The sequence below is a fragment of the Aquabacterium sp. genome (assembly GCF_029946005.1).
Taxonomy (GTDB): Bacteria; Pseudomonadota; Gammaproteobacteria; order Burkholderiales; family Burkholderiaceae_C; genus Aquabacterium.
In genome coordinates this window covers 227,065-284,735 of record NZ_JAQSDR010000015.1, presented here as the reverse complement: position 1 = coordinate 284,735, position 57,671 = coordinate 227,065, and the positions used below count along the sequence as shown (strand labels likewise).

Annotated in this window: 42 protein-coding genes (2 of these 42 only partly in view); 25 read left to right on the top strand and 17 right to left on the bottom strand. The window is 65.0% G+C overall.

Translation table 11 applies throughout. The features are described 5' to 3' along the window. Both PSV38_RS12575 and PSV38_RS12570 read right to left on the bottom strand, forming a co-directional pair. A protein-coding gene (locus tag PSV38_RS12575; RefSeq protein WP_300547901.1) for an AraC family transcriptional regulator crosses the window boundary here: on the bottom strand, positions 1 to 1,055 show its 5' portion. The gene continues 22 nt to the left of window position 1, outside the view; the window shows 1,055 of its 1,077 coding nt (coding positions 1-1,055); the start codon lies at positions 1,053 to 1,055; its stop codon lies off the left edge, out of view. After that, positions 1,052 to 1,885 carry an alpha/beta hydrolase gene (locus tag PSV38_RS12570; RefSeq protein ID WP_300547899.1) on the bottom strand — a complete coding sequence of 278 codons (834 nt, stop codon included), beginning with the start codon at positions 1,883 to 1,885 and terminating at the stop codon, positions 1,052 to 1,054. The genes PSV38_RS12575 and PSV38_RS12570 overlap by 4 nt, the downstream gene beginning before the upstream one ends. Positions 1,886 to 2,099: 214 nt before the next feature. Here PSV38_RS12570 and pyk point away from each other — a divergent pair, with 214 nt between their 5' ends. Beyond that, entirely contained in the window at positions 2,100 to 3,530 is a 1,431-nt protein-coding gene (gene pyk, locus PSV38_RS12565; RefSeq protein ID WP_300547897.1) for a pyruvate kinase, read from the top strand. On the opposite strand, the gene PSV38_RS12560 is transcribed toward pyk, so the two are convergent. From PSV38_RS12560 to PSV38_RS12525, 8 genes are read right to left on the bottom strand one after another with little or no spacing between them, the layout of a single operon-like run. Further along, positions 3,508 to 4,155 carry a chalcone isomerase family protein gene (locus PSV38_RS12560; protein WP_300547895.1) on the bottom strand — a complete coding sequence of 216 codons (648 nt, stop codon included), beginning with the start codon at positions 4,153 to 4,155 and terminating at the stop codon, positions 3,508 to 3,510. The two genes, pyk and PSV38_RS12560, sit on opposite strands and share 23 nt — an antisense overlap. After that, the gene (locus PSV38_RS12555; protein WP_300547893.1) at positions 4,152 to 5,942 is read right to left on the bottom strand and encodes an EAL domain-containing protein; all 1,791 of its coding nucleotides are present in this window, start codon (positions 5,940 to 5,942) and stop codon (positions 4,152 to 4,154) included. The genes PSV38_RS12560 and PSV38_RS12555 overlap by 4 nt, the downstream gene beginning before the upstream one ends. After that, positions 5,939 to 8,449 (bottom strand): ATP-binding protein, encoded by a 2,511-nt coding sequence (locus tag PSV38_RS12550; RefSeq protein ID WP_300547892.1) that lies wholly within the window; start codon positions 8,447 to 8,449, stop codon positions 5,939 to 5,941. Before PSV38_RS12550 ends, PSV38_RS12555 begins: the two co-directional genes overlap by 4 nt. Continuing rightward, on the bottom strand, positions 8,446 to 15,162 hold the full coding sequence (locus PSV38_RS12545) for a tandem-95 repeat protein (RefSeq protein ID WP_300547889.1): 6,717 nt from the start codon (positions 15,160 to 15,162) through the stop codon (positions 8,446 to 8,448). Before PSV38_RS12545 ends, PSV38_RS12550 begins: the two co-directional genes overlap by 4 nt. Before the next feature lie 27 nt (positions 15,163 to 15,189). Continuing rightward, a complete protein-coding gene (locus PSV38_RS12540) occupies positions 15,190 to 16,218 on the bottom strand; it encodes an efflux RND transporter periplasmic adaptor subunit (RefSeq protein WP_300547887.1) in 1,029 nt (342 codons plus the stop codon). 17 nt (positions 16,219 to 16,235) lie between these two features. Continuing rightward, positions 16,236 to 18,221: a DEAD/DEAH box helicase gene (locus PSV38_RS12535; RefSeq protein WP_300547885.1), complete on the bottom strand. Its 1,986-nt coding sequence runs from the start codon at positions 18,219 to 18,221 to the stop codon at positions 16,236 to 16,238. A gap of 1 nt (position 18,222) precedes the next feature. Next, entirely contained in the window at positions 18,223 to 20,409 is a 2,187-nt protein-coding gene (locus tag PSV38_RS12530; RefSeq protein WP_300547883.1) for a biotin/lipoyl-binding protein, read from the bottom strand. A 5-nt stretch (positions 20,410 to 20,414) separates the two neighbouring features. Next, the gene (locus PSV38_RS12525) at positions 20,415 to 21,806 is read right to left on the bottom strand and encodes an efflux RND transporter periplasmic adaptor subunit (RefSeq protein WP_300547881.1); all 1,392 of its coding nucleotides are present in this window, start codon (positions 21,804 to 21,806) and stop codon (positions 20,415 to 20,417) included. Between the two features lie 230 nt (positions 21,807 to 22,036). On the opposite strand from PSV38_RS12525, the gene PSV38_RS12520 reads away from it, so the two are divergent. After that, positions 22,037 to 22,810: a hypothetical protein gene (locus PSV38_RS12520; RefSeq protein WP_300547879.1), complete on the top strand. Its 774-nt coding sequence runs from the start codon at positions 22,037 to 22,039 to the stop codon at positions 22,808 to 22,810. Here PSV38_RS12520 and PSV38_RS12515 read toward each other — a convergent pair. Further along, positions 22,762 to 24,618: an ATP-binding protein gene (locus PSV38_RS12515; RefSeq protein WP_300547877.1), complete on the bottom strand. Its 1,857-nt coding sequence runs from the start codon at positions 24,616 to 24,618 to the stop codon at positions 22,762 to 22,764. The two genes, PSV38_RS12520 and PSV38_RS12515, sit on opposite strands and share 49 nt — an antisense overlap. A gap of 307 nt (positions 24,619 to 24,925) precedes the next feature. Here PSV38_RS12515 and fba point away from each other — a divergent pair, with 307 nt between their 5' ends. The 7 genes from fba (at position 24,926) to PSV38_RS12480 (ending at position 31,868) form a co-directional block, all read left to right on the top strand. Continuing rightward, positions 24,926 to 25,990, top strand: a complete 1,065-nt coding sequence (gene fba, locus PSV38_RS12510; RefSeq protein WP_300547875.1) for a class II fructose-bisphosphate aldolase — start codon at positions 24,926 to 24,928, stop codon at positions 25,988 to 25,990. A gap of 102 nt (positions 25,991 to 26,092) precedes the next feature. Continuing rightward, positions 26,093 to 26,761 carry a glutathione S-transferase gene (locus tag PSV38_RS12505; RefSeq protein WP_300547873.1) on the top strand — a complete coding sequence of 223 codons (669 nt, stop codon included), beginning with the start codon at positions 26,093 to 26,095 and terminating at the stop codon, positions 26,759 to 26,761. A gap of 9 nt (positions 26,762 to 26,770) precedes the next feature. Next, entirely contained in the window at positions 26,771 to 27,556 is a 786-nt protein-coding gene (locus PSV38_RS12500) for a DUF481 domain-containing protein (RefSeq protein WP_300547872.1), read from the top strand. Between the two features lie 83 nt (positions 27,557 to 27,639). Further along, positions 27,640 to 28,551, top strand: coding sequence for a phosphoribosylaminoimidazolesuccinocarboxamide synthase (locus tag PSV38_RS12495; protein WP_300547870.1), 912 nt, complete (start codon positions 27,640 to 27,642; stop codon positions 28,549 to 28,551). A 50-nt stretch (positions 28,552 to 28,601) separates the two neighbouring features. Beyond that, positions 28,602 to 29,597, top strand: a complete 996-nt coding sequence (locus PSV38_RS12490; protein WP_300547868.1) for a hypothetical protein — start codon at positions 28,602 to 28,604, stop codon at positions 29,595 to 29,597. After that, on the top strand, positions 29,509 to 31,122 hold the full coding sequence (locus PSV38_RS12485; RefSeq protein WP_300547866.1) for a type IV secretory system conjugative DNA transfer family protein: 1,614 nt from the start codon (positions 29,509 to 29,511) through the stop codon (positions 31,120 to 31,122). The genes PSV38_RS12490 and PSV38_RS12485 overlap by 89 nt, the downstream gene beginning before the upstream one ends. 35 nt (positions 31,123 to 31,157) lie before the next feature. Next, positions 31,158 to 31,868 carry a hypothetical protein gene (locus tag PSV38_RS12480; protein WP_300547864.1) on the top strand — a complete coding sequence of 237 codons (711 nt, stop codon included), beginning with the start codon at positions 31,158 to 31,160 and terminating at the stop codon, positions 31,866 to 31,868. A gap of 18 nt (positions 31,869 to 31,886) precedes the next feature. Here the strand turns inward: PSV38_RS12480 and yihA are convergent, their stop codons facing one another. Next, entirely contained in the window at positions 31,887 to 32,651 is a 765-nt protein-coding gene (gene yihA / locus PSV38_RS12475) for a ribosome biogenesis GTP-binding protein YihA/YsxC (RefSeq protein WP_300547862.1), read from the bottom strand. 49 nt (positions 32,652 to 32,700) lie between these two features. Here yihA and PSV38_RS12470 point away from each other — a divergent pair, with 49 nt between their 5' ends. The 5 genes from PSV38_RS12470 to PSV38_RS12450 all read left to right on the top strand — a co-directional run bounded on the left by PSV38_RS12470 (position 32,701) and on the right by PSV38_RS12450 (position 40,191). Beyond that, entirely contained in the window at positions 32,701 to 33,327 is a 627-nt protein-coding gene (locus PSV38_RS12470; RefSeq protein WP_300547860.1) for a c-type cytochrome, read from the top strand. Positions 33,328 to 33,465: 138 nt separating this feature from the next. After that, positions 33,466 to 35,628, top strand: a complete 2,163-nt coding sequence (locus tag PSV38_RS12465; protein ID WP_300547859.1) for a cytochrome c biogenesis protein ResB — start codon at positions 33,466 to 33,468, stop codon at positions 35,626 to 35,628. Between the two features lie 21 nt (positions 35,629 to 35,649). Continuing rightward, the gene (ccsB, locus tag PSV38_RS12460; protein WP_300547857.1) at positions 35,650 to 37,005 is read left to right on the top strand and encodes a c-type cytochrome biogenesis protein CcsB; all 1,356 of its coding nucleotides are present in this window, start codon (positions 35,650 to 35,652) and stop codon (positions 37,003 to 37,005) included. Continuing rightward, the gene (locus PSV38_RS12455) at positions 37,002 to 37,757 is read left to right on the top strand and encodes a Crp/Fnr family transcriptional regulator (protein ID WP_300547855.1); all 756 of its coding nucleotides are present in this window, start codon (positions 37,002 to 37,004) and stop codon (positions 37,755 to 37,757) included. Before ccsB ends, PSV38_RS12455 begins: the two co-directional genes overlap by 4 nt. A gap of 118 nt (positions 37,758 to 37,875) precedes the next feature. Further along, complete coding sequence (locus PSV38_RS12450; protein ID WP_300547854.1) at positions 37,876 to 40,191, top strand: IPT/TIG domain-containing protein; 2,316 nt, start codon at positions 37,876 to 37,878, stop codon at positions 40,189 to 40,191. A 98-nt stretch (positions 40,192 to 40,289) separates the two neighbouring features. On the opposite strand, the gene PSV38_RS12445 is transcribed toward PSV38_RS12450, so the two are convergent. Then, complete coding sequence (locus PSV38_RS12445) at positions 40,290 to 40,790, bottom strand: hypothetical protein (RefSeq protein WP_300547852.1); 501 nt, start codon at positions 40,788 to 40,790, stop codon at positions 40,290 to 40,292. 57 nt (positions 40,791 to 40,847) lie between these two features. On the opposite strand from PSV38_RS12445, the gene PSV38_RS12440 reads away from it, so the two are divergent. Continuing rightward, the gene (locus PSV38_RS12440) at positions 40,848 to 41,219 is read left to right on the top strand and encodes a hypothetical protein (RefSeq protein WP_300547851.1); all 372 of its coding nucleotides are present in this window, start codon (positions 40,848 to 40,850) and stop codon (positions 41,217 to 41,219) included. A 79-nt stretch (positions 41,220 to 41,298) separates the two neighbouring features. Next, positions 41,299 to 43,428, top strand: a complete 2,130-nt coding sequence (locus PSV38_RS12435; RefSeq protein WP_300547850.1) for a TonB-dependent receptor — start codon at positions 41,299 to 41,301, stop codon at positions 43,426 to 43,428. A 10-nt stretch (positions 43,429 to 43,438) separates the two neighbouring features. On the opposite strand, the gene PSV38_RS12430 is transcribed toward PSV38_RS12435, so the two are convergent. Continuing rightward, complete coding sequence (locus PSV38_RS12430) at positions 43,439 to 44,284, bottom strand: carbon-nitrogen hydrolase family protein (RefSeq protein WP_300547848.1); 846 nt, start codon at positions 44,282 to 44,284, stop codon at positions 43,439 to 43,441. 56 nt (positions 44,285 to 44,340) lie between these two features. On the opposite strand from PSV38_RS12430, the gene glcE reads away from it, so the two are divergent. The 9 genes from glcE to PSV38_RS12385 all read left to right on the top strand — a co-directional run bounded on the left by glcE (position 44,341) and on the right by PSV38_RS12385 (position 55,174). Beyond that, a complete protein-coding gene (glcE, locus tag PSV38_RS12425; protein ID WP_300547846.1) occupies positions 44,341 to 45,501 on the top strand; it encodes a glycolate oxidase subunit GlcE in 1,161 nt (386 codons plus the stop codon). Further along, on the top strand, positions 45,479 to 46,750 hold the full coding sequence (glcF, locus tag PSV38_RS12420; RefSeq protein WP_300547845.1) for a glycolate oxidase subunit GlcF: 1,272 nt from the start codon (positions 45,479 to 45,481) through the stop codon (positions 46,748 to 46,750). The genes glcE and glcF overlap by 23 nt, the downstream gene beginning before the upstream one ends. 293 nt (positions 46,751 to 47,043) lie before the next feature. Next, on the top strand, positions 47,044 to 47,484 hold the full coding sequence (locus PSV38_RS12415) for a type IV pilin protein (RefSeq protein WP_300547843.1): 441 nt from the start codon (positions 47,044 to 47,046) through the stop codon (positions 47,482 to 47,484). 2 nt (positions 47,485 to 47,486) lie between these two features. Beyond that, positions 47,487 to 48,086 (top strand): GspH/FimT family pseudopilin, encoded by a 600-nt coding sequence (locus PSV38_RS12410; RefSeq protein ID WP_300547841.1) that lies wholly within the window; start codon positions 47,487 to 47,489, stop codon positions 48,084 to 48,086. Positions 48,087 to 48,093: 7 nt separating this feature from the next. After that, on the top strand, positions 48,094 to 48,507 hold the full coding sequence (locus tag PSV38_RS12405; RefSeq protein ID WP_300547839.1) for a pilus assembly protein PilV: 414 nt from the start codon (positions 48,094 to 48,096) through the stop codon (positions 48,505 to 48,507). Further along, positions 48,504 to 49,583, top strand: a complete 1,080-nt coding sequence (locus PSV38_RS12400; protein ID WP_300547838.1) for a PilW family protein — start codon at positions 48,504 to 48,506, stop codon at positions 49,581 to 49,583. The genes PSV38_RS12405 and PSV38_RS12400 overlap by 4 nt, the downstream gene beginning before the upstream one ends. After that, positions 49,583 to 50,224: a hypothetical protein gene (locus tag PSV38_RS12395; RefSeq protein WP_300547837.1), complete on the top strand. Its 642-nt coding sequence runs from the start codon at positions 49,583 to 49,585 to the stop codon at positions 50,222 to 50,224. Before PSV38_RS12400 ends, PSV38_RS12395 begins: the two co-directional genes overlap by 1 nt. A 26-nt stretch (positions 50,225 to 50,250) precedes the next feature. Then, a complete protein-coding gene (locus tag PSV38_RS12390; RefSeq protein WP_300547835.1) occupies positions 50,251 to 54,555 on the top strand; it encodes a PilC/PilY family type IV pilus protein in 4,305 nt (1,434 codons plus the stop codon). A 46-nt stretch (positions 54,556 to 54,601) separates the two neighbouring features. Next, entirely contained in the window at positions 54,602 to 55,174 is a 573-nt protein-coding gene (locus tag PSV38_RS12385) for a hypothetical protein (RefSeq protein WP_300547833.1), read from the top strand. 3 nt (positions 55,175 to 55,177) lie between these two features. Here PSV38_RS12385 and PSV38_RS12380 read toward each other — a convergent pair whose 3' ends face one another. The 3 genes in view from PSV38_RS12380 to PSV38_RS12370 are tightly spaced (at most 21 nt apart) and all read right to left on the bottom strand, a layout consistent with a single transcriptional unit that may run on beyond the window. Next, a complete protein-coding gene (locus PSV38_RS12380; RefSeq protein ID WP_300547831.1) occupies positions 55,178 to 56,029 on the bottom strand; it encodes a sulfurtransferase in 852 nt (283 codons plus the stop codon). Continuing rightward, entirely contained in the window at positions 56,026 to 56,931 is a 906-nt protein-coding gene (locus PSV38_RS12375) for an alpha/beta hydrolase (protein WP_300547829.1), read from the bottom strand. The genes PSV38_RS12380 and PSV38_RS12375 overlap by 4 nt, the downstream gene beginning before the upstream one ends. 21 nt (positions 56,932 to 56,952) lie before the next feature. Continuing rightward, a protein-coding gene (locus PSV38_RS12370) for a tetratricopeptide repeat protein (protein ID WP_300547827.1) crosses the window boundary here: on the bottom strand, positions 56,953 to 57,671 show its 3' portion. The gene runs 250 nt beyond the window's last position; only the last 719 of its 969 coding nucleotides appear in the window; its start codon lies off the right edge, out of view; its stop codon occupies positions 56,953 to 56,955.

Sequence of the window (57,671 nt, the reverse complement as noted above, 5' to 3'; positions counted from 1 at the left end):
TACTGGCTGGGGGTGACGCCGGACCAGCGCGTGAAGGCCTGGGTGAAGCTGCGGCGGTCGGAAAAACCCAGGCGGTCGCTGATGTCTTCGATGGGCAAGGCGGGGTCTTGCAGCCATTGGCGCGCCAGGCCGTAGCGCACCCGGCCCAGGATGGCGGAGTGGCTGTCGCCCATGTCGCGAAGGCGGCGCTGCAAGGTGCGGGCGTGGAGGTGCAGCTCTTCGGCCAGGGCTTCTAGGCCCAGACCCAGCAAGCGGGGTTTTTGCGCCAGGGCGCGTTCGATCTGGTGGACCAGGTTGCCCGCGTGTTCGAGGGCGCTGGCGTCTTGCTGCAGTTGCTCGGCGCGTTGGGCGACCTGCTGGACCACGCGCTGCGCGGCCTGTTCATGCAGCAGCGGGAAACCGCCGCGCAAGGGCAGGTCCAGCAAGGCGCGGTCGAACCACATGGCGCTGACCGGTTCTGAATAAGAGATCGGCACTTGGAAGAATGCTTCGCAGACCGCTTGGTGTTGATGAGGCGCGTGCTGCAGGGTGATTCGACCAAACAGCTGTTGTCCGCCCAGCAGCATGCGGGTGAACTTGAGCAGGCTGGCGAACACGCCTTCGGTGAAATGCCAGGTGTTGTCGGGTGAGCCCTCCGGGTGGTTGAAGGCCACCGACATGCGAGCCTCGCGGCCATGCTCCGCCAGTGAGATCTGCATGTAGGGGTTGAGCAGCGGCGGGATCCACTCCAGCGAGCGGGCGGCTTCGCGCAGGGTCGGGCTGGTGGTGATGAAGGTCTCGATGTCCGACATGTACTCGAAGGCGAAGGTCTCGCCGAGCACGAGTGGAAAGTGCTGGCCCCGGCCCATGGCCCGGGTCTCGTCGACACAGCGCTGCATGACACGCTGCATGGTTTCGCGCAGGATGACGGCGGTCTCTGGGTGCAGGTTGCTGGTGTCGACGCCTTCTTCTTCGAAGATGCGGCCGATGTCGATGCCGCACAGGTTGGCCGCGCGAACCCAGTTGGTCACCGTGACGAAGGGAATGGGCGGCTCGACAGGGGCGGGGGCGGTCATCGCGTGGGGATGTCGGGGGCGGAGGGGGTCTGGAAGTGGGTCAGCCAGCGCAGCACTTCGGCCACGGTGGCTTGCGGCTGTTCGAAAGGATACAGGTGTGTGCCGGCGATCCACGACATGTTGGCAGACCCGACCACGCGGCGCACCCCGCCGAGCTGGACGGCCTTGAGCTCTTTGGAGCGCGTGCCGCCGATGAAGGCCATGGGGCAGGCGGGTGGGTGGCGCCGGAACTCTTGCACCAGGTTCACGGGCATGCTTTTGTAGATGCGCGATTCGATCTCGCGCTTGAAGCTGAGGCGGCGGCTGACGCTGGGGTGGTGCTCGGTGCCGTGCTGCACGTAGGCGTCGAACACGCCGGGGTGGAAGGCGGCGAATTTGGGTTTGGCGATGAAGTGCTCGCGCACGGCCTCCAGGGTGGGCCACTCGTGGCAGCGCTGAGCGGCCACGCCGGAGGGCATGACGCGGTCGACCACGCCGAGTTGTTTGACCAGCTTCAGGCCCCAGGCGCGCCAGCCGTGCAGCAGGGGGGAGTCGAGCACGACCACGCCCCGGGCCAACTCCGGGTGGCGGCTGGCCAGCATCATGCTCAGGTAGCCACCCAGGGAGTGGCCCACCAGGTAGACGGGGTGGCCGACTTCGTGGTCGATGAAATCCTTGAGCTGATGGACCAGGTGCGGCCAGTCGGCGGTGACGGGGTAGCGCGGGTCGTGCCCGAATTTTTCGATGGCGTGGACCGCGTAGCCTGCTGCGCGCCAGGCGTCGAACAGCTCGCGGTAGGTGCTGGCCGGGAAGCTGTTGGCGTGCGAGAAGACGATGGTGGGCTGGCTCATGGGGGCTTTAACTGCGGGACTCCCTTGGCATGTCGGCTGATCGGACACTTTGCTGAAGCATTACGTGATCAGGCAAGGCGCGTGGGTCAGTGTAATGTTTCGGGGGAAGGCGCGACAAGCGAGGGTCTTGCCGCACCAATTCCGGCTTTTCACCTGGCGGTTTGGTGGGACACTGTTTGCGAGACAACCGCCGCTCTGACCGAGCCGAAACACCATGCCACGTGCCACCAAGATCGTCGCCACCCTGGGCCCTGCTTCCTCGTCGCCCGAGGTGTTGGAGCGCATGCTGCGCGCGGGGGTGGACGTGGTGCGCTTGAACTTCTCGCACGGCAAGGCGCAGGACCACATCGACCGCGCGGCGCTGGTGCGCGAGGTGGCCAAGAAGGTGGGCAAGGTGGTGGCCGTCATGGCCGACCTGCAGGGCCCCAAAATCCGCGTGGGCAAGTTTGCCGAAGGCAGCGTGATGCTGGAAAACGGCCAGCCTTTCGTGCTGGACGCCAGCCGCGTCGAGCCCGGCGATATTCATGGTGTGGGCCTGGACTACAAGGAATTGCCGCGCGATGTGCGCGCTGGCGACATCCTCTTGCTGAACGATGGCTTGCTGGTGCTGACCGTGGAGTCCGTCAAAGGCGAGGCGGTCAACACCATCGTCAAGGTGGGTGGGGAACTGTCCAACAACAAGGGCATCAACAAGCAGGGTGGCGGCTTGACCGCACCGGCCTTGACGGCCAAGGACATGGAAGACATCAAGACGGCGGCGAGCTTTCAGTGCGATTACATCGCGGTGTCCTTCCCCAAAAATTCAACCGACATGGAGATGGCGCGCCAGTTGTGCAACGTGGCGGGCGAGCCCTGGAAGCACCGCCCGGCGCTGATCGCCAAGATCGAGCGCACCGAGGCCATCCCCAACCTGGAAAGCATCCTGAAGGCCTCAGACGGGATCATGGTGGCGCGCGGCGACCTGGCCGTGGAGGTGGGCAATGCCGCCGTGCCCGCGCTGCAAAAGCGCATGATCAAGCTGGCCCGCGAGATGGACAAGGTGGTGATCACGGCCACGCAGATGATGGAATCGATGATCGTGAACCCGGTGCCCACGCGCGCTGAGGTGAGTGATGTGGCCAACGCGGTGCTGGACGGCACCGACGCCGTGATGCTGAGTGCCGAGACGGCCGCGGGCAAGTACCCGGTGGAGACGATCGAGCAGATGGCGGCGATCGCGCTGGCGGCCGAGGGCGCCGAGGACGTGACGCTGGACGCCGATTTCACCAACAAGAAGTTCGGCCGCATCGACCAGTCGATCGCGATGGGGGCGCTGTTCACGGCGCACCACCTGGGTTGCAAGGCGATCATCGCCTTGACCGAGTCAGGCTCAACCGCCTTGTGGATGAGCCGACACAAGATCCACGTGCCGATCTTCGGCATGACGGCGCAGCCGATCTCGCAGCGCAAGATGGCGCTGTACCGCAATGTGCAGCCCCTGCTGATCCGCAGCCACACCGACCGTGACGAGGCGCTGAAGCAGGCTGAATCGCTGCTGGTGGAAAGTGGTGTGCTCAAGCCGGGTGACACGTATGCCATCACCTGCGGCGAGCCCATGGGCTACCCGGGGGGCACCAACATGCTCAAGGTGTGCGAGGTGGGTTGACCGCCGCCGATGCGGTGTTGAGCATGCTGCGCGATCTGCCCAGCAGGTTGTCCCGCATCTCGGCCGAGCCGCTGGCCTTGATGTACATGCGCAGCATCACCCGGTACAGCAGTTCATTGTTCAAGTAGGGCGTGACGTTGCCGCTGACCATCAAAGGCTTGCCGTTGATGGTGGAGTGCACGCCCTTGCCGGGTGTCCAGTCGATGTTGATCACATCGCCCTTGTTGACCTGGCGAATCTTGGAGTAGATCTCGCCCAGCAAGCCGATCTCGTTGATCAACTGTTTGAACTCTGCCTCGGTGGCCACGGCCTGGAAGTCCGCGATGAAGTAGCGGGAGATGGTGGACCCGGGGATGTCTTTGACCAGCACGAGTTGCAGGCGTTTGGCGCCCGGCGCACTCTCAATGCCTTCGGGGGTATTGCGTGGCTCAGTCAGGTAGATTGCCGAGACGTCCGTCTTGAAGTAGGACCGTTTTCGAACGCCCGCGCCATTGAGCACGAGCTTGGCGCCGTCGACCGAGTAGCTGTCTTCAACAGGAATGCCGTCGACATCGCCGATCACGGCGGACCAGGCGCAGGGCGCGCACAGCAGTGCCGCAGCGGCCACCAAAGTGATGGATTTCATGAAGGAACTCCTTCCGTGGCACGTGGGTTGACCAGCTGTTGGGCCGATGAGCCCAGGAGCAAAGCCTCAAACGCCTGCGGTGGCACGGCCTTGCTGAACAGGAAGCCCTGCAGCACGTCGCAGCCCATGCGCTGCAGCACGCGCAACTGCGCTTCTTCTTCCACGCCTTCGGCCACGACCTGCATGCCCAGGCTGTGCCCCAAGGACACCACCGTTTGCACGATGGCCTGGTCTTTCGTCTGGCCGGGCAGGTCGATGATGAAGGAGCGGTCGATCTTGAGTTCGTCGGCGGGAAAGCGCTTGAGGTAGCTCAGCGATGAATAGCCGGTGCCGAAGTCGTCGATGGACAGGTGCACGCCCAGGCCTTGCAAATCGTTCATCTGCTTGAGGGCCCAGGCCACGTCGCTGACCAGCATGCTTTCGGTCACTTCGACCACCAGCCATTCGGGCGGCAACTGCGTGCGGGCCAGCACCTTCTGCAGGTACTGCAGGAAGTGGCCGTTGTCGAACTGCGGCTTGGCCACATTGATCGACACCTTGAGGTCGCGCAGGCCTTGTTGCTTCCACAGCGCCATCTGGCGGCAGGCCTCTTGCGTGACCCAGTCGCCCATCTCGACGATCAGGCCGGTCTCTTCCGCCAGGGGCACGAAGCGGCCTGGCAGCAGCAAGCCATGGTCAGGGTGTTGCCATCGGATCAAGGCCTCGGCACCCAGGATGCGGCCGGTGCGCATGCAGACCTTCGGTTGGTAGTGCAGGCGCAGTTCGTCGCGGTGGATGGCCAGTCGCAACTGGTTGGTCAGGGTCAGGCGCTCGATGGAGCGAGCCGTCAGTTCGGCTGAGAAAAATTCATAGCCCGATTTGCCGTGGCCTTTGACCTTGGAGCAAGCCAGGTCGGCGCTTTTGAGCAGGCCGTTGGCGGTTTGCCCATCGCTGGGGGCCAGCGCGATGCCGATGTGGGGCATCAGGAAGATGTCGTGGCCATCGATCTGAAACGGCGCCGTCAGTTCTTGGATCACCAGCTTGGCCAGGGTGGCGGCGTCTTCGGCCTGGGTCACCTCGGGCAGGATCAGGGCGAAGTCCTGGCTGTCAACGCGGGCCAGTCCCAGGGATTCGGGGTGCAGGGCGGCGGAGTCACGGTCTTGCGGCGGCACGACGACGTTGATCAGGCGCGCGGCCACTTGCTGCAGCAGGCTGTCGGCGGCGCGGGGGCCCAGGGTTTCGCGGGTCTGGCGGAACTGCTCGCAGCCCAGGTGCAGCAGGCCGAGCATGGCTTGCTGCGGCAGGGCGTGCTGCAGGGCTTCTTCCAACCGGCGCGTGAAGCGCTCGCGGTTGGACAGGCCGGTGACCATGTCCACGTAGGCCAGGCGATCCTGGTAGCGTTTGAAGGCCAGGGTGTTGCGCACCCGCAGGACCAGCTCGCTGGAGTCGACAGGCTTGGAGAGAAACTCGGTGGCGCCCAGCTCGAGTGCTCGCAACTTGGTGGCCGGGTCGCTGGCGGCGGTCAGCACGATGACGGGGGTGTACTGCAAGGCCTCGTCGGCACGCACGGCCTGCAGCACGTCGAAGCCGGATACGCCGGGCATCATCAGGTCCAGCAGCAGGACGTCGGGCTGGTGCTGACGGATCAACTGCACGGCCTGGCGCGGGTCGTTGCAGGCCACGAAGCGGGTGTAGCCCGCATCCTCCAGGTGGGTCTGGATGACATCGGTCATCATGGACTCGTCGTCCACCATCATCACCAGGGCGCCATCCCAGGGCGTGGTCATGGCCACGAGGTCTCGGCTCATGCCGTGGCCCCTTCCGGTGCATCCAGGACCATGCGCTGGCTCAGTTCGTCAATGTGCTGCAGCCAGTGGCCGGCCTGCGCGGCGTCGTCCACGGTGCAAGCGGCTTCCAGGTGGCGGGCGGGCTCGAAATACGCGTCAAAGCCCACGCTGCCACCGGCACCTTTGAGCCAGTGGGCGTGCAGAGCGAGTTCTTTCAAGTCTTGCTGATTCAAGGATTGCTTCATCAATGCCAACTTGCCCGGGAATTCGTCCATGAACCGGGTCACCACTTTTCGCAATTTGGGATGTTGCGACAGGCGCGAGACCATGGGGCTGGTGTCGGCCGGGCCGTTGACCGGGCTGTTCCCTGTGTTGTCGGCACTCGCGCCCTGGAGCTTGAGCACTTCCTCGGGTGCCAAGCGTTCACCGCCCAGCCTTTGAGCCAGATCGGTTAACAGCGTGCCAATGTTCAAGGGCTTGGTGTGGAAGCCCGAGAAGCCCGCCTGGTTGATCTCTTGCTCGAAGCCCTTCATGGCGTTGGCGGTCAGGGCCAGGACGGGGGTTTTCACGCCACGCTCGCGCAGCAGACGCGTGGCCACCACACCGTCCATCACCGGCATCTGCATGTCCATCAGCACCAGGTCGAAGCGGCTGTGGGCCACCATGTCCAGGGCTTCCTGGCCGTTGACGGCCTCTTGCACGACCAAGCCCGTTTCCTCCAGCACCAGGCGCACCAGTTCGCGATTTTCGGCCCCGTCGTCCACCACCAGCACGCGGCGGGGTGGGAAGCGCCAGTGGATGGTGTCTTGCTTGGTGAGCTCCGAGGCCTGGCGGAGCAGCTCTTCCGGCTCCAGCATGGGCGTGCCCCTGAGGTTGCCCGGGTCGATGATGACGTGGAAGACGCTGCCTTGGCCCAGCTTGCTGGTGACGGTGATGTCGCCCCCCATGGCCTTGGCGAAGCGGCGGCTGATGGTCAGGCCCAGGCCGGTGCCGCCGAAGTGGCGGGTGGTCGAGGTCTCGGCCTGCACAAAAGGCTCGAACACCGATTCGACCTTGTCGGGCGCGATGCCGACGCCGGTGTCGGCCACGTCAATGCGGTAGGTGGCCGGGTAGGCGTGGGTGTCCAGGTGCAGGCTCACGGTGACCTGGCCTTGCTGCGTGAACTTGAGCGCGTTGCCGATCAGGTTGGTGACGATCTGGCGCAGGCGCCCGGGATCGCCCTCGATGGTGGCGGGCAGCGGGCCGGGCAGGTCCATGCGCAGCAGCAGCTTTTTCTCCAGCGCCTTGGCTTCGAGCACGCGGACCACGTCGTTGACCACGGTGTGCGGCGCAAAGCGCACGCGCTCCAACTCCAGTCGGCCCGATTCGACCTTGGACAAATCGAGGATGTCGTTGATCAGCTCCAGCAGCTGTTGGCCGCTGGCGTGGATGGTCTCCAGGTGGCGCCGTTGCTCGTCAGCGTTGCCGGGCGTGGGGGCGCGTCGGCGCAGCAGTTCGGTGAAGCCGAGGATGGCGTTCATCGGGGTGCGGATCTCGTGGCTCATGTTGGCCAGGAAATCGCTCTTGGCGCGGTTGGCGCTGTCGGCTTCTTCCTTGGCGGCTTGCAGGGCCACTTCTTTTTCTTCCAGCTCGGTGATGTCCTGGAAGCTGATGAGCACGCCTTTGGGCTTTCCGGCGGCCGCCAGGATGGGCGAGCAGTTGACCCGGAAGGTGTAGCGCTGGCCGCGTGCAGTGCTCAGGTACATGAGCACGTCGCGGCGGGTCTGCTTTTCATCCAGGGCCTGTTGCCAGGGCAGCAGGGGCTTGATGAGGGGCTGGCCTTCGCGGTCGGTCCAGGGCAGGGCGGAGGCGGGCCGACCCACAAAGGCATCGGGTTCGATGCCCATGATCTTGGCCAGGGACTGGTTGGCCAGCACAGTGAGGCCCTGGTCGTCCAGCATCATCAGGCCCTCGGTCAGCGTGTCGAACGCGGAGCGCACGCGTGCGGGGATCGTCTGCGACGGGTCCAGGTGGCGCAGCATGCGGCCCAGGTAGAGCGAGAAGGCGATGAAGCTGCAGACGAAGAGGAAGGCGCTCAGGCGCAGGGAGGGGTCGTCCAGGTAGCCGCGCCAACCTTCGTGTCGCAGCGGGGTGTAGCGCAGCTCCAGGAAGCCCCAGGACTGGCCGTCGTGCCAGATGGGCACTTGCACTTGCGCGTCGGTGGATTGTTCGCTGGAGGTGGGCTGCCAGTCTTCGTGGGGGCCCAGGGCCAGCAGGGTGCTGCGGTCACTGCGGCGGATGCCAATGGACTGCAGCGAGGGTTCGCGCTCGATGGCCAGCTTGAGGGCCTGTTCGAGCGTGCTGGTGTCGTCCTCATTGAGCAGGACCGAGACGCTGGTGGCGAGGATCTCGGACAGCACGGCGCGGTGCTGGCGGGCCTGCGCTTCGTGGTCCGGGATCAGGCCCAGGTAGGTGGCGCCCAGGGCAATCGTCACCAGCAGGGATGACAGGCCCATGGCCAGGTAGTAGCGGGTGGCCAGGCGCTTCATGGCGCGGCCTCCTCGATGGCGGGGGTGGGCGGCGGCGGTGCGGGCTGGGGCGGTGGCACGGGTCGGTCACGGGTGGCGTCGAAGAAGTTTTCGACGTCGGCATCGTCGCCGCCATCGTCATCGTGGTGATGGGCGCCGCGGCCACGGGCCAGCACGGGCAGGGGGTCGATCATTTGCCAGGCGGGCATGGCCGACAGCATGGAGCCGATGAGGGCGCCGCCGCGCACCAGCCAGATCACATAGCCGACTGACAAGCCGGTGGACACGGCGATGGACGAGGCCACCAGGTGGCGCCGCTCCACGCCGTCGTTCTGCAGTTGTTCGCGCAGCGCATCCAGGCTGTTGCGCAGGTTTTGCGTGTCGCTGAGGGTGGTGTTCAAGGCCTTGAGCCAGGAGTAGCGGAAGGCCTCTTCGCCAGCGGCGGCTGCGGTGCTGGCGGTGATGGCGCGGTTGTTGAGGTCCACGCCATATTGGTTGGCTGGGGGCAGGACCACGATGCCCGCGTTGGGGGGCGCGAGGTTGTTGGCGTCCACGAAGAAGGACAGCTGGGCGATGGGGGCGGCTGCCTGGGTGGCGCCAGCACCGGAGGCCACACCGGTGGCCGTGGTCACGGGCTCTTCGGCTTCGTCGCTGTCACTGTCGCTGTTGTCCGGTGGCGCTGGTGGCGCTGGTGGCGCTGGCGGCGCTGGTGGTGGCGCGGAGATCACCGGTGGCGGCGGGGTGGGCGTGAAGCGGGTTTGCACGGTGGACGTGCTGGCGCTGGCCTGCCCGTCGGTGGCGGACAGGACGTAGGTGGGCGCCTGGACGCTGCCGTCGTGAACGAACACCACCTGGTGGGCGACGACCGCGGCCATGGTGAACTGGGTGAGGACCGCGCCAGTGCCGACGTCGGCGAAGTGCCCGCCGACGATGTCGCTGGCGCTGATCAGCAGGCCGGTGTTGGCGTTGTCCGCATCGCTGACCACCAGCAGGGGCTCGGCCGTGCCGCCCTGGTTGATGGTCAGGGCGTTGGTGGTGATGACCGGGGCGTCGTTGACCGGCGCAATGGTGATGGTGACGGTGGCGATGTTGGAGTCGGCGGTGCCGTCGTTGACCTGGTAGGTGAAGGCGTCGGTGCCGCTGAAGTTGGCAGTGGGGGTGTAGGTGTAGCTGCCGTTGGGGTTGAGCACCAGGCTGCCGTGGCTGGGGCCGGTGCCCACGGTGGCGGACAGAGCGCTGCCTTCGACATCGGAGGCATTGCCCATCACGTTGCCATTCAGCGCGGTGTCTTCATCGACCGAGGCGCTGTCGCTCACGGCCACGGGCGCATCGTTGGCGGCGTTGACAGTGATGGTGACGGTGGCGACGGTGGAGTTGTTGGCGCCGTCGTTGGCCTGGTAGGTGAAGGCGTCGGTGCCGGTGAAGTTGGCGGTGGGGGTGTAGGTGTAGCTGCCGTTGCTGTTGAACACCAGGACTCCGTGGCTGGTGCCGGACACCAGCGTGGCGTTCAGGGTGGCGCCGTCGATATCGCTGTCGTTGGCCAGCACGGTGTTGCCGTTGAGCACGGTGTCTTCATCGACGGAGGCGCTGTCGCTCACAGCCAAGGGCGCGTCGTTGAGGGCGTTGACCGTGATGGTGACGGTGGACTCGTTGGAGTCGGCGGTACCGTCCTTGGCCTGGTAGGTGAAGGTGTCGGTGCCGCTGAAGTTGGCGTTGGGCGTGTAGGTGTAGCTGCCGTCGCTGTTGAACACCAGGGTGCCGTGAGTCGGGTCGGCCACCAGCGTGGCGGTCAAGGTGGCGCCTTCGACATCGGTGTCGTTGGTCAGCACGTTGCCAGTGAGTGCGGTGTCTTCATCGACGGAGCCGCTGTCGTCCACGGCCACGGGCGCGTCGTTGAGGGCGTTGACCGTGATGGTGACGGTGGCGACGGCGGAATTGTCCGTGCCGTCGTTGGCCTCGTAGGTGAAGGTGTCGGTGCCGCTGAAGTTGGCGTTGGGCGTGTAGGTGTAGCTGCCGTCGCTGTTGAACACCAAGGTGCCGTCGGTGGGGCCGACCACCAGCGTGGCGGTCAAGGTGGCGCCTTCGACATCGGTGTCATTGGCCAGCACCGTGCTGCCATTCAACACGGTGTCCTCATTGAGCGAGGCGTTGTCGTCCATCGCGACCGGCACGTCGTTCACGGCGGTCATGTTGATGGTGACCACCATGCTGTTGGCCAAATTGCCGCCAGCGCCGGTGTTGCCCATGTCGTGGACGGTCATCGTCAGGGTGGCGGTGGCCGGCGGGGTGTCGCTGCCATTTTGGTACACCACTGTGCCGTCATCCAGGCCGTCGAGCAGCTGGTTGATCTGCTCAAGGGTGCCCGCCAGGATGACGCTGTTGCTGCCCGAATTGGTGATGGCCACGCCGGTGGTGCCGGGGTTCACGGTCAGCAAGCCGTCGGTCACGGTCAGGGTGAGCCGCATGGCGCCAGTGGCCGCGTCCACGTCGCTGATCCGCAAGCCCGTGTTGTGCAGGGCCAGGTCGGTCTGCTCGGTGGCGGTGTAGCTGCTTTGTCCGATGATGGCCGAGGGCGTGTCGTTGACGGCCGTCACGGCGATCGAGGCGGTGTCGGTGACGGTCAGGGGCGGCGCGGTGCCCGTGTGCACGGCGTCCACGGTGGTCATGGTCAGGTCGTCCAGGCCGTTGTGGTCCTGATCGGACAGGTACATCAGGCCGGTGGCATCGGCCAGGGTGGCATTGATGGCGCTGACGCTGCCAGTCAGCGTGACGGTGCGGCGATCGGCGTCGTACAGGATGTGGGCGCTGTCCAGGCCCAAGGCCACGTCGTCGCGCACGGTCAGGGTGCCGTGCTCCACGGAGAGGGTGACCGTGATGTCCGCGCCGCCGGCGGCCGGGTCGGTCACGCGCACGCCAGCCAAGGCGCTGGGCGTGTCTTCGGCGGCACTCAGGTCGTTGGGCAGCTGGTTGAGTGGGCGCGTGTAGGGCAGGACGTTGACCGTCAGCAGTTGGGATGAGGCGAATTGACCGTCTGACGCGCTGACCTCCACCACATAGCTGCTTTTCGCACCGGGGGCTTGCGAGTCGGGCGGGGTGATGAAGCGCAACTCGCCGGTCTGGGCGTCGATGCTGAACAGGGCCTGGTCGGCGCCGCCACTGATGCCGTAGCTCAGCTGGGTCGGGGTTTCCACGTCAGAGGCTTGGACCTGGGTGACCAAGGTCTCGAACTCAGCCACGTCCTTTGACGCCGTGGTGCCACCGCTCATGGTGGGCGGCGTGTTGGTCGTGGTCACGGTGATGTTCAGTGTTTGATCGTCCCAGTTGCCCGCGGAGTCGGTCACACGCACGGTCACGTGGTAAAGGTTGTCGCCATCCGTGTCGTTGGGGGTGGTGAAGTCCACGGTCGTGTTGAAGCTCAACAGGCCTGTGCCGGGATCGATCTGGAAGAAGGCCCAATCCGCGCCACCAATGATGGTGTAGGCCAGGGTGTCGGCGGCATCCTGGTCGGCGGCCTGCACCGTGGTGGCGGTCGTGGTTTGATCCGCCACGACCAGGTTGGCCGTGCTGCCGCCGCCGCCGCTCACAATCACCGGCGCTTCGTTGACGGTGGTCACGTTGACCGTCAAGGTTTGGTTATCACGGTAGGTGCCATCGCTGGCCGACACGATGACCACGTAGCCGTTGTCCTTGCCGCTGTCCTTGGGCTTTTCGAAGTCGGGCGCACTGGTGAAGCGCAGCACGCCAGTGCGGCTGTCGATGGTGAAGTGGGACGCGTCGGCACCCCCGGTGATGCTGTACGTCAGGTCAGCGTAGGGGTCCGCGTCGTGCGCCACCACGGTGGTGACGGCGGTAGTGTTCTCCGTGACGCTGGTGCTGGCCGTGGCGCCACCACCGTTGCTGTCGATGACCGGCGCAACGCTCAAGGTCAACGCCAGGCTGTCGATGCTGCCGGTGATGCCGACGGCGCTGCCTTGCAACATCAGGGTGCCGATGGCGATGGCACTGTTGTTCCCGGAGGTGCGGTAAACCGTCAAGGCCAGGACGTCGGCGGCGGTCACGTCGACGTAGTTGTTGGCCACTTGTGAATCGGCTTGGGCCAGGCTCACCAGCAAAGTACCTGCAGGCAGCGAGGTATTGGCCGATGGGGTGCTGCTGGTGATGACTTCCAGGCCGGTGATCGAGCTGTCCAGGTTGATGTCATCGCCCTCAATGAGGGTAGACGCGGACGTCTCGCCGACTCTGAAGCTGAGGATGTCATTGGCGGCGGTGCTCCCATTGCCCGCGCTGAACAGGAAGGTGCCGGCCAGTACCTGGGTGGTGCCGATGGTGACGGTCTTCTCCACCAGCGCCAAGCCTCGGATGCTGGCCGTGGACGACAGGAGGGACAGGCCCAGCAGGCTGTTGCTGACGGTGAAGACCTTGGTGAAGGTGCCCGCCGAGTAGTCGCCCGCGACGGTGGGGCGGAATAGCACGACGTCATTGCGGTTCGCTGACAAGCTGTTGACGCTGGTCAGGGTGGTGGTGCTGGGCACCGAGAAAAGCAGGTCACCCCGGTGCACGGTCAGGCTGCCCGACAGCACCACATCGCGTGACACCCAGGCGATGTCGTCCAGGCCCGTGGCGCCAAAGGCCGACATGTCCAGCACGTGCGAGAAGGTGCCGTCCGTGTTCGTGCCGGAGCCATAGTGCAGGTTGGGGTTCTCCAGCGCGAGCACCTCGGTGCTGGTGACCGCGTTGACGCCGTCCCAGCCGACCGAGTTGGCCTGATTGGAGCCCAGCCACAAGGTGTTGGTGGTGTTGCCGGCGATGTGCTCTCGGAAGGTCCACGAGAAGGCCGGTGTGAGCGAGCTGCCCGTGTTGCTGGAGGCCACCACCGGCGAGCTTTGCCAGGCACTGCCGGTCCAGTCCGAGAATGACAGGCGGCCCCCGGTGGTCTGCATGCCCAGCATGATGTTGTTGGTGGTGGGGTCGCTGTTCAGCCGCAAAGCGCCCACGATGCCGCCCGCATTGGGCCCGGCCTGCGTGGCCGACCAGACGCCCGAGCTGCCCAAGGTTTTGTAGTTCACGGTGTTGGCCGTGGTGCTGCCGTACACGGCCAACAGATCGCCGCTTTGGCTTTCATAGGCCACCCCCACGGTGGGGGCGTTGGTGGTGGTGTTCTGGGCCGGGGTGACCGTGCGGTTGCCCCAGGTTTGGGAGCCGCCCTGGTTCCACACCGCGAAGGAGGTGAAGGTTTGGGTGCCTGAGCTGCTGATCAGGCCCATGGCGATGCGGTTGCTGGTGGGGTCGCTGGCCAGGGTCAGCCATTGCGGGGTGGCGGCCTCCAGGTAGGTGCCTGCGGCGGTTTCATTGCCCCACACACTGCCATCGAACACGCGGAAATAGACGTTGGCGTCCGATGCCTTGGCGTAAGCGACCATGGCGTGACCGCTCTGCGCTTCGTAGGCCACGGCGATGGACGTTTGATCTGCGGCCGAGGTGCCCGAAGTGTCCAGCGTGATGGCCTGGCCCCAACTGCTGCCATTCCAGATCAAGGCGTGGTCGTCGGCATTGGCATCGCTGATGATCAGGGCCATGCCGTCGCCGCCGGGCTGCGACACCAGCTGCATGTGCTGGGGCGCAGCGCCGGTGTAGCCCGCGATGGTGCTGGCGCTTGTCCAGCTGCTGCCGTTGTAGAGGCTGTACTTCAGGTTGGTGCCGTCGTTCCAGACCAGCATGGCGTCGCCGCTGCTTTGCTCGTAGGCCACGCCGAAGCCCTGCCGGTTGGTGGGCGTGCCGCCGCCCAGGGTCAAGGGGATCAGGGTGCTGACCCCATCCTTGATCACTTCGCCGGTGATGGTGCCGGTGGTGGTCACGCCGACCGCGATGAACTCGTTGCGCTTGGGGGACGAGGCCGAATCCACCAGGGTCCACTGGCCGGTGTTGGCCGTGTTGGTGGCGGTGCTGGAGGTGGCGCCATCGAACACGCTGAGTTGTGGCGTGCCGGAGCCTGAGTTGGACCAGACCAGATCGGCCTTGCCGGTGGGAACGGCAGCGAGCACGCCACTGAACAAGGCTTGGGCCTGCGCGCTCGGAGCCAGCATCGCCTCGATGTGGCCGCTTTGCACTTCCAGCACCCAGTCGCCACCTTGCAGGCTGGTGCCGGTCAGGTCATCGCTGGCGGCCACGTCGGCGCCAGTGAGGGCGGCCAGCCCTTGCACCAGGGCCTGGCCCTCGGCTTGTGTACCCACGTCGCAACCGTAGAGCAACAGGTCGGCCTCCAGCGTGAGGGCTTGGCCCCACGAGGCCACGTCGTGGGCGCGTGCGGCCAGGGTGGTTTCGTCCAGCACGCTGTTGCCCAGCTGGGCCGAGCCGCTGTCGCCGTGCGAGATCAAATGCAAGGCCGACACGCCATGCCGATCGGCCAGGGTCTGGGTGATGCGGGTGATGCCATCCTCATCCGCGCTGATCAGCACCACCTCGATGGCACGACCGGCCTGGGCCTGCGCGTTCAGGTCGGCCAGCAAGGTGGCCTGGTCGGGCACCCGGGCGTCGATGAAGACGATCTCGGTGCCGGGCGTGGCTTGGGTGTTCGTGGCCGCGCTGGTGTCGATCAAGCGCTGGTGGCTGGCGTCGGTGGCCGACGCCGCGCTGCCCATGAAGGCGGCAGGCGCGAAATCGGCGGCGTACAGCACGCGGGGCTCCATCGCCTCGGCGATGGGCCTTTGAACCTGAGGGGGTGGCAGGGAACGCATGCCGGGCCTGTTCAATGAGCGGCCGCTTCAGCGGGCGTCGGCCAGCGCGATGCTGAATCTCAGGCTGATCGGCTGGCTGGCCTTGACCATGGCGGCGTTGGCCACGGTTGAGGAAGGCTGGGTCGGCACGCGGGCCAAAGCCAGGGACATCTTCAACCAGGTCGATGCGGACGCGGTGGCCGCGGGCAGGTGCACGGGCAGCGTGGGCTGCTGTGCCACGGCCTTTGGGCGCTGTGGCGCGGGCAGGGCGGGTGCCGCGCTGGGGGCGGGGCGTGCGGGCGCGGTGCCGTTGGCGGCCACGGGCCAGTCTGCCTTGCAGCGCAGGCCAGCAGGCAGGCGGTGGTCGGGGTTGGGCAGGCTCAGGCGCACGCGGAAGGTGTTGCTGGCCGCGTCCACGACTTTGTCAACGTACTCCACCTTGGCACTGACCGCGCCGATGCCTGGCAGCTCCGGGTGGATCGACAGGCGGTCCCCAAGGTGCACCTGCCCGTACTGGGTGATGGGCACCATCAGCGACACGCGCAGCGGATCGATGCTGGCCACGCGCAGCACGGGACGGTCTTCCACCCGCTCGCCGAGGTTGCTGTAGCGCTCCACCACGATGCCGTTGATGGGGCTGCGCAAGGTTCGCAGGCCCAGCTGAGCCTGCGCCATGGCTTGTTCCTGGCCATAGATGCGTTGCTGGCTGCGCGCGAGGGTGTGTTTTTGCACGGCCACTTCCATCTCGGCACTGGCCTGGTCCAGCGCTTGTTGCGAGACAAAATCCTTGGCCACCAGTTGCTGGGTGCGCACCACTTTCTGCCTGGCCAGTTCCAGGTTGGCGGCCGCGGCCTTGACCTCGGCGTCCATCTGCGTGCGCAAGGTGGCGGCGTTGGCATTGGCGCGTTCGACGTCGGCGCGCAGCACCACGACGGGCTGCCCGGCTTCCACGCGTTCGCCCAAGGCGACGTTCAGTTTTTCAATGATGCCGGTGACGGCCGAGCCCACGTCCGCCACCTGGTCGGGCTCGATCAGGCAGCCGGCCGGTTTGGGCGGTGCCGCATGGGCGGCGCCCACCGAGCCCAGCAGGGCGCCTAGGCAGAGGGCCCACGGCTTTGCCGGGCGAGGCGATGTTGCTCGGCCCATTGCCGGTCTTGATCGAGCAGTTGCCGCCGCAAAGCCGCTTGCCTGCGCTCCTCCAGCCACTGGGGCAGGCGCAGGTGCCACCAGCACCAGGGCGACAGGGTTGAACGGTGCGCGACGGCGGATTGAATACATCGTGTTAGCTTAGGTTCAGAAGGGGGCGGAGGGTCATTCGAAATGGCGGCACAAATCCACGCTTCTGTGCTGCCTGCTTGCCCTTGGCGCGCACAACGGCCCACCAGCTGGCGGTCCATGCGCCGCGACTCGTTGCGCTGGCAGTGAATGACGTGCAATCCACCCGCCGCCAAGGCCGCCTCATCCAGGCTGATGTCGGTGCCCCGGCCCGCCATGCGCGTGGCCACGGTCACCCGCCCGGCCTGCCCGGCTTGCGCAACGATGTCGGCCTCGTGCTGGTCTTGCCGGGCGTTGAGCACGGTGTGCACGACGCCCGCTTGCCGCAGGTGCTGTGACAGCTGCTCGGAGTCGTGCACCGAGTCGGTGCCGATGAGCAAGGGGCGGCCCTGGGCTTGCAGTTGCCGGGCGCGCTCGGCGATGGCGCCCCAGCGCTGATCGGGCGTGGCAAAGGCGAGGGTGGGCCAGGTCTGCCGCTGGCTGGGCAGGCGCTCCGGCACCCGCACCACGTCCAGGTCGTACAGGCTGCGCAACTCGGCGCGCGCTTCCACCAGGGTGCCACTCAGGCCGCCCAGTCGCCAGTAGCGTTTGAAGAAGCGCTGGAAGGTGATCTGGGCCAGGGTTTCGGTGGGCGCGCTGGGTGTGCACCCTTCCTTCAATTCGATCAGGGTGTGCAAGCCTTGTGACCACACGCGGCCCACGGCGACGCGGCCAGTGAGCGTGTCCAGCAGCTCCACCTTGCCTTCTCGGACCAGGTAATGCTGATCGCGTTGCAGGGCGTGCAAGGCGGTGATGGCCAGGCCCAGCAGGTCGCGGCGCAAACGTGGGCGGCGCCAGACACCGCCCAGGGCCTCGGCCGGGCCAGCGATGTGTTGCTCGCCCACAGGGTTCAGCGTGGCACTGTGGCGGCCGGTGTCCACCGTGTAGTCGCCATCGCTGCGCAGCCGCCGGGCCAGGTGCAGGGCCTGCCACCACACGGCGCGCCGGTGCGCTTGCTGCGCAGCCTGGCCTTGCTGCGTCACCGAGATGATCAAGGGCACGCTGGCCTCGTCCAACAGGATGCTGTCGGCTTCGTCGATCAATGCCAGGCTCAGGCCGCGCAGCAGTGGCGGGGCGCCTTGTGGCGTGGTCAGGCCATCGCGCAGGTAGTCGAAAGCGACCTCTTTGGCGGTGGCGTAGACCACGTCTTGCGCGTAGACGGGGCGGCGCTGCTCGGAGGGCATGGCGGGGGCAATGTGCGCGAGCGAGATGCCCAGCGCGGCAAACAGCGGGGCCAGCGTTTGCGCATCGCGCTCGGCCAGGTAGTCGTTGGCGGTGATCACGTGCACAGGGATGCCCGCCAGTGCCGCCACGGCAGCGGCACAGGCCATGGCCAGGGTCTTGCCCTCGCCAGTGGCCATCTCCACCAGTTGCTGGTCCAGCATCAAGGTGGCGGCCAGCAACTGGGTGTCGTGCAGGCGCAGGCCCAGCGTCTGCTCAGTGGCGCGCAGCACGTGCGCCAGGGCCAGGGCCACGGTGTCAGCGGTGAAGCCTTCGCGGCGCAGGCTCTGGCGGCAAGCGTTCAGGTCCAATGTTGGTGTGGTCGACCGTTGCCGGACCTGGCGCAGCCATGGTCGGCACAGGGCCAAGCGCCAGGAGGCAGGCAGCCAGGTGGGCAGCCAGGGCCGTGGCAATGTGCCGCGCTGGCGTGCATCCGCGTGGTCAGGCCGTTCTGGGTAAACGCCCCAGCGCGGGCCCGGGCGGGCCAGTGCTTCGCTGTGCGGCATCGGGATCATCCTGGGCCAGGCGGGCAAGGCGCTGCTCATGTCAATGACCGGGGTGGAAGGTGGCGTCCACGCGCTGGCGGGCCCAGCGCCACCCCTGGGCCACCGGGGGCGACCAGCCCTGGTCGAAGCGCACCCAGGCGCGTTCGCCCAGGCGTTCGGCCGGGGCGGCCTGGTCCAGGCGCACGTCCATCAGCACGATGGGGCGCGTGGTGTTCAGGTGGTGCTCGTCCTGTGGATCGGTCTGGATCTCGCCGCCTTGTTGCTCGCTCAGGGCCGCGCTGGGCAACTGGCGGGTGGCGCCCACGGCATCGCGTACCAGGGTGCCTGGCTCGGCGCGCTGTCCTTGGCTGCTCAGGCGCACCGACACCTTGCCCAGGTGCTGGCGCAATGGCACGGCGTCGGCTTCGCGCACGGCCACGCGCACGGTGAGGGGATGCTGGGTCAGCACATGGCCCAACAGGTCGCCTCGGCGCAGGTAGCGGCCAGGCAGGTCGTGTTCGTTGGGCAGCACCAGGCGGCCCGCGCTCAGGGCCCGCACGTGCAGGTGCGCGATCTGTTCGTCCAGGCGGGCCACCTCGGCCTGCAGGCGTTGCAACTCGTCTTGGGCCTTGCCGGATTGGGCAGCGTCCTGGCCGATGCCCATGCCGTTGAACTGGTCCTGCTCGGCCTGCGTGACCTGCGCGGCCAGCCGTTCGCGCTGGGCCAGCAACTTGGCGTTGTGCAAGGTGACCAGCAGGTCACCCGGCTTGACGGTGTCGCCATCGGCGTGGTGAACGGCCTGGATCAAGCCATCGACCTCGGTGCGCACCAGGGCCTGGTCGGGCGCCCAGACCACGCCGCGCACCACGAGGCGGTCGGGCCAGGGCAGGAGCAGCGCCAGCAGGGGCACCAGCAGCAATGCCGCGCGTCGCAGGGCCGCAGCGCGCTCCTGGCGTGGGCGCCACAGCACCGCTTGCCAGGCGATGCGACCCCAAGACCAGGCGGGTTTGATCACACCCAACAGCAATGCCAGCGCCGCGCCCAGCCAGCCCAACACGCTGGACACGCCGCCAATCCACACCACCAGGGTGCCCCACAGCAGCATCTGGTAGACCCAGGCCAGCGGCGAATAGGCGACAAGCCACGGCCGCTCGCCGGGCGCGGGTTGTGGATGCCCGTCCTGTTGGGCGGCGTCGGCTTGCGGCGTGAGCCAGCGTTGGCCCTGGGCCTGCCACCATTGCTTGCTGCGCGAGCCCAGGTTGGGCAGGTGCAGCGCGTCGGTCATGACGTGGTAGCCGTCCAGCCTTTGCAAAGGGTTGGCGTTGAACAGCAAGGTGGACACGCAGGCGATGAACCACACCACGAAGCCCGCGTCGTGCAGCAGGCCGTCGGTGGTGCTGAACCAGAGCCCTAAACCGAGGGCGGCCATGGCCAGTTCGGCCATGATGCCGGCGGCGCTGACCAGCATGCGTTGCCAAGCATGGCGAAACGCGTTGGCGGCCGAGGCGTCGACATAAGGCACGGGCATCAGCATCAACAGCGTGATGCCCGCCTCGCGCACCTGCCCGCCCCAGCGGCGCACGGCCAAGGCATGGGCAGCCTCGTGGATGGCCTTGATGAAGGGGTACAGCACCAGCGACAAGGCCAGGTGCTTTGGGGTTTGCATCCAGGTGGTCGCATGCGCTTGCAGCGCGCTGCCCTGCATGAACAAGCCGGTCAGTAGGCCCAGCATCAGCAGGCTCCATGCCAACAGGCCGGGCACCGAGAACACCGCGCGCGCCACAGGCTCGGCCCGGTCCAACCAGCGGCTGGGGTTGCCCAGCGGGATGCGCCAGGCCATCAGGGATGACTTGCTGTTGGTGCCTGGGTCATCGGTGTTCGGGGCTGGTGTCCAGGTCGGTGTCGACGATGCCACCGCGCCAAAGTCCGGCGTGCCGTCGAACTCCACCAGGTGCTGCTTTTGCAGTTGCCGCAGCACGGCGACGATGTCGTCTTGCGTGGGCGGCTCGGCGTGGCTGTCCAGCCAAGGCCACAGCTCTTGCAGCGCATGCCTCCCGTCGAATCGGGCGGCGATGCGGTAGGCCGAGGCGTTGAGTCGGCAGGCCTGGCCGGTGTCGTCGTCGCGCAGCACCTGCCAGCGTTGACCGCGCACCCATTGGCCTTCTACGCTGACGCGTGGGCGCAGCCTGGGGCGCAATGCCGCCACGCGGTGCCAGTCCGGGCTGGACAAGGGGCTGTGCGGCAGCATGGGTGTCAGCCCCACCAGGACCACAGGCCCAGCCGTGCGCGCTCCAGCAAGGGGCGCACCAGCGTCCACAACCAGGGGCGCTGGCCGACCACCAACTTGGCTTGGCCCATCAGGCCAGGGCGCACTTCGGGCGGCACCGGGCCGGTGAACTCGGCCTGCACATCGAACACATTGCGGCCCTCGTGGGCCTGGGCCAGCGGGGTGATGCGCACCACGCGCAGGTCCAGCGTGTCCCAAGGCAAGGCGGACAAAGCCAGCGCCCCGGTTTGACCCGCGTGCACCTTGCCCACATCGGTTTCATCGACCTCGATGATCACTCGGTATTGCCGCGTGCTGGCCACCGTCAGCAGGGCATCGCCTTGCCGCACCGGCGCGCCAATCGACTGACTCAGGTCACCCTGGATCACCACGCCATCGAAGGGCGCGTTCAACTGCGAGCGCTGCAACTGCTCGTCGACCAAAGCGAGTTGGGCCTGTGCTTCCTGCACCTTGGCCAAGCTCATGGCCGCGTCGGCGCGGTCGGCCCGGGTCATGGCGCCCGCGTAGCTGTTCTCGTGCTGGGCCATCTGGCTGGCCCACTTGTCGCGCTCCAGTTTCAGGTCCTGCTCGGCCAGGTCGGCCAGCACCTGGCCCGCCTTGACCCGGTCGCCGGGGTGCACGTGGGTGGCCTTGATGAAGCCATCGCTGGGGGCCACCAGCACGCGCTGTTCAGCACCCTCGATGCGGCCACGGCCCCCGATGCGGTCAGGCAGGGGGACCAGGGCCAGCACCGCCAGCGCCAGTCCGGCCAGCGTCAAACCGCGCCGCCGCCATGGGTGTTCATGGTTTTTCAGGTCCCGCCAGCGCCGCAGAATCGCTTGGCGCCCATGCCAATGCCAGGGGCGCTGTGCCTGGCGCTGCCAGGCCAGCAATGGGGCGCACTGCGCCACCGTGTCTTCGATGAACTGCTGCATGCCGGGCGTGACGGGCGGCTGGCCCCGCGACCATTCCAGGCCCAGCGCACCAGTGGGCGTGGCGCCAGCGGGCAAGGGCACGCTCAGCACCGCGCAGTCCAGGCGCTGCGCCAGGGTGCGGTGCGCCAGCGTTACCCACTGGTCGTGGTCGGGCAGGATCGGCGGCCAACTCAAGGTGACGCCCTGGTCGATGGCCTCGTCCAACGCCGCGCCTCGTTGCGTGGGCAGCAAAGCGGCGGTGTCGGGCGCCTCGGGGCTGGTCCACTGGGCCTCGCCTGTCACCGCGTGTCCACGGTGCCACCAGGCCAGGCAGGCGCGGCTGGCACCCACTTGCGTGGCCAGGGTGGCGAGCAGCAGCAAGGCCCCTTCTCGGGCGCTGCTGGCGGCGGCCAACTCGGCCAGCAAAACCGGGTTGGTGGGCGCCAAAGGCGGGCGGGAGGACACCGTCGGCTTCCTTGTGGGTGACAACAAGGCCGAATCATTCAACGTTCGGTGCGCGCGCGATCGTTGAATAAGACAGGGGCAGTGTGGCTTGACCCCCCGTTTGAATCCCCTCAATCAAGTGGTTTGGTATTTCAAATTGAGACAAGGTGTGACAAAATTTTTCAAACGGTTCAGGGTTTGTGCCAAATCCTTGGAGCCCTTCCAGATGTATTAAATCGCAAGAGGCACACATGCAGTATTCCATCGCGTCACCGTCACGGATTCCGAAGGATGATGAGTTAGACGAGCAAGGCGGGGCCAACAACAGCCTGCCATTTGTGATGAAGCTCGTCAGAACTGAGGAGCAACTGCAAAAAGTGTGTGAATTAAGGTCGGCGGCCTATGGGCACCATTTACCCCACATGGCCGACAACATGCTGGTTCCAGATGCCCTGGACAAATCACCTGGCACGGTGATTTTCCTGGCGGAAGATAAAATCACGGGCGAGGCCATTGGCACCGCTCGCCTGCAGAGCAACACGCACCAGCCCCTGCTGCTGGAGGGCAGCGTGGATATTCCCCCTGATTTGAAAAAACAGGCCTTGACAGAAATCACCAGGTTTTCGGTCAGGCCGGGTTATAACCAGTTCACCACCCGCCAGGCCTTGATCAAGGCCTGTTATCTGTATTGTTGCGCCATGCAGTTGCCATTCATTCTGATCGGGGCCCGCCGACCGCTTGACCGAATTTATGAGGCATTGGGTTATGTGGATATCTTTGGGGATGGCCGGAAAATCCCCTTGAAGCATGCCGGTGGCATCGAACACAAGGTGTTGAAGTTCGACGTCTATGGGGCGGAAAGAAACTGGCACGCCAAGCAGCACCCGCTGTATGGTTTCATGTTTCAAACCCATCACCCTGATATTCAGGTGTTTTCGGCCGTGAGTTCCGGTTGGGCCCGGCCGCGCCGGGCCGATCAGGCCGCCGCGTTCAAGGACAGGGACGGCGTGGCCAGCGGCAGGTGAGCCAGCAGCACGGACAGCAACTGGTCTTCGCGGAAAGGCTTGGGCAGGTGCGCGTCCATGCCCGCGCCCAAACAGCGTTCGCTGTCCTCAGCCAGGGCGCTGGCGGTCAGGGCCACCACGGGGGTGCGCGCCAAGCCGCGTGACTGCTCGTCGGCCCGGATCTGGCGCGTGGCCTCGAAGCCGTCCATGGCCGGCATCTGGCAATCCATCAAGACCAGGTCAGGACGCGGGTGGTTGCCGCACATGCGGTGCACCACTTCCAGGCCGTCCGGCACGTGTTCCACCGTCAGGCCGTGGCGGAGCAGCAGGGCCTCCACCACCATGGCGTTGACCTCGTTGTCTTCGGCCAGCAGCACGTGCCCGTGCAAGGCCACGGGTGTTCGGCTGGCGTCCAGCGGCGCAGGCGCCGTGCTGTCGTAACGCCGGGGCGCCGGGGCCTGTGCCGCGGTGTGAGCGGGCAAGGGCAAGGTGACCTCGAAACTGGATCCCTGGCCCTGCACGCTGGAGCAAGTGATCTCACCTTGCATCGCCCGGCAGATCTCGCGCGAGATGGTCAAACCCAAGCCAGTGCCGCCAAAACGTCGGCCCAGCGAGTTGTCCACCTGGTGAAACGGGTCGAAGATGCTGGCCAGGTCCGCAGGTGCGATGCCGATGCCCGAGTCCGACACGCGCATCACCACGGGCGCGTGCTGGCCGTCCTGGCTCACCACCCGGTGGGCGCTCAAGCGAATCTGGCCGCGCTCGGTGAACTTCACCGCGTTGCCAATCAGGTTCAGTAAAATCTGGCGCACGCGCGCGGCATCGCCGACCACGTAACAAGGGCGCGGCAACTGAACTTGCGTCAGCAGCGTCAGGCCCTTGCCCGAGGCCGTCACCGAGGTCAGGGCCACCAAATCGTCCAGCACATCGCTCAGGTCAAAAGCCTGGTTTTCCACCGACAGGTGCCCGGCCTCAATGCGCGAAAAATCCAGGATGTCATTGATGATGGACAGCAGGTGTTCGCCCGAGCGTTCCACCAGCCCCAGGCGTTTGCGGTTTTCCAGGTCCAGGTCGGCCGACTGGATCATCCGCGTCAGGCCCAGGATGCCGTGCAGCGGGGTGCGCAATTCGTGGCTCATGGTGGCCACAAATTGGCTTTTCATGGCATTTTGGCGTTCGGCCAATTGCAGGGCGGTTTCGCGGTCGTGGGCAATTCGGTCGGTCACAAAACGCAGGCGGATCAATTCGACGATGTGTTTCTGGCCGCGCCAAGCCACCGACAGCAAACAAGTCAGAAACACCAGCAGGCCCGCACCCGTGTACAAACTCAGGGGATCCTGTCGATTTAGAAAGACCAAGGCCGCAGGCAGCACCATTGGCACGCAATAAGCGGCGTTATTGACCCAATTGGAATGAAGCGTGAAAGTGGCCAAAGTGGCCACGCCCGCCAAACCCACGCCAATCAGGGTGGAGGTCAGCAAATCGTTGGCCGGGGTGAGCCAGATGCCGGCCAAACCCCAGATGAAGCCATCAATGAGCATCAAGCCCAGCGTGGCCCGCTGCCAGTTTTGAGAAGCCGGTGCGCCACGGTATTTGTGCCACTCCTGCTGAATGATGCGTGGAATCGCGATGCCTATTTTCAGGCCCAGCCACCAATGAACCAGTGAATTGGCCACCTGATGGTGGAAAAACAGCGTGGTCAGCACGGCAAACAGCGTCGCCGCCACCGTGGCTGGCGTCGCCATCGCCATCATCATTCGGAACTGTTCCGCTTTGATTTTCGAGCGGAGTTCCGGATCCAGTTCCAGGAAAGATTTGGGCATGGACATGCGGTTCATAGCGTTACAGCTCACCACGAACAATGAATATGTGAAACACAGCGAGAAAGCTGTGCATTCAGATCCATTCTGACAAGTATTCGTGACAATTGTTGCACTGAGTGAAAAACCCCAACGCATTTTGAGCCCGCTTTTGCCCCGCGTCAAACACCTTGCGTGCAGGCTTTGTGTCCGTCACCTTCACCTGGGGGGCGCGTTTGTCCGGCCACATCAGTAGAATCACCTCAGTCGTGCGGCGGGCTCAGGTCTTGCCGCGCTTTGCATTTCCATCATTCATCCGACTTTTCTGGGGGTTCACATGCCACTCGTTTCCATGCGCCAACTGCTGGACCATGCCGCCGAAAATGGCTATGGCATTCCGGCTTTCAACGTCAACAACCTGGAACAAGTGCAGGCCGTGATGTCAGCCGCCGACGAAATTGGCGCGCCGGTCATCCTGCAAGCCAGCGCGGGCGCCCGCAAGTACGCCGGTGAATCCTTCATCAAGCACCTGATCCAGGCGGCAGTTGAAACCTACCCCCACATCCCCTTGGTGATGCACCAGGATCACGGCCAGTCGCCCGCGATCTGCCAGGGCGCCATTGACCTGGGCTTTGGCTCGGTGATGATGGACGGCTCGCTGCGTGAAGACGGCAAGACCCCGGCCGACTTCGCCTACAACGTCGACGTGACCCGCCGTGTCGTGCAACTGGCCCACAAGGTCGGCGTGACGGTGGAAGGCGAGCTGGGCTGCCTGGGTAACCTCGAAACCGGTGAAGCCGGCGAAGAAGACGGCATCGGTGCCGATTGCAAGCTGGACCACAGCCAGATGCTGACCGACCCGGAAGAAGCCGCCATCTTTGTGCGCGAAACACAGCTCGACGCCCTGGCGATTGCCATCGGCACCAGCCATGGCGCCTACAAGTTCTCGCGCAAGCCCACGGGCGACATCCTGGCCATCTCGCGCGTGAAAGAGATCCACAAGCGCATTCCCAACACCCACCTGGTGATGCACGGCTCCTCGTCGGTGCCCTCCGAACTGCTGGCCATCATCAACCAGTACGGCGGCAAGATGAAGGAAACCTACGGCGTGCCCGTTGAGGAAATCCAGGAAGCCATCAAGTTCGGCGTGCGCAAGATCAACATCGACACCGACATTCGCCTGGCCATGACCGCCGCCGTGCGCAAGTTCCTGTTCGAGAACCCCGACAAGTTCGACGCCCGCGAGTGGCTCAAGCCCGCCCGCGAAGCCGCCAAGCAAATCTGCAAGCAACGCTACATGGAGTTCGGTTGCGAAGGGCAGGGCGGCAAGATCAAGGCCGTCTCCCTGGTGGACATTGCCGCGCAATACGCCAACGGCAAGCTGGCGCAAGTGGTGGCCTGATCGATATCCCGCACCAGCGCGGCGCTTTACAGCGCGGCTGGCGCAAGAAGCCGACACCAGCGTTAAGCTTGGGGTCGGCTTTTTTCTTTGGAGAACCACCCCATGCTCAAGCTTCACGGCTTTTCCTTGTCCAACTACTACAACAAGGTCAAGCTGGCCCTGCTTGAGAAAGGGCTGCCCTTCGAGGAGGTGCTGGTGCGCACCAAGGATGCACCGGTCGACAAGCTGATGTCGCCCCTGGGCAAGGTGCCCTACCTGCAGACCGAGCACGGCCACCTGTGCGAGAGCCAGGTGATCATGGACTACATCGAGGCGAGTCATCCCACGCCAGCCCTGGTGCCCGCCGATCCCTGGCTGGCCGCCAAGCACCGCGAGATCAACACCTTCCTGGAGTTGCACGTTGAGTTGTGCGCGCGCCAGCTTTACCCGCAGGCCTTTTTTGGCGGCACCTTGTCCGACAAGTTCGTGGCGAGGGTCAAGGACGACCTGGTAAAGAACCTGGCCGCCTTCAAGCAACTGGCCGTGTTTGGCCCCTACGTGGCGGGCGACACCTTCTCGGCCGTGGATTGCGCTGCCTACGTGCACCTGCCCCTGGCGGGCTTGGCCACCAAGCTGGTTTGTGGCGAAGACCTGGTCGTGGCTGCGGGCATCGACTGGAAAACCTACGTCAAGTTGATCGAACAGCGCCCCACCGCCCAGAAGGTGGCCGCAGACCGCAAAGCCGACCAGGCGCGCGCGTTGGCGGCCACGAAAGCCGCCCCGGGGCTCTGAGCGATGCCGATGTTTCATCGTTTCAGCGCCTTGGCAATTTTGGCCATCATCAATGGCGCCGCCATGGCCCAGTCGCTCGCGCCCATCGCCCCGGTTGCCCCTCCGCCACCCAACGTCAAGCTCGATCACTGGCGTTGGGAGTTGGGCTTGGGCGCCAGCGTGTCTTCGGGCAACACCGAGTCATCCAGCGCCACGGTCAACGCCGACGGTGCGCGCCTCAGCGCCCATGGCAAGTGGACGGTGAACGGTCGCCTGCTGTACGCCAAGGATGCCAAAGGCACCACGGCCGAGCAGGTGGCCGCTGACAGCCGTTACGACCACAACGTGACCCCGCTGGTCTTCCTGTTTGGCCAGGTGGGCGGCCTGCGGGACCGGCCCGCCAATCTCGACTTGCGCGTCACGGCGGGCGGTGGCGCTGGTTACCACGTGATCGAAACGCCAGAAACCATTTTTGACGTGACCATGGGTCTGGGCTACGCGCAAGACCGCTACACCCGGCCCACCCTGGTGAACGACCAGGTCCGCACGTCGCTGGGGCGGGTGGAAATGTTGCTGGGTGAAAACTCCAGCCACCGCCTGACCGACAACACCACGTTCAAGCAGCAACTGTCGCTGTCGCCCGCGCTGGACAGCAGTGGCCTGCGGGCCGAGTGGAAGGCCGGTCTGGCCGTGGCCATGACCGCCAAGCTGAAGCTGTCCGTCAACGCCAGCATGCGCTACAACAGCGATCCGGGCACCGGCTTGAAAAAAACCGACACCCTGGTGGTGACCGGCGTGCAATTGACCTTGGATTGAAGACCTTGGATTGAGCGGCACAATCTGGGCTGGGGCCGCGCGCCCCGATCCGTTTTGACGATGACGATGAAAGCCGACCGCCGATGACCTCCGCCCTGCACACCTCTGCCCTGCAATCCCTGCCTTTGCTTGCCCGTGGCAAGGTGCGCGACAACTACTCGGTGGGCGAAGGCCGCATCCTGATGGTGGCCTCCGACCGCATCAGCGCCTTCGACGTCATCATGGGCGAGCCCATTCCCGGCAAGGGCGCTTTGCTCACGCAAATGGCCCTGTTCTGGTTCGAGCTGCTGAAAGACATCGTGCCCAACCACCTGACGGGCGACGAGCCGGTCAGTGCCGTGTCTGCCACCGAGCGCGCCCAGGTGGAAGGCCGCTCCATGCTGGTCAAGAAGCTCAAGCCTTTGCCCGTGGAGGCCGTGGTGCGCGGCTACCTGGCGGGTAGCGGCTGGAAGGAATACCAGCACAACGGCGAAGTCTGCGGCGTGAAGTTGCCTGCGGGTCTGAAGAACGCCAGCAAACTGCCCGAGCCCATCTTCACGCCCGCCACCAAGGCCGAGATGGGTGATCACGACGAGAACATCAGCTTCGACAAGATGGTCGAGATCATTGGTGTGGACCTGGCCGAGCGCGTGCGCGACGTCTCGATCCAGCTGTACAAGGCCGCCGCCGACTACGCGCTGACCAAGGGCATCATCATCGCCGACACCAAGTTCGAGTTCGGCCTGGACGAGCAGGGCACGCTGACCCTGATGGACGAGGTGCTCACGCCCGATTCCTCGCGCTTCTGGCCCTCGGAGGGCTACGAGGCGGCTTTCAAGGCTGGCGCCAACCCGCCCAGTTACGACAAGCAGTTTTTGCGCGATTGGCTGGAGCAGGCCACGGTGAATGGCCAGCCCTGGGACAAGACCGTGCCCTCGCCTGCGTTGCCCGTCGATGTGATCGAGCACACGGCGGCGAAGTACCGCGAAGCCTTGACCCGATTGACGGGGGCCTGACCAAGGAGGGTTGTGCTCGGCCTGAGGTCGGCCAGCAAATTGCTTATCCCATGGCTGGCATGGATGGGCGAGTGAGTCTCGCGGCGGCGGCTACGCTGTCAAATCCCGCCTGTAGACTCGTCGAATCAATCATGTTTGACCAACCGCATCTGAGCATCATGACCCATGCACGCGCAGGATTAGCCTTCTCCATTTTTCATGGGCAACCACTGAGGGCCAGAATCCTGCCCCTGATGCATTGGGTATTTCTGGCATGGATCGCGCTGATTTCGCCCGCATGGGCAGAGCAGTCTCTGACGGAGGCCTGGGCCGAATACCGACTGGAAGATGCCAAAGTTGACGTCGTGATCCGGAAGTCCGGCAACACGGCTGAGGCGCAGCAAATGAGGGCCAGAATCCTGCCCAGGTACCGAGAGCTGTCTCGCCAGCTGAATGCACTGCCTTTGGAGGAGCGCCGCGCGGTGGAGCAAGCGGCCGACAAAATTTTCCAGGCGAAGGTGGTTCGCATTTCTGGCAACCCCTATGCGGTTGAGGCCCAGCGCAGGCAGGGCGCTCAGGATGCCGCGGCCAACGTCGCCAAATACGAGGCGGCTGTTGCCCGGGAACAGCAAAGCCGGGATAGCGCTTGGGGAACCCTATTCAAGGCGATTGGGCTGCTGATCGTGGCCCTCATCGCCTGGTGGTGGTTGCGGGCACGCAAAAAGAAAAAAGCCGAGAAAAAGGCCGAGCTGGCCAAGCGCCTGAAATTCACGCAGTGGAAGGCCGAGCACTTGGAGAAGTTTGGCGCCACGGCGGCCGAGCGGGCTGCTCGCATCCAGCAACTGTTCGCGGGCAACCAGGGCACCGTGAGTTACGCCACCTGGTGGGATCCCCCGCCGGAGGCCGGGCTGGGTGTGGCATACGTCGCCTTTTCCATCAACCGCAATCTGGCCGCCATGGAGCCCCCGGCACCGCCAGATGCTGCGTGCCGTCGAGCTGCTCAACAACGCCGTGGATGGCCAACTGCCCTGGTGGGAGTGGGCGCGCTTTGGTCTCATCTGGGGTGAAGGCAAGGCGCACATCGACGAGTACAACTATCTGCTGGGGCCCGACGCGGCGCGCGATGCCCATGCCGCGATCGATTTTTACTGCAGCAAAATGGACGCAAAAACCGAGGCCGTGGTCAACCACGTGCTCAAGGTCATCGGCACACCTGATGCTGACCCACGGCTGGAGGCCGTCAAAGCCGAGTTGCGGCCGATCTTCTTTGAATCCAGCGGCTCGGGCGCAACGTGGCTGAGTGGCGCCGACCTGCAAGCTTCTGGGCCTGACGGGCGCCCGCGCTCGATCTTCCAGCCGCGCAGCGACCAGGCCTTGCGCATCGGCTTGCTGGAAGACGGCACCCCTCTGACCTTCTCGGGCGACGAGTCGCTGATCTCGATCGCGCCGCCAGGATCGGGCAAAACGCAGTGCAACGTGTTCCCCAATTTGCTGACCTGGCGCGGCCCGGCCGTGGTGCTCGACATCTCCGGCGACCTGTACGAGAAGACCAGCAAATGGCGCTCGGAGCATGTCGGCCCCGTGTACAAATTCAGTCCGCTGGAGCCCCAAGGCAGCCACCACTACAACCCGCTGACCTTCGTGCGCAGCGAAGCTGACTACATTTGGGAGGACGCGCGCCTGCTGGCCGACATGATGATCGTGCCCTCTGGTGGGGCCGACCAGTTCTGGGAGAACGAAGCCCGCACGGTGCTGACCGCCGCCATCGCCCACGTCTGCTACGCCAACACGCCGCCCAACCGCCCCATGCACGCGGTGCTGGACATCATGCATGGCGGCCGGGCCTGGGACGAGATGATCATGGGCTTGCGCATGGCGGTGGATGTGCGCGTGATGGTCCAGCACGGGCAGTCGCTGTCGACCATGAATGAGAAGACGCTCAGCAGCGTGATGCAGACGGCGCGGTCCAGCCTGGGCGCGTGGGGTGGTGAGCGCGTCGCCCGCGTCACCGATCGATCAGACTGGAGCCCGCTGGACCTGCGCGATGGCAGCAATCCCACCATCTACATCTACATGCGCCCCAACGAGGTGGATGCCTACCTGTCTCTGATACGGGTGTTCATCGGGCAGCACATCCGCATGCTCACGGGCGGGGCGGTGCCCCCAGCAGACGCCAAGAAAATCCTGTTCATGCTGGACGAATTGCCCCGCCTCAAGAACATGCCGCCCATTGATGAAGCCCTCAACATCGGGCGCAAATACAAGCTGCAGTTGTGGCTGTTTGCGCAGAGCCTGGGGCAGCTTGAAGAGGCCTACAAGAACGGCAAGGGCATGATTGGCAGCTGCGGTGTGCGCATCTACATGAACCCCGGGCTGCAAGATGGCATGGCCGAGAGCCTGTCCGAGCAGATCGGCTACAAACAAGGCGCGCTCGATGGCGTGCGGGGCAAGGTGGTGGAGGCCAGCGCCCTGGCCGGCCCCGATTGGGGTGATTATCAGATCGTGCTGGGCACAGCCAGCAAGCCGGGCAAGGTCAAAAAAGCCTTTGCTTGGCAAGACCCGGAATTGGCCAGCCGCATGGGCAGCCTTTGAGCCGACTCTGACCTCATCGACAAGCGAGTAGCGACATGGACGTGGATTCCCTGCGGAAAGAGCGTGCAGCCTTGGAGGCGCAGCAAAAGGCGCTGGACGAGCAACTGAAATCCCTGGATGCCGATGCTGAGGCGCGCCGCCAGGAGCTGCGCACCGATCTGGACAAAATCACCGCAGAGCTCAGCAATCTGAACAGCCAGATTGCTGACCTCGCGGTCAGGCCCGTGCTGGGGCAAACAGAGCAGGTGCAAGCAGCCAGGCATGAGTTGCACATCGAAGTGGCCAGCAAACAGTTTGATCCCGTGCTGGCCCACCTGGGCAGCCAACATGAGATCGGCGCGGGCGCGGAGCTTGCCCTGGCCGGGCCGATCATGCTCGGGCAGATCGCCTCACAAGGCAAGCCTTTGTTCGAGGCCATCGCATCCGAGGTGCAGTACATCGCCGAGGGCATTCAGCATCTGCTCACCCCCGAGGCCGTCAGGGAGCAGCGAATTGAAGAAGCCTTGGCCAAGCCTCCGTCCGACGACGTGCAGCGCTTCAATGAGATGCAAGACGAGTTGCAAAAATTGCAGACCATTGAAGCCAATTTCAAAGAGCGGATCGCCGGTGCCGACCCCGAAAAACAAACCCTGATGCGAGCGGCTTTTGAAGAGCAAAAGGCGCAGATGATCGAAGACATGGTCAAACAACAGGAGCAAGAGCGCCAACGGTTGCTGGAAGAACAGACGCGAGACGATTCACGCTGAAAATCCAGGCTCAACCCATCAACGACGCCGAGGGCGTCCCTTGCTGTCCAGATCGTCCCCGCGCAATTCGGCCAGCTCTGCTGCGCGGACGGCGGCCTTTTCGGCCTCGTGCAGCGCCACCTCGTCGGTCGTGGCCAAGCCGCGCAGCATCACCGCCGCTTCACCCACGCCCGTCTTCTTGACCGATGAGAACAGCATGATGTTCATGTCGGAGGATTCGGTCTTCAAGGCGCTCAGCACCTCATTGGCCTGGCGCAGGGCGGCGTCGGCCTCCTTGCGGTTGAGCTTGTCGGCCTTGGTCAGCAGCACCAGCAGCTTGACCTCGCCCATGCGCACGCGCGGGCCCACAAATTCCAGCAGATTGCGGTCCAGTTCGGTGAAACCGTGGCGTGAATCCACCATGTGGACAACGCACGTCAAGTTGCGGCGCACGGCCAGGTATTGGGCCATCACCTCTTGCCAACGCAGCTTGGCGGTGCGGTCCACGGCGGCGTAGCCGTAGCCGGGCAAGTCGGCCCAATGCAGGTTGGGCGCGGCCTTGGGGCCCACCTGGAACAGGTTGATGTGCTGGGTACGCCCCGGGGTTTTAGAGGCAAATGCCAGTTGGCGTTGCTGGGCCAGCGTGTTGATCGCGGTGGACTTGCCCGCGTTGGACCGGCCCACGAAGGCAACTTCGGGTAACTCCGAGGGCGGGAGCTGTTCTAGCTTGGCGGCTGTGGTTAAAAACCGAGCCGTGTGGGTCCAGGCGAGGGCGTCTTTCGGGGAAATCGTAGGTTCGGTCATCAGGCATTGTAAAATCAATGAGTTTCACAGTTCAAACCCACACACCGTCATGAAGCGTCTTTCCAGTCTGATTGCCCTTGCCTCGATGGTCTTGACCCTGTCGGGTGTGGCCCATGGTTCTGAATCCAAAGCCGCCGGCAAGCCTGATCTGGCCGCCGGCGAAGCCAAGGCCGCCATGTGCGCTGCCTGCCACACGGCCGATGGCTCGCGTGGCGCCGCCACCTACCCCATCCTGCAGGGGCAGCACCCCCAGTACCTGGCCAAGCAGCTGACCGAGTTCAAGGAGGGCGTGCGCAAAAACGCCGTCATGACCGGCATGGCCGCAGCGCTCACGCCTGAAGACATCCGCAACATCTCGGCTTTCTACGCGGGCAAAAAGGCCAAGGATGGCTTTGCCAAGAACAAGGACACCGTGGCCTTGGGTGAAAAAATCTACCGTGGCGGCATCGCCAAGAAAACGGTGCCGGCCTGCGCGGCCTGCCACGGCCCCACGGGTTCGGGCATCCCGGCGCAATATCCTCGCCTGGGCGGCCAGCACGCCGATTACGTCAAGGCGCAGTTGACGGCTTTCCGCCAGGGTGATCGCACCAACAATGCGTCGATGACCTCCATCGCGGCCAACCTGAGCGACAAGGAAATCGACGCCCTGGCCGACTACATCGCTGGTCTGCGCTGAATCCCGGCGCAGGTCGGGTCGATGCTGATTCCGGCTCGACCCTGAAAAGGCAACCATCCCGGGCGGGGCCAGCAGGCTGCCGCCTTTTTTGTGCCCGGCGTTCTTCATGAGGTGCTTCACCTTGAAGTTGGTTGAAACATGAGCTCTCTTGCTGATACCCCGACGGCCCTTCCAGCGCGCTCCTTGCGGGGCGATCTGCTGGAACTGCTGTCGTCCATGCGTTTTGCGATTTCGCTGCTCACGGTGATTTGCGTGGCCTCGGCCATTGGCACCGTGGTGCGCCAGGGCGAACCGGCCACCAATTACGTCGAGCAGTTCGGGCCTTTCTGGGCCGAGGTGTACGGGGCCCTGGGCCTCTACCGCATCTACAGCTCGCCCTGGTTCTTGCTGATCCTGGCGTTTCTGGTCACCTCGACCAGCCTGTGCATCGCGCGCAATGCGCCCCGCATCCTGGTCGATTTTCGCAACCACAAGGAAGGCATCCGCGAGCAGGCCTTGAACGCCTTCCACCACCGGGCCGAAGGCTCGCTGGCCCAGCCTTTGGGGGAGGCGCAGGCGCGCGTGCAACAACTGTTGTCCAGCACGGGCTGGTCCATCAAGAGCCAGGTGCGCACGGGCGGCGCGGGCAAGGCGGCGGGGGTGATGATCGCGGCGCGGCTGGGGGCGGCCAACAAGCTGGGCTACATCGCGGCGCACTCCGCCATCGTGCTGGTGTGCGTGGGCGGGCTGTTCGATGGTGACCTGATCGTCAAAGTGCAGGCCTGGGCGCAGAACCTGCAGCCCTTCAAGGGTGGCCAGGTGACCGAGCAAAGTCGCCTCAGCGTGAGCAACCCGGCCTACCGCGCGCAGTTGTTCGTGGCGGAGGGCCAGCGCTCCAACTCTGCGGTGCTCAACCTGGACAAGGGCATGCTGCTGCAGCCCTTGCCCTTCGAGGTCGAGCTGAAGAAGTTCAACGTCGATTACTACGCCACGGGCATGCCCAAGCGTTTCGCCAGCGACATCGTCATACACGATCCGCGCACGAACACCACCAAAACCGCCACGGTCGAGGTCAACCACCCGGTGGTCTACGACGGCGTCACCATCTTCCAATCCAGCTTTGAAGATGGCGGCTCGCAGGTCAGCCTCAAGCCGGTGTTCCTGAATGGCGAGGGCGTGGGCACGCAGCCGGGCCTGATCCATGGGGTGGTCAATGGCGACGCCTTGCCGCTGGCTTCCGATGCCCAAGGCCAGGTCAAGGTCGAGATCACCGGCTTGCGGGTGATCAACGTTGAAAACCTGTCCGACTCGGCAGGTGCCGGTGAGGACAAGACCGATGTGCGCGGTGTGAACCTGGCCGATCTGAGCAAGCACCTGGGCTCGGGCGCCAAGCCGCCGGGCGACAAAAAACTGGTCAACGTGGGCCCCTCGGTGACCTACAAGCTGCGCGATGCGGCGGGCCAGGCGCGTGAGTACCAAAACTACATGGTGCCGGTGAACCTCAACGGCCAAGCCCTGTTCCTGCTGGGGGTGCGTGACACGCCCTCCGACAATTTCCGCTTCCTGCGCGTGCCGGCCGACGAGAACAACAGCATGGAAGGCTGGTTGCGCCTGCGCCAAGCTTTGGGCGACGAGGCCATGCGCCGCGAGGCGGTGCGCCGCTTTTCTCTGAATGGTGCCCCGCCCGATCGCCCCGAACTGGCCGCCCAACTGGCAGTGTCGGCCCAGCGCGCCCTGGATTTGTTCGCCGGGGCCATCGTGGCGCCGCGTGAGGAAGGTGAGCCTGCGCCCACGCAAGCGTCCGGCGGCCTTCAGGCCCTGTCGGACTTCATTGAAAAAGTGGTGCCCGAGGCCCAGCGCGAACCCACGTCGGAAACCCTGGTGCGCATCCTCAACGGCGCCCTGGCCGAACTGATGAACCTGAGCCGTGAAAAAGCGGGCCTGCCCGTTTTGTCGATGGAGTTGGACTCGACCCGCGCTTTCATGACGCAGTCGGTGCTGTCCATGTCGGACGCGTTTTTGTACCCCGTGCCGGTGGTGCTGATGCTCGACGGCTTCGAGCAGCGCCAAGCCAGCGTTTTCCAGGTCACGCGCACCCCGGGGCGCAACGTGGTCTATCTGGGTTGTGTCTTGCTGATTGTCGGGGTTTTCGCCATGCTCTACATTCGCGAGCGGCGCCTTTGGGTCTGGCTGCACAGCGACGATGCTGGTGGTGGCACGCAGGTCAGGATGGCTTTGTCGGCCACCCGACACACCCTGGACACCGATGCCGAATTCGAGCGGCTCAAAACCGCTGTGCTGGCGCCTGACGCGCGCGCCTGATTTGAAAGTAGTGAGCCCATCATGACCACCTCCGTCCACCCCACCTTGCCCGCCCCTGGCGGCTGGCGCCGTTCGCTGTTTGACTGGGCCTTCGCGGCCCTCGTGGTGGCCTTGGGCGGCTGGGCCTTCCACGCCCTTGGCGATTCGATGGACATCTACGAGCGCGCCATCCTGGTGGCGGCCGTGCCCAGCGTGATCGCCCTGGCCTGGTTCTGGGGCCCGATCCGCTTGCTGCTGCTGTTGTCGGGCCTGGCCACCTGGGGTGCGATCACCTTGTACATGCGAGCCACCGACGACCACGGCGCCGACCTGGCGCAGGCCGACACGGTGTTCTGGCTCAAGTACTTTTTGTCCAGCCAAAGCGCCATCTTGTGGATGAGCGTGCTGTTCTTCATGAGCACCCTCTTTTACTGGATCGGCGTGTTCAGCAAAGGCGTCACCGGCGCGCGGCTGGGCTCACGCATCGCGTGGGCGGGCGTTTTCATGGCCCTGGTCGGCACCTTCGTGCGCTGGTTCGAGAGCCACCAGATCGCCCCTGACATTGGCCACATCCCGGTCAGCAACCTGTACGAAGTCTTCGTGCTGTTCTCGTGGATGACCACGCTGTTCTGGCTGTACTACGAAGACCGCTTCGCCAAGGCCGGGCAGTCCTTGATGGCCTTGGGCGCCTTCGTGATGCTGGTGGTCAGCGCGGCCGTGGGCTTTTTGCTTTGGTATGCCCTGGAGCGCGGCGCGAGCGAGATCCAACCCTTGGTGCCCGCCCTGCAAAGCTGGTGGATGAAGCTGCACGTGCCCGCCAATTTCATCGGCTATGGCACCTTCGCGATGTCGGCCATGGTGGCCTTTGCCTACCTGGTCAAGACCCACGCCACCGAGACCCGCTGGTGGAAGCTGGCGCCCTTGTGGCTGATCGGTGTGGCCCTGTGCTTCGAGCCTTTGGTGTTCCGCAGCAAGCCCGGTGCCGAGCAGGCCTTGAGCAGTTACTGGGCCGTGTACTTTGGCATCGCCGCCGTGATCGTGGCCGCCATCCTGGGGGCGCGCCGCAAGCTGGCCGCGCAACTGCCTGACTTCGCGGTGCTCGATGACGTCATGTACAAGGCCATCGCCGTGGGCTTTGCCTTCTTCACCATCGCCACCATCCTGGGCGCCTTCTGGGCCGCCGAGGCCTGGGGCGGCTACTGGAGCTGGGATCCCAAAGAGACCTGGGCCCTGATCGTGTGGCTGAACTACGCGGCCTGGCTGCACATGCGCCTGATGAAGGGCCTGCGCGGCACCTTCGCGGCCTGGTGGGCTTTGGGTGGCTTGCTGGTCACCTCGTTCGCATTCCTGGGCGTGAACATGTTCCTGTCCGGCCTTCACTCCTACGGCCAGCTGTGAGCGCCACCTCTTGGGTCACGCCCGAGCTTCGGGCCCAATTGCGCACCGACGCCTGGTTCGGAAGCCTGTCGTCCGGTCTTGAGAACGACCTCCTGGAACTGGCCACGCCCAAACGCCTGAAGGTGGGCGAGCACCTGTTCTTCCGCGGGGATGTGGCCGATGGCATTTACGCAGTGCTGGAAGGCACCCTGCGCATCTCAGGGGTGACCGAGTCAGGCAAGGAGGCCATCTTGTCGATGGTTGAGCCACCGATGTGGCTGGGCGAGATAGCCCTGTTCGACCACTTGCCGCGCACCCACAATGCCGTGGCCGACGTCGCCACGCGCCTGTTGTACGTGCCCATGGGGCCGCTCAACGAGTTGTTGTCTCGGCGCCCGGTTTATTGGCGCGACTTTGGCGTGCTGATGTCCCTGAAGGTGCGCTTTGCCTTCATCGGCATGGAGGACCTGGCCCTGCTGCCGGCCGACATGCGCCTGACCCGGCGCCTGGTGATGCTGACCTTTGCCTTGGGCAAGGAGGGCCACTGCGTGCTGCCCATCAGCCAGTCGCAACTGGGCATGATGCTGGGCCTGTCGCGCCAGACCACCAACCAGATCCTGCAAAACCTGCAGGACCAGGGCGTGGTGCAGATCGCCTATGGGCGCATCGAGGTGCTGGACCGGGCACGACTGGCGGACGTGGCCGGTTTGTCCTGTGTGGACAAGGCCTTGCTGGGGCAGATCGGGCCTTCGCGCGCGCCCGCTGCGGGCTGATCCGGGCAGACCCTTCCTAGGTCTATCCCTCGTTTGTCGTTCAGGCGACAGCGTCACGCAGCCTGCCCCCCGACCATGCGTTCATCTTCAATGTTGAACGCTGGACCGGGGGTATTTCATGGCCAATCAATTTCACAGGGCGATGCCCAGGCTGGGGCTGTTGGCCCTGGCCGCATGCGCACCACTCAGCCATGCGGCCCCCAATTTTCCGGACCAGGAGCTGGTGTGCAGCTTCAATGCCCCGCGTGAGCAGCAGCGCGCCGCTTCTGCCCAGAACTTCGCGCAGCCGGTGGTCCAGCAGATGCTGGTCAACGGCGCGCTGGTCTGGACGGCCGGTGGCAGTGCGGTGCCTTCGCTCAAGCCGGGTGACACCGTCACGCTGATCGGCAGTGGCTTCGGTGCGGGCACCGACATTGACTTCAGCAAGATCATGATCGGCAACAGCCGCGTGCTGGAGACCGACTTGACCATGTACGAGCAGAAGCTCGACATCCTGGCCAGCTCCAATTACGAGACCGGCAAGGTGCGCAGCAGCTGGCCCAAGGATGTGCAGAGCTGGTCCGACACCCGGGTCGAGTTCCGGGTGCCGTCTCATGCCAGCAAAGGCCCCTTGAAGCTGCAGGTGCAAAAGCGCACGGGCTACAACTTGTCGATCAAGAAGCCCGGCCAGCCTCACAACGTGATCGACGCGCAGTTGACGCGCCTGGAGGCCCCGGCCAATCCCAACTGCGACATCGTCTCGACCCTGACGGACGACACCAAGGCCATCGTGCCCATCGAGGTCAATGTCAGTAACACCAGCTTCGCCGAGATGGCCAAGCTGGGCCGCCAGATCTTCTGGTCCTACGACTATGGCCTGGGCGTGGCCCACAAGTTCAAGAGCCTGGACTGGGACAAGATCTTCGGTGGCAAGGCCATTGACCCTTACACGCGCAAGGTGGCCGACCCGGCCCTGCTGTTCGGCGCCCACAAGACGGTGGCTGGCCAAGTGCCCGATGAGGCCATCGCCGATGTCTACTTCGACCCCTACCCGCAAGAAAGCCCCATCCCCGGCTTCCTGCTCGTGGAGCCACAGCTCACCGCGGGCATGACCAGCAACAGCGGGTGGGTGGGTTACCGCTACGCCCAGTCCTCGCACCCGCTGCTGGGAAAGGGCAAGTGGATCGGCTTCAACTGCGCCTCCTGCCACGGCTACAAGATCAGCTACAGCAAGGGCAGTGGCAACCTCACCAAGGTCTTCCCCGGCCTGCCCAACCCCTTGTGGACGCAGCGCTGGACCGTGCTGGGCGACAAGACCACCGACACGACCGCCACCTTCGCCTACATCGTGGACAACGAGCCCGGTCCCTCGTGGTCCACCGGCACCAAGAAGGTGGACAAGACACCGATGCTGTACCTGATGCCGGGCGGCGCCACCGAATCGACGATGACACGCAAGGCGGGTGAAGGCACGGAGTACGACAACGACTACCTGTTCTCGCCCATGGTCATCCCCAACGTGACCAACCACTTGCCGATCCGCCGCTCGCTGTCGCACACCGAGTCCTACGTGGGCTTCGAGGGCTCCTACATCCACGCCCAGGAGCCCGAGGGTGCCATGGGCTCGATGGACCAGAAGTCGCTCAAGGCCTTGACCGCCTACATGTCGGTGCTGGACAAGGACGACGATGATCTGCGCAACGTCGGCCTGTTCCGCTGGCTCAAGACCAACGGCAAGCTGGGGCAGACAGGCAGCACCGCCACGTCTGAAGGCGCTTTTGTGCAAAACACCTGGCAGAAGTACCCCGGCGTGGCGGCCAACGTGGCGCAGGGCAAGGCCGCGTTCGACCAGGCGTGTGCCTCTTGTCACTCGGACAAGCTGGGCGCCAACACCAACGAGAAGATGATCCCCTTGAAGGAGGTGGGCCGCTTCTTCGCGCCGTCGGACTTCCAATACAAGCAGCAGTCCATCCGCGTGACCTTTTTGCGCAATCTGTATTGGGTGCAGTCGCGCGGCCTGCTCACCGATGGCCACGTGCGCAACTTGGAAGACCTGGTCAGCCCCGATCGTTGCAGCGAAGGCTCTGGCTTGTACAAGCAGTACTACACCTTGCACGCCCCGGCCCGGCCCGCACTGGGCTCCCCAGACCAGCCTGCGGTCTTCCCTGACCTGAACCGCAAGGGCGATGTCTTCCGCATCTACAAGGCCAAGAAGAAGAACATCTTCGACACCACGGCTGATGCGCGCAACACCTTCGTCGAGCGCCACAAGTACTTCGTGACCATGCCCGGCGATGAAGGCCACTACTATTGGGACTACCAGAAGCTGCGCCGCGAGTTTGGCCCCGAGATCGGCGCGCCCGGCCCCATCGGTTTGCCGGCCACGCCGCACCCCTGGTGTGCCAAGTCGGGGGCCGAGGTGGGCAACCTGGTCCAGTACCTGCTGACGCTGTGAGTACCCTGACTTCCTGAGTCTCTCCTGGGATGTCTTGAGACATCTTTGGCCACCGGTGTCACCGCCGGTGGCCTTTTTTCATGCCGGGTGGCGGTGGATCAAGGCAGTACGCGGCAGTCGCTCAGCACGGGCTCTCCGAGGAGCAGCCCCTGGTTCAGGCAGTCCAGGCTCAGGACTTGGCCGACCCCGGCTTGCCGGGCGAGGGCTTGGCTGCCGCCATCCACCACCGCGCGCAGCCCGGCTTGTCCCTCGTCGGCCCCCAGGTTGATCAGCAGGATCTGGCCTTGACCGGGCTCAATGCTGTTGACCACGCCCTGGATCTGCAGGCGCTGGCCTTTGAAGCGGGCGTCTGCTGCCAGACGATCGCTGGCATAGGCCTGGGCGACGTCTCTGGCATTTTGGCGCCCCGGCATGGGCTTGGTGCCGGGGCCTGAAGGGGGCGGGTTCGGGACCGAGTCGCCGCTGGGCGCTGAGGCTGCGCCTGGCGTGGCCACATCCTCGTCGGCATTCAGCCAGGCCAGGCCGCCGTACAGCACCCCGCCCAGGATTGCGACCAGGCCAAGGGCCTTGAGGAGGGGCAATGCAGTGGGGCTGGGCATGGTTCGGGGCCTGGCAAGCTTTCAGTTGTCGGCCATTTTGACGATAATGATTTCATCATGCCCTACGCACTGCTCACTCCCGACGGCCAGATCAGCAGCTTGTACCGCGACCCTCAAGCGGGGGCTCATTTCCTGGCGCCTGACGACGCCCGGGTGCACGCCTTCCTGGGCGGCGACGGCGGGCCGGCTCAGCAGTTCGCCAGCCTGGACGCCGACTTGGTGCGGGTGCTGGAAGACCTGATCGATGCCCTGATCCAGCGCAATGTCCTCATGGTCACTGACCTGCCTGTTGAAGCGCAGCAAAAGCTGTTCAACCGCAAGAACGTGCGAGACCAGATGAAGAACTACTCGCTGCAACTGTTCGGTAGCGAGCCCCTGAGTACCCGGATCGACGAGGTCGTGTCCACCGATTTTGGCGACACCCTGTGAGCCCCCATCCATCCTGAAAAGCGGCTACAAACCGGGTCTGCCCCATCATCTGCATGGGCCTGACCTCAAGGATTGCCTGATGACGCCGAATTTCCGCCCCACGTTGGTGACCCTGGCCTGGGGCACGGCGCTGCTCACCCTGGCTCAAAGCGCTGCTGCGCAAGCCTTGCCCGATGTGGTGGTCACGGCCACGCGCACGGCTCAGCCGTCGTTTGACATCGGCGCCTCTGTGGACGTCGTCACCGGCCAAACGCTGCGCAGCGCCGGCCCGCTGGTCAACCTGTCAGAGGCCTTGACGCGCGTGCCAGGTTTGTCGGTGCTGAACCGCCAGAACTACGCGCAGGATTTGCAGATCTCTAGCCGAGGCTTTGGGGCGCGCTCCACCTTTGGCGTGCGCGGTGTGCGCCTGTATGCCGATGGCATCCCGCTGACCATGCCCGATGGACAAGGCCAGGCCTCGTCCATCGACCTGGGCTCGGCCCAACGCATCGAAGTGCTGCGAGGCCCCATGTCGGCCCTGTACGGCAATGCGGCGGGCGGCGTGATCCAGGTGTTCACCGAAGACGGCCCGCCCACGCCTGAGGTGACGGTGGGCTACGCCGTCAGCCGCGATGGCTTCCACCGCGAGTCGGTCAAGCTGGGCGGCGAGACCGGCCCGGTCAACTATGTGATCAACGCCAGCCACTTTGAAACCGATGGCTTTCGCGACCACAGCGCGGCGCAGCGCGACCAGATCAACGCGAAGCTGAAATGGTCGCTGCAGGACCGCTCGACGGTGACGGTGGTGGGCAGCTATCTGAACATGCCGCAGGTGCAGGATCCGCTGGGGTTGACCAAAACCGAGATGGAGGCTAACCGAAAGCAGGCCACGGGCAGTGCCTACGACTACAACACCCGCAAGGACATCGCCAACCGCCAATTGGGGGTGGTCTATGACAAGCCGCTGAGCTTTGGCGAGTTGCGTTTGCTGGGTTACACCGGCACGAGGCAGGTCGTGCAGTTCCAGTCCATCCCTTTGGGCGCACAAGGGACGGCCACGCACCCAGGTGGAGTCATCGACCTGGACCGCGATTTCTCGGGCCTGGATGCCCGGCTGACCTGGCGCACCAGCTTGGCCGGGCAGCCCCTGTCGATCACGGGCGGCCTGAATGTTGATCGGATGGACGAGCGCCGCGCCGGGTATCAGAACTTCACGGCCTCGGGCAGCGTGCTGGGAGTGCAGGGCGCCTTGCGCCGCGACGAAGACAACCGGGCGCAGAACAGCGACCAGTACCTGCAGACGCAGTGGGACTTGTCCGAGCAATGGGTGGCCACCGCCGGGGTGCGTCAGAGCAAGGTGACTTTCCGCTCGCAGGACCACTACGTGGTGGTCGGCAACCCCGATGACAGTGGCCGCATGGGGTTCTCAGCGACCAGCCCGGTGCTGGGTTTGATGTGGAAGCCGAGCAGCACTGCGCACCTGTACGTGACCGCTGGGCAAAGCTTTGAAACACCCACGCTCAACGAGGTTGCCTACAAGACCACGGACGGATCCGCCACGGGTTGGAACACTGGGCTGAAAGCCAGCCAGGGGCGACACCTGGAGGTCGGGCTCAAGCAAGCCTTGTCGATCCAAAGTGGGCTGAATGTGGCGGTGTTCCAGACTGACACCGATGACGAGATCGGCGTGAGTCGAAACGAGCGCGGGCGTTCGAGCTTCCAGAACGTGGGCCGCACACGCCGACTGGGCGCCGAGGCTTCGCTGCAGTGGCGTGTGGCCCCGACCTGGTCGGTGTACACCTCGGCCGCGTGGATGCAGGCCCGCTACCGCGATTCATTCCAGAGCACCGCCGTCGCCGGGGCCACGACCACCACCGTGGTCCCGGTGGGCAATGACCTGCCTGGGGTGCCCAGCCAGACCACCTACGCCGAGTTGCTCTGGCGCCCCACCAACGCCTGGCAGTTGGCCGTGGAAGCCCGCCACACGGGCCGCATCTGGGCCAATGACATCAATACTGAAGCGGCGGCCAGCTACACCGTGTGGGCCATGCGCGCCGGTTGGACGCAAGCCTTAGGCGACTGGCGCTTGAACACCTTGCTGCGCATTGACAACGTGACCGACCAGCATGCCGTGGGATCGGTGATAGTGAACGAAGGCAACAAGCGCTACTACGAGCCATCGCCTGGCCGCAGCGCTTTGTTGAGCGTGCAGGTGAGCAAGGCGTTCTGAACGAGCGCGATCAGCCCAGCACGCGGTGCGTGAGTGCGGGCAACTGTTGGCGCACCATGGCCTGGTGCTCACGGTCCAGCGTACCCAGCACCATGCCTGCACCCTCGGCCTGCACGGCCAGCACCTCGCCCCAGGGCCCGATCAGCATTGAGTGCCCAAAGGTGCGGCGGCCGTTCTCGTGCTCGCCGCCTTGCGCGGGGGCCAGCACATGGCACAGGTTCTCGACCGCGCGGGCGCGCAGCAGCAACTCCCAATGGGCCAGCCCCGTGGTGTGCGTGAAGGCCGCGGGCAGCACCAGCAGGTCGCAGGGCTGGTCTTGGCCCAGGGCGCGGAACAGCTCGGGAAAACGCAGGTCGTAGCAGACCGACAGGCCGATGCGCCAAGTGCCACCGGTTCGGTCGGTCACGTTGAAAGCGACGGGCTCTGAGCCTGGCAACAAGGTGGCCGACTCGTCATAGCAGCGCTGGCCATCGTCAAAGCAAAACAAGTGGATCTTGTCGTAACGGGCCACGCGCTCGCCTTGCGGGTTGAACACCAGCACGCTGTTGAACGCATGTTGCGCATCGTGGCTTTGCAAGGGCAGGGTGCCGCCGATCACCCACACCCCATTCGCCTTGGCGGCCGCCGCCAGCGTGGCCTGCATGGGGCTGAGCACGCGATCGGGCGCCAGCGCATCGGCCAGGGGCTCGGCGATGGCCAGCTTGTCGGCATCGTGCAGGCCCATCAGGCAGAAGTACTCGGGCAGGGCCACCAACTCGGCCCCAGCCTGCGCGGCTTGCGCGATCAGGGTTTGCGCCTGGGCCAGGTTCTCGTCCACGCGCGGGGTGGACACCATTTGAAGGGCAGCAACTTTCATGATCACGATGGTAGTGGCGGGGCGGGGCCATTGTCACGGTTATCCTTGTGCCCATCATGCTCGATGCCGCCCATGCCCCGATTGGACTGACCACCCTGGTGGACCAGGTGAATGACGCTGCCCAACGCGGGGCGGTGCTGCGCGTGCGTGGCCATGGCAGCAAGGACTTCCTGGGCGATGCCTCTCGGGGTGAGGTGCTGGACACGCGCGCCTGGCAAGGCATCGAGCAATACGAACCCAGCGAACTGGTGATCAAGGCGCGGGCTGGCACGTCCTTGGCCGAGATCGAAGCAGTGCTGATGGAGCGTGGCCAGTACTTGGCCTTTGAGCCACCGCGCTGGGCTTTCCAGCCCGATGCGCAGGGCGTGGGCCCCACCATCGGCGGCGTCGTGGCCAGCGGCTTCAGCGGCCCAGGCCGCGTTAGCCGGGGCGCGGTGCGCGACCACGTCTTGGGCGCTGGCGTGCTCAACGGCCGTGGCGAGGTGCTGCGCTTTGGCGGCTCGGTGATGAAGAACGTGGCCGGCTTTGACCTGTCGCGATTGATGGCGGGCTCCATGGGCACCCTGGGCGTGATCCTGGACGTGACCTTGAAGGTGATGCCCCAACCGGTGGCCACCGCCACGATCCGCATCGACATGGCGGAGACAGAAGCACTCGTCCAGGTCAACCAGTGGGCGGCTCAGCCTTTGCCACTGGATGCCTCGGCCTGGTGGGATGACTTGCTGGTGCTGCGCCTGCGCGGGGCCCGGGCTGCGGTCGAATCCGCCGTGCAACGCCTGTGCCTTGAACGCCAGGGCGAGCTGATCGCCCAGCCCTCGGCCGATCCCTTCTGGCAAGGCCTGCGTGACCACAGCGATGAGTTTTTCCAGCGGGCCCGCGAGGCGGTGAGCCAATCCGGGCAGAACGGCGTGACCTTGTGGCGCGTGTCGGTGCCCCCCACCGCCGCGCCGCTCGGCTTGCCCGGCGAACAGCTCACCGAGTGGTTTGGTGCCCAACGCTGGGTGTGCACGTCGGCACCGGCCACGGTGGTGTTCGAGGCCGCTGCGCGCGCTGGTGGCCATGCACAGCCCTTTGTCTTCCACCAAGTTCAGCCTCTGGTGCACGAGGCTGCCTTGTCGCCCGTGCTGCGCCAATTGCACCAGCGCGTGCAGCTGTCTTTCGATCCCCATGGGGTGTTCAACACCGGTCGCCTTCATGCAAACGCAACTGTCTCCTGAGTTCGAATCCACTGCCGAAGGCCAGCAGGCCCAGGCGGTGCTGCGCCAATGCGTGCACTGCGGTTTTTGCAACGCCACCTGCCCCACCTACAAGCTGACCGGCAATGAGCTGGACGGCCCGCGTGGCCGCATCTACCTGATGAAGCAGGTGTTCGAAGGGCAGGCGCCCACGCGCACCACGCAAACGCACCTGGACCGCTGCATTGGCTGCAACCATTGCGAGAGCACCTGCCCCTCGGGCGTGCCGTACCACGAGCTGCTGGCCGTGGGCCAGGCCGTGGTGGACGAGCGCGTGCAGCGCCCGCGCCAGGAGCGCCTGATGCGCTGGGCCTTGCGCACGGTGATGCCTTCGCGTTGGTTTGCGCCTGCATTGCGCTTGGGTCAGGCCGTGCGGCCCTTGTTGCCGGCCAAGCTGCGCGCCCAGGTGCCCCTGCGCGCGCCTTTGCCACCGCCCGCATGGCCCGATCCCAAGAAGAGCCTGCACACGCGGCAGGTGCTGATGCTCAAGGGTTGCGTGCAACCGGCGTTGCGGCCCCACATTGACGCCTCGACCGCCCGGGTGCTGGATGCCGTGGGCGTGCGCGCCGTGGTGGCCCCCGCTTCGGGCTGCTGTGGCGCCATCCAGGGGCACCTGGGCGATGTCAATGGCGCCAAGGACCGGGCGCGCGCCAACATCGACGCCTGGTGGCCCTTGATTGAAGGCCAGACGCCCATCGAGGCCATTGTGGTCAACGCGTCGGGCTGCGGGGCCTGGACGCGCGACTACGGCAAGCTGCTGGCCGACGACCCGGTGTACGCCGACCGAGCCCGCCGCGTCGGCGACCTGGTGCGCGATCCCGGCCAATTGCTGCCAGAGTGGGTGCCCATGTTGTCGCGGCGCATGGCGCGCAGGCCCATCGGCTCGCTGGGCTCGGTCACCTTCCACCCGCCGTGCAGCCTCAGTCACAGTTTGAAGCTGAGCAGCGCGGCCAAGCCCGGCCCGATCGAAACCGGCTTGCGCCAGTTGGGTTTTGACGTGCGCCTGGCCACGCGAGACAGCCACCAGTGCTGCGGTGCGGGCGGCGCCTACAGCGTGTTGCAGCCCGAGATGTCGCGGCAGTTGCGCGACCAGAAGGTGCAGGCCCTGGAGGCTGCGGGCGCCCACGTGATTGCCAGCGCCAACATCGGGTGCATCTCGCACCTGCAGGGCGGCACCGCCACGCCAGTCAAGCACTGGGTGGAGTTGCTGGACGAAGCCTTGACCGGCTGAGGCCAGGCCGGGCGGGCTTCACATGGCCCCGCCCGCATTTCAAACCTTGAAATAGACCGCCGCCGGGGGCTTTGTTCGCCCCAGCGCGGCGCGCTCACCTGCGCGACGATCTGGCATGACTGGAATGCCCTCCTTAGGGCAAACAGCGTGTTGATGGGCGTGAACAAAGTCCGGTATTGGCGACCTGGGTGCCCCAGCGGTCGCTTCTGGAGGACACGCACATTCAGTAACGAGTGCCGCTGCCGATAAGGTCGGTAGCCATGAGTGGTCCTGATTTAAGCCGAGGTGCCGTGATGAAAAATGAACTGTCTGTTTCTCGCCGTTTGGCGCGGGGCTTCACCCTGATCGAATTGATGATCGTGGTGGCCATCATCGGCATTTTGTCGGCGGTGGCGTATCCGGCATACACGGACTACATCCGGCGTGGGGATTTGGCGGAAGGCTTCTCGATGTTGTCGTCGATGCAAGTCCGGATGGAGCAGTCCTACCAAGACAACCGGTCTTACGTGGGGACGAACACGCCATGCGTGGCATCGTCGAGCAAGTATTTTTCGTACACGTGCGCCGGCACGGCCTCGACTTACACATTCACGGCGACTGGCGCGGCAGGTACACCGACCAGTGGCGACGCCTACACCATCAATGAGGCTGGACTGAAGGTCACGACGAAGTTCAAAGGCAGCACCGTTACCTTGAACGACTGCTGGGCCAAAAAGTCCACCACGGACTGCTGATCATGAAAACGCAACGCGGCATCTCCATGATCGAGGTGGTGGTCACGATCGCCATCATGGGCATCCTGATGGCGGCCGCCATGCCCAGTGTGGGCGACTGGATCCGCAACTCCCGCGTGCGCAACACGGCTGAATCCATTCAGAATGGCTTGCAACAGGCGCGCATGGAAGCGGTGCGCCTGAACCGGCCGGTGACTTTCTCCCTGGTCTCTAACCTGACCAGCGGGTGCACGCTGTCATCCAGCAGCGGCTCGTGGGTGGTCAGCCAGGAGGCGCCCACCAGCCATTGCCATGACACCCCGTCCACGACCACATCGCCCATGGTGGTGGCCAAAGGCGCCGTGGCCGATGGCGGCGGGGCCACCGTGTCCGCCACGAATGCCGCCGACGCTGCGGCCACGTCCATCACCTTCAACGGCTTTGGGCAAATTGCGAACGCCTCCACTGCGACGGCCATTCGCCGCATCGCGGTGACCAGCGCGGACGGAACTTACCCCCTGCAGGTCGAAGTGTCCCTGGGGGGCATTGGCCGCATGTGCGATACGCGCGTGCTCGCCAACAGCGGCGACACCCGCGCCTGCAACAACAGTGTCACCAATTAAGAAGGCCATGCGCAGACCTCGGCAAACCGGTTTCATGCTGATCGAGGTGTTGATCAGCGTGCTGATCTTTTCCGTGGGCGTGGTGGCCTTGGTGGCCCTGCAGGCGGCCATGACCCGCGCGCAGACCGAGGCCAAGGCCAGGACGGAGGCCAGTTACCTGGCGACCGAACTGGTCGGGCTCATGTGGGCCGATGTGAACAACCTGGGCAGCTACACCACCGGCAGCTGCGCCAGCAACACGCAATGCGCCATGTGGTTGGCCAAAGTGCAGCAAACCTTGCCCACCAACAACACCGCACCGCTCGTCACTGTGGAAACGGTCGATGCAGCCAAGTTAGGCGACGTCTCCATCACCATCACGTGGCGGCCTCCCAATGGGGATGCCCACCAATACGTGATGTCCACGAGCATCAAGCCATGAAGCGCGCGCGCGGTTTCACCCTGATCGAGCTGATGGTGGCCGTGGCCCTGGGCTTGCTGACCACCCTGGTGATCGCCCAGGTGTTCCTGCAATCCGAAGGCAACAAGCGCACCACCACCAGTGGCAGCGATGCCCAGGTGACGGGGGCCTTGGCCCTGTATGCATTGCAGCGAGACATCCAGATGGCCGGGTATGGCTTGTCGGCCATGCCCGCCGCTGTGGGTTGCCCCACCACCGCGCAGAACAACGGCACCACCGTGCTCAGCAGTGCGCCGCTGGTGCCGGTCCACATCGCCTTTGGCGCCAGCGGCGCATCGGACACCCTGACCGTGTTGTACAGCCAGGGCAGCGACTACTCGGTGCCGCTCAAGGTGTCGGTGGACCACGCCCGAACGGACGTGTCGTTCACCGTGCCTTCGACCTGGGGCGTGTCGACGGGCGACATGCTGGTGGCCGTCTCCGCCAGCTGGCCAGCTGGCGGCAACGACTGCACCTTGTTCCAGGCCACCAGTTCGGCCTCCGACAGCACCACGCAGATCCAGATTGCCAACACCAGCAACTGGAACAAGGCACTGTCCTTCATCATGCCCACCACGGGCTACCCGGCGGGCAGCGCCTTGCTCAACCTGGGCAGCGCGCCGGTGCGGCGGGTTTACTCCGTCAACCCATTAACCTGGACCTTGCGGGGCCAGGAGTTGGGGGCGGGCGACGCGCGAGACATGTTCCCGCAGATCGTGCTGCTCAAGGCGCTGTACGGCAAAGCCGCGGTGGCCGAAGGTCCTGTGGTGCGGTACGACACCGTGGCCCCGCTCGACAGCGCGGAATGGCGTCTGGTGAAAGGGATCCGTCTGCTGATTGTGGCGCGCAGCGCGCAAAGAGAGAAAGAAGACGTCACGAGCTCGCTGGTCTGGGATGTAGGCCCCCTGGCCGCGGTCACCGGCAGCGAGACGTGCAAGGGATCCAGCAAATGCGTGACGCTGGATGTCAGCCCTTCAGACTCGGCAAACTGGAAGAAGTACCGCTACAAGGTCTTCGAGACGGTGGTGCCCATGCGCAACGTGGTGTGGAACCAATGATGAATACCCCACGCGCGCCCAAGGGCCGTCAGAGAGGCGCTTCCCTGATTTTCGCCATGATCACCCTGGTCTCCATGATGTTGGCGGCTATTGCGCTGGTGCGGTCGGTGGATTCAGGCTCGCGGATCCTGGGCAACATCGGCTTCCAGCAGGACGCCACCGCCTCGGCAGAGCGTGCCACGCGCGCGGCCACGACCTTGCTGACCGAAGCCGGGCGTGATCTGACCGCGAACTCGGCGGAACGCGTAGGTTACTACGCCAATGCGCCAATCAACCTGGACGTCACCGGGCAGTTGGGATCACCGGCCACCCGCACCTTGGTGGACTGGGGCGGCAACGACTGCGGGGGCTCGTATGCCGCCTGCCTGAAGCCCAATGATGTTGGCGCCATCAGCAATGGCAACACCGCCCAATACATCATCTTCCGCTTGTGCCAAAGCGCCGGTGCGCTCAGCACCAGCAACTGTGCTCAGCCATTGACCTCGTCAGGCGGTGAACCCTCCAGCAATGGAGCCTGCTCGGCCGGCGGTGGCAAATGCGCGGCCGAAGGCTCGGCCATCGGCCAGTATTTTCGAATCGTGGTGCGAGTCACTGGCTCGCGCGATACCACCAGCTTCACGGAAACGATCGTGCAGTACTAAGGTCTGAAAGGACAGGTCGAACCATCATGAACAAGCCCACTTCATCGCGAGCCCAAACCTGGCTGCTGGCCGCCTGGTTGACGGTGTCCGGCCTGTTGCTGGGCGCGCCCACCCAGGTCATGGCCGCCACCACCAGCATCGCCAATGAACCGCTGGCCACCATGTCAACTACCAGCACCAAGCCCAACATCCTGTTTGTGCTGGACAACTCCGGCAGCATGGGTTGGGACTACATGCCCGACGACGTCAACACCGCCGCCTCCAGCTACACCACCACGTATGGCTACAAGTCCGCCCAGTGCAATGGCGTGGCGTATGACCCGACGTTCACCTACTCACCCCCTTTGAAGGCAGATGGCTCAAGCTTTCCCAATGCCAGTTTTTCCGCTGCCAATCCCAACGGTTTTGGCCCCACGCTGAGCGGCGGCACCGCTTACTACAGCGGCAGCAATGTCACCACGGGGACGGGCAGCAAATCGTTTGAGTTCACGAGTGGCTTTCTGGCGGGCCTGTTCAATGGCTTCAACTTCTTGGGCGGTTTGCCGCCTTGGTCTGTGGGTGACGTGATCACGGCGGTGGATGCCAACGATGAGAACCATTGGGTCATCGGCACCGTCACCAACGTCGCCAATGCCGGCATTTGCCTGTTCTCTTGCACCCGGACCATCACCATCAATGTGACCAGCTACAACGGTACCGACTCGGCCGCTGATTGGAAGGTGAACGAACTGCAGGTTGACAACCTGGCGAACAGCACTTACTACAGGTACACGGGTGCCCAGACCAAGATGGGCTGGACCTACACCACCTCGGGCGTGAGCAATACCACCTTCAAGAACGAGTGCATCAGCCATCCAGGCAACCCCGCGGGTGAAGCGGGCGATGGCAAGTTCACCGGGGTGGTGGTGACCGCGGGATCGAGTGAAGCGCAGAACTACGCCAACTGGTACCAGTACTACCGCACTCGCATGCTGATGACGCGCACCGCCGCAGGCCGCGCCTTCCAGCCCTTGACCAATCGCTACCGCGTGGGTTTTTCGACCATCAACAACACGGGCATCACTGAAAGCAACACGCTGTCCACCATCTCGGCGGGCAATGCTTTTTTGAACGTTCGGGACTACGACAGCGCTCAGCGCAGCCTGTTCATGGAGCGGCTTTACAACGCCACGCCCAATGGCGGCACCCCGCTGCGCACCGCCTTGTCCAAGGCCGGCCGCTACTTTGCCAAGAAGGTCTCAGGGCAAACCTATGATCCGATGCAGTACGCCTGTCAGCGCAGCTACGCCTTCCTGTCCACCGATGGCTACTGGAACGACGGCAGCAACCCCAAACAACTGAACGGCACCACCGACATCGGACAGCAAGACGGCGCGGATGTGCGACCCTTCAGCGATGGCGCCACGTCCACGTCGCAAACGGTGTCCACGGTCAGCGAGCAACGGCAAACCAACACCGCCGTGACGGTGGCTCAGAAGTACACCTATGAGGGTTACACGTACAGCGTGGGCAGTTGCTTCTCCCCGGCCAGTGGTTGCTCGTGCTTCTCTCCGGTCAAGAAAACCACCACCGCCTTGGCGGTTACGCCGTCGGTCAGTGGCACGCGTGTGCAGTTGCAGGACTTTGTCACCACCACCACGGTGACCACCACCACCACGGCGGGCGTGCAAAGCTCCAGCACGGCGGTGACGGGGCCTGCCGGGTCCAGCACCACCACCACCGACCCATCGCCATCGGCGCCTGCCTTGGCCTCATGGCCGACCACCTCGGGCTACGCCAGCGCCACGTCCTCGTCCTGCATCAGCACTGGCGCATCCCGGCCGGCCTCCAATGGCGGCCCCTATGCCTCAGGCCCGGCCACGGCCACGGCCACGAGCTCACCCACCACGGTGGTGCTGGGCACCACGACCGGCGGCCCCACCACCACGGTGACTGGCGGCTCGGGCGGCAGCTCCAACACCCTGGCCGACGTGGCCCAGTACTACTACATGACCGACCTGCGCACCAGCGCCCTGGCCAACTGCACCGGGGCCCTGGGCACCGATGTGTGTGACAACAGCTTGCTCACCGTGTCTGGCCGCGACACGGCCACCTGGCAGCACATGACCACGTTCACGCTGGGGCTGGGCGTCAACGGGGCCTTGACGTACGACCGCTACTACCTGGATCACGCGACGGATCCCACCTCGAGTTACTACAAATTGCTCGCGGGGAGTTTGCTGTGGCCTGCGCCGGTTTCCGGTTCGGTCACCACCGTGGATGATTTGTGGCACGCGGCGGTCAATGGCCGGGGTCAGTACTTTGGCGCCAACAACGCCACCGACCTGACCGTGGCTTTGAGTGGCGCCTTGGCGGGCATGGGAAAGACGCCTGGCGCCGGTGCTGCGTTGGCGATCAGCTCCGCCAAGCCGTCGGGCAATGACAACTTGGCCTTCGCGACCTCGTACACCACGGTGGACTGGACCGGCGACATGGTCGCCTACACAGTGGCTTCCAATGGCACCATTTCGACCACGCCACTGGCCGGATCGGCCCAGGCGGGGGTTGACAACCTCGCGCTGCGCGGCGCCAATGCCACGGATCGGCGCAACATCTACTACCGAAAACCTGGCACGACGACCTTGGTGGCCTTCAATTCCACCAACCTCACCACCGATGGCCTGAACACGAACTTCACCAACTTCTGCAGCAAGTCGGTGTCGGATTCAGTCACGATCTATCCGCAGCAGTGCACGGCCTTGTCGGCAGGGCAACTCACCCTGGCCAACAACGGTACCAACCTGGTCAACTGGTTGCGCGGCGTGAACACCTATGAAGAGAGCAATGCCGCCAACCCCTTGTTCCGCGGACGGGTCAGCGCCTTGGGCGACATCATCAACAGCGAACCGGTGTATTTGGCGGCACCACCCTTTGGCTACATCGATGCTGGCTATGCCGCTTTCAAAACCGCCAAAGCATTGCGCCGCGCCGTGGTGTACGTGGGGGGCAACGATGGCATGTTGCATGCCTTTTCTGGCGAGCGGGCGGACATGGGGGTCGAGCTGTGGGCGTTCGTGCCCACGGCCGTGATGCCCAAGTTGGGGCGCCTGGCGAATGCCGACTATGGCAACTACCACCAGTATTCCGTGGATGGCTCGCCGATCGTGGGCGACATCGTGGTCGGCAGCACCTGGAAGTCCATCCTGGTGGGCGGTTTCAATGCCGGAGGCAAGGGCTACTACGCCCTGGACATCACCAATCCGGCCAGTCCTTCGGTGCTTTGGGAGTTCACGCAAGGCGCGGCCAGCGTCACCGCCACCGACGCCAAGGATCCGGACCTGGGCCTGACCTACGGGGATCCCATCATCACCAAACGTGCCGATGGCACCTGGGTGGTGGTGTTCGCCTCGGGCTACAACAACACCGGCAACGGCTACCTGTACGTGCTCAACGCCAACACCGGTGTGCAACTGGCCAAGATCCCGACCTACACCTCTGGCACCACGCCGGCTGGCACGGTGGGCACGCCCAGCGGGCTGGCGCGAATCAATGCCTGGATTGATTCGCCATCGAACAACACCGCCTCGCGCTTCTATGGTGGGGATTTGCTGGGCAACTTGTGGCGCTTCGACATTGACAATGTGGTGGCGCCCAACGGCAAGGCGCAGCGCCTAGCGTCCTTCCTGGTCGGCTCCAGCGCTGCGGCGCCACAGCCCATCACAACTCGTCCCGAACTGTCGTATGTGAAGTACGGCACCGTGAAGTACCCCATGGTGTTCGTGGCCACGGGCCGTTACCTCGGCACCCCCGACCTGAGCGACGCCACCCAGCAAGCTATCTACGCGATCAAGGATCCCTTGACCGCCTCGGACTGGGGCGATGTGCGGGCCAACGGGGCCGTGGTCCAGCAAACGGTGATCACCACGGGTTCGGTCAGAACCGCCTCGACCAACGCGGTCAACCTGTCGGCGGCCGGGGTGGCGGGCTGGCGTGTTGACCTGCCCACCAGCAAAGAACGGGTGGCCATCAACATGAAAGCGGACTACGGCATTCTGGTGGCCTATTCCGTCATACCAGGCACGAGCAGTTGCACGGCTTCGGGCGAAACTGGCTGGCGGTACATCTTCGATCAGAAAACGGGATCGGCCGTCAGTGGCCTGGGGGGCATCGGCTCTTACCTGGGGTCGACGTCCGGGGTCGGGGGCTTGATCGCCATCGTCGATGGCAGGATCAAGATCGGGGGGCGCAACCGCGATGGCAGCATCACCTGGGACGACATCAAAGACGAAGACAAGGTTCCCGGTGGTGGTGGATTCAAGCGCGCAGCCTGGCGCGAGTTGATCAACAACTGAACGGCCCGAGTCGGCGATGCGTCATCGGTTGAGCGCCTGCATTGCCATGGTCGTCGCATTGCATGCGGCGATGCTGGTCTGGGCCAGCCGTCCGGCCGATGGCCAGGCGCAGGCGCAGACCCGCCCAGGCCACTCGGTTCAGGTCCGTCTGCGCTCAGGCGGCGTCGCGGATACGGATTCCCACCAAGCTGCGGCACAGTCTGAATCGGCGGTGATGGACTCGGCGATCAGCCCGGCAAGCCAGGCCGAGAACACCGAGCCCGGCCCCGGGCTGGCGACAGCATCGGTGCAAGATGGCGACAGCGCCATCGACCTGGCCGGCTACGTGCCCCGCCGCTGGCTGACAGTGGCCCCGCAGCCCACCGCCCCGGTGGTGCTGCCGTTCCCGGCAACCTTCAACGACGCTGCCCGCTACACCGTGGTCTTGAACCTGTACATCGAGGCTGACGGCCGCGTGGGCCGAATCGAATTCGAAGGTGTGCCTCTGCCGGAGGTGCTGGAGCGTGCGGCCCGCGTCACCTTTGAAAACGCCCACTTCACGCCCGGCCAGGTCAAGGGCCGCATCGTCAAGTCACTGATCCGGGTTGAGGTGGACTTTGACAACCTGGGGCAAGGCTGAATCCTAAAGCCGCCCCTGGTCCGCACACCACTCGCTCCACGACCCCGCATACAGCCGCGAGCCTGCCAACCCCGCGTGCTCCATCGCCAGCAGGTTGTGGCAGGCCGTGACGCCCGAGCCGCATTGGTGCACCACCGTGCCGACAGGCTGCGAGCCCAGCAGCGCCGTGAACTCATCGCGCAACACCTGCGCCGGTTTGAAGCGCCCATCAGCCCCCAGGTTCAGCTGAAAAAATCGGTTGATGGCCCCCGGGATGTGGCCACCCACCGGGTCCAGCGTTTCGTTCTCGCCGCGAAACCGGTCGGGCGCTCGGGCATCGAGCAGTTGCATCACGCCGCGGTTGCCCAGGTGGGCTTGAACAAAGTCGATGCGGGTCAGGTGTTCGTCGTGTGGGGTCCATGAGGCCATCGACGGAGTGCGCGAAGACCCCTCGGTGCTGACGGGACCCCCGTGCGCCTGCCAAGCCGCCCACCCCCCATCCAGCACACGCACCGCCGGGTGCCCCATCCAGCGCAGCATCCACCACAAGCGCGCCGCAAACATCCCGCCAGCATCGTCATACGCGATGACTTCGGTCTGGGCCTGCAGGCCCCAGCGGCGCAAAGTGGCCAAGAAGGCCTCGGGCGTGGGCTGCGGGTGGCGGCCGTTCAGGCCCGTCTTGGGGCCTGACAAATCCGTGTCCAGGTTGGCGTAGACGGCGCCGGGCAAATGGCCTCGTGCATGGGCTTGTTGACCAGCGCCAGGGGCGGCCAGGCTGAAGCGGCAATCCAGCACCAGCACATCGGTGCCAGCCTGTGGCAACAGGGCGGCCAGCTCAGCGGCCGAGATCAAGGTAGGTGGATGAAGGGGGCTCATGCGGATCGGTTCAAGGCGGCTTGAAGGGCGTGGATCACCGCGGCGGGCTCTTCATGCACCAGCCAGTGCGTGGCCTCGGGCAAACGGGTGACGTGCAGGTGTGGCACATAGGCCTCCAGCCCATCGAGCAGGCTGGGCGGCAGGGCCAGGTCGGCCTCGCCCCAGATCACGGTGGTGGGGATGTTCACGTGCAGCATGGCCTCGGGCAGCGTCAAGTGCATGACCGCGTCGGTGGGCGCCGTGGGCGGGTGCAGGGGGGAGGCGCGGTAGTAATTCAGCGGGCCATTCAAGCCCGCCGACCAGGCCTGGCGGTATTGATCGCGCAGCGCGGGCGTGAGCCAGGTGGCGCCGCCAAAGCGCTCAAAGAAGGACCACATCTTGGCGAAATCATCGGCCTGCAAATAGGCTTCGATCCCGGGGCGGCGCAGCAGGTTCATGTACTCGCTGGCCGCCTGTTGGGCGGGGTCGTGGCGCAGCGCTTTCATGAACAAAGCCGGGTGGGGCGCGTTCAGGATCACCAGGCGCTCCATCATCTGTGGCGCCATGGCGGCCAGTCCCCAGGCAATGGCACCACCCCAGTCGTGCGCGATCAAGGCGGCGGCGGGGGCGCCCAAGGCCTGGATCAAACCCAGCACATCCGCCCCGATCAGCTGCGCGCGGTAGTCCTTCACCTCGGGGGGCGAGTACGAGCCTGGGTAGCCGCGCAGGTTGGGCGCCACGCAACGGTAGTGCTCGCCAAAATGGGCCAGCAACTCGTCCCACGCAAAAGCCGCTTCCGGAAAGCCATGCAGGAACACCAGCAGCGGCGCGTCCTCGGGGCCAGCCAGGCGGCAATCCAGCCAGGCCTCAGGCTGGTTCGCGCTCGGCGAGGGCAGGGCGATGCGTTGGCTGGTGATGTCCATGGGGTGCTTTCTTGAGGGCGGTCAGAACAGCGCCATGCTCAGCTTGCGGCGGTATTGGTCGATGACGGGGTCGGCGCTGGCGACCTCGTGCTTGCCCGCGATCTCCAGCTTGCCTTTGGTGTCGGCCGCCGCGGCTGCGGGTTTGGCGGAGGCTTTGGGGATGGGCTTGGTCATCACTTCCAGGATGGCCACGTAGGTCTTGCGGGCCAGCTCTTCCGACCAGGTCTTGTCGCGCATGATGATTTCGAGCAGCTCGTCCATGGCCTGGGTGAACAGGCCGACGGCGAAGTGCTGCTGCGCGCGCTCGAAGCGGGCGGCGAAATCGCGTTTGTTGGCAACGAGGGCTTCGGCCAGGACCGCGGCCGGGCGCAGGTCGGGAGCGGCTTGGGCGGCGGTGATGTAGCGGCCAAAGGCGGTCACGCGGGGCTCGGCCAGCAGGCCGGTGGCGCGCGACGCGATCGGCTCGAACACGCTGGCGGCGGCCACCGGGTTGCCCTGGGCCAACAGCAGCTTGATCAGGTCGTAGCGGGCTTCGTCGTTGCCGGGGTCACGCGCCAGGGCGTCTTCCAGCAGGTCCAGGGCCGAGGCGGTGTCGCCTTCGGCCACCAGTTGCTCGGCTTGCACCGTCTCGGCCTCGGAGGCGATGGCGCCTTCGCTGGGCACGTGCTTGTCCAGGAACTCGCGGATCTGGGCTTCGGGCAAGGCGCCCACGAAGCCGTCCACCGGTTGGCCGCCCACGA

Excerpts from the sequence above, each read along its gene's own strand:
- PSV38_RS12570 (WP_300547899.1), bottom strand. The coding sequence starts at position 1,885 with ATGAGCCAGCCCACCATCGTCTTCTCGCACGCCAACAGCTTCCCGGCC.
- pyk (WP_300547897.1), top strand. The coding sequence starts at position 2,100 with ATGCCACGTGCCACCAAGATCGTCGCCACCCTGGGCCCTGCTTCCTCG.
- PSV38_RS12560 (WP_300547895.1), bottom strand. The coding sequence starts at position 4,155 with ATGAAATCCATCACTTTGGTGGCCGCTGCGGCACTGCTGTGCGCGCCC.
- PSV38_RS12555 (WP_300547893.1), bottom strand. The coding sequence starts at position 5,942 with ATGAGCCGAGACCTCGTGGCCATGACCACGCCCTGGGATGGCGCCCTG.
- PSV38_RS12550 (WP_300547892.1), bottom strand. The coding sequence starts at position 8,449 with ATGAAGCGCCTGGCCACCCGCTACTACCTGGCCATGGGCCTGTCATCC.
- PSV38_RS12545 (WP_300547889.1), bottom strand. The coding sequence starts at position 15,162 with ATGCGTTCCCTGCCACCCCCTCAGGTTCAAAGGCCCATCGCCGAGGCG.
- PSV38_RS12535 (WP_300547885.1), bottom strand. The coding sequence starts at position 18,221 with ATGAGCAGCGCCTTGCCCGCCTGGCCCAGGATGATCCCGATGCCGCAC.
- PSV38_RS12530 (WP_300547883.1), bottom strand. The coding sequence starts at position 20,409 with ATGCTGCCGCACAGCCCCTTGTCCAGCCCGGACTGGCACCGCGTGGCG.
- PSV38_RS12520 (WP_300547879.1), top strand. The coding sequence starts at position 22,037 with ATGCAGTATTCCATCGCGTCACCGTCACGGATTCCGAAGGATGATGAG.
- PSV38_RS12515 (WP_300547877.1), bottom strand. The coding sequence starts at position 24,618 with ATGTCCATGCCCAAATCTTTCCTGGAACTGGATCCGGAACTCCGCTCG.
- fba (WP_300547875.1), top strand. The coding sequence starts at position 24,926 with ATGCCACTCGTTTCCATGCGCCAACTGCTGGACCATGCCGCCGAAAAT.
- PSV38_RS12505 (WP_300547873.1), top strand. The coding sequence starts at position 26,093 with ATGCTCAAGCTTCACGGCTTTTCCTTGTCCAACTACTACAACAAGGTC.
- PSV38_RS12500 (WP_300547872.1), top strand. The coding sequence starts at position 26,771 with ATGTTTCATCGTTTCAGCGCCTTGGCAATTTTGGCCATCATCAATGGC.
- PSV38_RS12495 (WP_300547870.1), top strand. The coding sequence starts at position 27,640 with ATGACCTCCGCCCTGCACACCTCTGCCCTGCAATCCCTGCCTTTGCTT.
- PSV38_RS12490 (WP_300547868.1), top strand. The coding sequence starts at position 28,602 with ATGGCTGGCATGGATGGGCGAGTGAGTCTCGCGGCGGCGGCTACGCTG.
- PSV38_RS12485 (WP_300547866.1), top strand. The coding sequence starts at position 29,509 with ATGCTGCGTGCCGTCGAGCTGCTCAACAACGCCGTGGATGGCCAACTG.
- PSV38_RS12480 (WP_300547864.1), top strand. The coding sequence starts at position 31,158 with ATGGACGTGGATTCCCTGCGGAAAGAGCGTGCAGCCTTGGAGGCGCAG.
- yihA (WP_300547862.1), bottom strand. The coding sequence starts at position 32,651 with ATGACCGAACCTACGATTTCCCCGAAAGACGCCCTCGCCTGGACCCAC.
- PSV38_RS12470 (WP_300547860.1), top strand. The coding sequence starts at position 32,701 with ATGAAGCGTCTTTCCAGTCTGATTGCCCTTGCCTCGATGGTCTTGACC.
- PSV38_RS12465 (WP_300547859.1), top strand. The coding sequence starts at position 33,466 with ATGAGCTCTCTTGCTGATACCCCGACGGCCCTTCCAGCGCGCTCCTTG.
- ccsB (WP_300547857.1), top strand. The coding sequence starts at position 35,650 with ATGACCACCTCCGTCCACCCCACCTTGCCCGCCCCTGGCGGCTGGCGC.
- PSV38_RS12450 (WP_300547854.1), top strand. The coding sequence starts at position 37,876 with ATGGCCAATCAATTTCACAGGGCGATGCCCAGGCTGGGGCTGTTGGCC.
- PSV38_RS12445 (WP_300547852.1), bottom strand. The coding sequence starts at position 40,790 with ATGCCCAGCCCCACTGCATTGCCCCTCCTCAAGGCCCTTGGCCTGGTC.
- PSV38_RS12440 (WP_300547851.1), top strand. The coding sequence starts at position 40,848 with ATGCCCTACGCACTGCTCACTCCCGACGGCCAGATCAGCAGCTTGTAC.
- PSV38_RS12435 (WP_300547850.1), top strand. The coding sequence starts at position 41,299 with ATGACGCCGAATTTCCGCCCCACGTTGGTGACCCTGGCCTGGGGCACG.
- PSV38_RS12430 (WP_300547848.1), bottom strand. The coding sequence starts at position 44,284 with ATGAAAGTTGCTGCCCTTCAAATGGTGTCCACCCCGCGCGTGGACGAG.
- glcE (WP_300547846.1), top strand. The coding sequence starts at position 44,341 with ATGCTCGATGCCGCCCATGCCCCGATTGGACTGACCACCCTGGTGGAC.
- glcF (WP_300547845.1), top strand. The coding sequence starts at position 45,479 with ATGCAAACGCAACTGTCTCCTGAGTTCGAATCCACTGCCGAAGGCCAG.
- PSV38_RS12415 (WP_300547843.1), top strand. The coding sequence starts at position 47,044 with ATGAAAAATGAACTGTCTGTTTCTCGCCGTTTGGCGCGGGGCTTCACC.
- PSV38_RS12410 (WP_300547841.1), top strand. The coding sequence starts at position 47,487 with ATGAAAACGCAACGCGGCATCTCCATGATCGAGGTGGTGGTCACGATC.
- PSV38_RS12405 (WP_300547839.1), top strand. The coding sequence starts at position 48,094 with ATGCGCAGACCTCGGCAAACCGGTTTCATGCTGATCGAGGTGTTGATC.
- PSV38_RS12400 (WP_300547838.1), top strand. The coding sequence starts at position 48,504 with ATGAAGCGCGCGCGCGGTTTCACCCTGATCGAGCTGATGGTGGCCGTG.
- PSV38_RS12395 (WP_300547837.1), top strand. The coding sequence starts at position 49,583 with ATGAATACCCCACGCGCGCCCAAGGGCCGTCAGAGAGGCGCTTCCCTG.
- PSV38_RS12390 (WP_300547835.1), top strand. The coding sequence starts at position 50,251 with ATGAACAAGCCCACTTCATCGCGAGCCCAAACCTGGCTGCTGGCCGCC.
- PSV38_RS12385 (WP_300547833.1), top strand. The coding sequence starts at position 54,602 with ATGGTCGTCGCATTGCATGCGGCGATGCTGGTCTGGGCCAGCCGTCCG.
- PSV38_RS12380 (WP_300547831.1), bottom strand. The coding sequence starts at position 56,029 with ATGAGCCCCCTTCATCCACCTACCTTGATCTCGGCCGCTGAGCTGGCC.
- PSV38_RS12375 (WP_300547829.1), bottom strand. The coding sequence starts at position 56,931 with ATGGACATCACCAGCCAACGCATCGCCCTGCCCTCGCCGAGCGCGAAC.